The organism is Klebsiella sp. 54 (assembly GCF_018223875.1).
GTDB lineage: Bacteria > Pseudomonadota > Gammaproteobacteria > Enterobacterales > Enterobacteriaceae > Klebsiella > Klebsiella quasipneumoniae.
The window spans coordinates 57,232-101,664 of the sequence record NZ_JAGRRA010000012.1; the positions used below are offsets into that span (position 1 = coordinate 57,232).

44 protein-coding genes (1 of these 44 only partly in view) are annotated in these 44,433 nt (G+C 55.1%); 16 read left to right on the plus strand and 28 right to left on the minus strand.

What is annotated here, in order from left to right; translation table 11 throughout:
- On the plus strand, positions 1–115 hold the final stretch of the coding sequence (gene rhaM, locus KHQ24_RS21300) for an L-rhamnose mutarotase (protein WP_017899830.1). 200 nt of this gene lie to the left of the window's left edge; the window shows 115 of its 315 coding nt (coding positions 201–315); its start codon lies off the left edge, out of view; it ends in the stop codon at positions 113–115.
- 122 nt (positions 116–237) lie between these two features.
- Here the strand turns inward: rhaM and KHQ24_RS21305 are convergent, their stop codons facing one another.
- The 5 genes from KHQ24_RS21305 to KHQ24_RS21325 all read right to left on the minus strand — a co-directional run bounded on the left by KHQ24_RS21305 (position 238) and on the right by KHQ24_RS21325 (position 6,063).
- Positions 238–831, minus strand: a complete 594-nt coding sequence (locus KHQ24_RS21305; protein WP_017899831.1) for a maltose acetyltransferase domain-containing protein — start codon at positions 829–831, stop codon at positions 238–240.
- A 51-nt stretch (positions 832–882) separates the two neighbouring features.
- Positions 883–2,148 (minus strand): MFS transporter, encoded by a 1,266-nt coding sequence (locus tag KHQ24_RS21310; RefSeq protein WP_004203654.1) that lies wholly within the window; start codon positions 2,146–2,148, stop codon positions 883–885.
- Positions 2,149–2,189: 41 nt separating this feature from the next.
- Positions 2,190–4,313, minus strand: coding sequence for an alpha-galactosidase (locus KHQ24_RS21315; RefSeq protein WP_211777455.1), 2,124 nt, complete (start codon positions 4,311–4,313; stop codon positions 2,190–2,192).
- Positions 4,314–4,428: 115 nt separating this feature from the next.
- Complete coding sequence (locus KHQ24_RS21320) at positions 4,429–5,424, minus strand: substrate-binding domain-containing protein (protein WP_004203649.1); 996 nt, start codon at positions 5,422–5,424, stop codon at positions 4,429–4,431.
- Positions 5,425–5,514: 90 nt separating this feature from the next.
- Positions 5,515–6,063, minus strand: a complete 549-nt coding sequence (locus KHQ24_RS21325; RefSeq protein WP_002882865.1) for a helix-turn-helix domain-containing protein — start codon at positions 6,061–6,063, stop codon at positions 5,515–5,517.
- A 99-nt stretch (positions 6,064–6,162) separates the two neighbouring features.
- On the opposite strand from KHQ24_RS21325, the gene KHQ24_RS21330 reads away from it, so the two are divergent.
- Both KHQ24_RS21330 and KHQ24_RS21335 read left to right on the plus strand, forming a co-directional pair.
- On the plus strand, positions 6,163–6,822 hold the full coding sequence (locus tag KHQ24_RS21330; protein WP_032431168.1) for an AzlC family ABC transporter permease: 660 nt from the start codon (positions 6,163–6,165) through the stop codon (positions 6,820–6,822).
- On the plus strand, positions 6,822–7,145 hold the full coding sequence (locus KHQ24_RS21335) for an AzlD domain-containing protein (protein ID WP_004203647.1): 324 nt from the start codon (positions 6,822–6,824) through the stop codon (positions 7,143–7,145). The genes KHQ24_RS21330 and KHQ24_RS21335 overlap by 1 nt, the downstream gene beginning before the upstream one ends.
- Here KHQ24_RS21335 and KHQ24_RS21340 read toward each other — a convergent pair.
- The 9 genes from KHQ24_RS21340 to fdhD form a co-directional block, all read right to left on the minus strand.
- Complete coding sequence (locus KHQ24_RS21340; protein ID WP_004203646.1) at positions 7,142–7,735, minus strand: AAA family ATPase; 594 nt, start codon at positions 7,733–7,735, stop codon at positions 7,142–7,144. The genes KHQ24_RS21335 and KHQ24_RS21340 overlap by 4 nt on opposite strands.
- Positions 7,732–8,169 carry a PTS sugar transporter subunit IIA gene (locus tag KHQ24_RS21345; RefSeq protein WP_004203645.1) on the minus strand — a complete coding sequence of 146 codons (438 nt, stop codon included), beginning with the start codon at positions 8,167–8,169 and terminating at the stop codon, positions 7,732–7,734. Before KHQ24_RS21345 ends, KHQ24_RS21340 begins: the two co-directional genes overlap by 4 nt.
- Positions 8,170–8,178: 9 nt before the next feature.
- Complete coding sequence (locus KHQ24_RS21350; protein ID WP_017899833.1) at positions 8,179–8,448, minus strand: hypothetical protein; 270 nt, start codon at positions 8,446–8,448, stop codon at positions 8,179–8,181.
- A gap of 59 nt (positions 8,449–8,507) precedes the next feature.
- Positions 8,508–9,350: a class II fructose-bisphosphate aldolase gene (locus KHQ24_RS21355; RefSeq protein ID WP_025999201.1), complete on the minus strand. Its 843-nt coding sequence runs from the start codon at positions 9,348–9,350 to the stop codon at positions 8,508–8,510.
- Entirely contained in the window at positions 9,337–10,704 is a 1,368-nt protein-coding gene (locus KHQ24_RS21360; RefSeq protein WP_004203642.1) for a PTS sugar transporter subunit IIC, read from the minus strand. Before KHQ24_RS21360 ends, KHQ24_RS21355 begins: the two co-directional genes overlap by 14 nt.
- Positions 10,697–11,011, minus strand: a complete 315-nt coding sequence (locus KHQ24_RS21365) for a PTS sugar transporter subunit IIB (protein WP_211777456.1) — start codon at positions 11,009–11,011, stop codon at positions 10,697–10,699. The genes KHQ24_RS21360 and KHQ24_RS21365 overlap by 8 nt, the downstream gene beginning before the upstream one ends.
- A gap of 11 nt (positions 11,012–11,022) precedes the next feature.
- The gene (locus KHQ24_RS21370) at positions 11,023–12,003 is read right to left on the minus strand and encodes a 6-phosphofructokinase (protein WP_004203638.1); all 981 of its coding nucleotides are present in this window, start codon (positions 12,001–12,003) and stop codon (positions 11,023–11,025) included.
- A gap of 388 nt (positions 12,004–12,391) precedes the next feature.
- Positions 12,392–12,604 (minus strand): YdgH/BhsA/McbA-like domain containing protein, encoded by a 213-nt coding sequence (locus KHQ24_RS21375; RefSeq protein WP_004203637.1) that lies wholly within the window; start codon positions 12,602–12,604, stop codon positions 12,392–12,394.
- Between the two features lie 128 nt (positions 12,605–12,732).
- On the minus strand, positions 12,733–13,569 hold the full coding sequence (gene fdhD, locus KHQ24_RS21380; RefSeq protein ID WP_017899836.1) for a formate dehydrogenase accessory sulfurtransferase FdhD: 837 nt from the start codon (positions 13,567–13,569) through the stop codon (positions 12,733–12,735).
- Positions 13,570–13,725: 156 nt separating this feature from the next.
- On the opposite strand from fdhD, the gene fdnG reads away from it, so the two are divergent.
- From fdnG to KHQ24_RS21405, 5 genes are all read left to right on the plus strand, one after another.
- Complete coding sequence (fdnG, locus tag KHQ24_RS21385; protein ID WP_085956538.1) at positions 13,726–16,776, plus strand: formate dehydrogenase-N subunit alpha; 3,051 nt, start codon at positions 13,726–13,728, stop codon at positions 16,774–16,776.
- Between the two features lie 12 nt (positions 16,777–16,788).
- Positions 16,789–17,691: a formate dehydrogenase subunit beta gene (fdxH, locus tag KHQ24_RS21390; RefSeq protein WP_002882822.1), complete on the plus strand. Its 903-nt coding sequence runs from the start codon at positions 16,789–16,791 to the stop codon at positions 17,689–17,691.
- Positions 17,688–18,323: a formate dehydrogenase cytochrome b556 subunit gene (fdoI, locus tag KHQ24_RS21395; protein ID WP_004203632.1), complete on the plus strand. Its 636-nt coding sequence runs from the start codon at positions 17,688–17,690 to the stop codon at positions 18,321–18,323. The genes fdxH and fdoI overlap by 4 nt, the downstream gene beginning before the upstream one ends.
- Complete coding sequence (fdhE, locus tag KHQ24_RS21400; RefSeq protein WP_004203631.1) at positions 18,320–19,249, plus strand: formate dehydrogenase accessory protein FdhE; 930 nt, start codon at positions 18,320–18,322, stop codon at positions 19,247–19,249. Before fdoI ends, fdhE begins: the two co-directional genes overlap by 4 nt.
- A 324-nt stretch (positions 19,250–19,573) precedes the next feature.
- Positions 19,574–20,491, plus strand: a complete 918-nt coding sequence (locus KHQ24_RS21405) for an alpha/beta hydrolase (RefSeq protein WP_004203629.1) — start codon at positions 19,574–19,576, stop codon at positions 20,489–20,491.
- A gap of 11 nt (positions 20,492–20,502) precedes the next feature.
- On the opposite strand, the gene fabY is transcribed toward KHQ24_RS21405, so the two are convergent.
- The 8 genes from fabY to typA all read right to left on the minus strand — a co-directional run bounded on the left by fabY (position 20,503) and on the right by typA (position 28,599).
- Positions 20,503–21,444 (minus strand): fatty acid biosynthesis protein FabY, encoded by a 942-nt coding sequence (gene fabY, locus KHQ24_RS21410; RefSeq protein WP_025999202.1) that lies wholly within the window; start codon positions 21,442–21,444, stop codon positions 20,503–20,505.
- Positions 21,445–21,488: 44 nt separating this feature from the next.
- The gene (dtd, locus tag KHQ24_RS21415) at positions 21,489–21,926 is read right to left on the minus strand and encodes a D-aminoacyl-tRNA deacylase (RefSeq protein ID WP_004203627.1); all 438 of its coding nucleotides are present in this window, start codon (positions 21,924–21,926) and stop codon (positions 21,489–21,491) included.
- Positions 21,923–22,783 (minus strand): virulence factor BrkB family protein, encoded by an 861-nt coding sequence (locus KHQ24_RS21420; RefSeq protein WP_004203625.1) that lies wholly within the window; start codon positions 22,781–22,783, stop codon positions 21,923–21,925. Before KHQ24_RS21420 ends, dtd begins: the two co-directional genes overlap by 4 nt.
- On the minus strand, positions 22,777–23,376 hold the full coding sequence (yihX, locus tag KHQ24_RS21425) for a glucose-1-phosphatase (protein ID WP_017899838.1): 600 nt from the start codon (positions 23,374–23,376) through the stop codon (positions 22,777–22,779). Before yihX ends, KHQ24_RS21420 begins: the two co-directional genes overlap by 7 nt.
- A 138-nt stretch (positions 23,377–23,514) precedes the next feature.
- Positions 23,515–24,777 (minus strand): MFS transporter, encoded by a 1,263-nt coding sequence (locus KHQ24_RS21430; RefSeq protein ID WP_048293950.1) that lies wholly within the window; start codon positions 24,775–24,777, stop codon positions 23,515–23,517.
- Between the two features lie 100 nt (positions 24,778–24,877).
- The gene (locus tag KHQ24_RS21435) at positions 24,878–25,858 is read right to left on the minus strand and encodes a sugar phosphate isomerase/epimerase family protein (RefSeq protein WP_211777457.1); all 981 of its coding nucleotides are present in this window, start codon (positions 25,856–25,858) and stop codon (positions 24,878–24,880) included.
- Between the two features lie 7 nt (positions 25,859–25,865).
- Positions 25,866–26,576 (minus strand): GntR family transcriptional regulator, encoded by a 711-nt coding sequence (locus KHQ24_RS21440; protein WP_087832527.1) that lies wholly within the window; start codon positions 26,574–26,576, stop codon positions 25,866–25,868.
- Between the two features lie 199 nt (positions 26,577–26,775).
- Complete coding sequence (typA, locus tag KHQ24_RS21445) at positions 26,776–28,599, minus strand: ribosome-dependent GTPase TypA (RefSeq protein ID WP_002882755.1); 1,824 nt, start codon at positions 28,597–28,599, stop codon at positions 26,776–26,778.
- A gap of 378 nt (positions 28,600–28,977) precedes the next feature.
- Here typA and glnA point away from each other — a divergent pair, with 378 nt between their 5' ends.
- The 4 genes from glnA to KHQ24_RS21465 all read left to right on the plus strand — a co-directional run bounded on the left by glnA (position 28,978) and on the right by KHQ24_RS21465 (position 33,264).
- Entirely contained in the window at positions 28,978–30,387 is a 1,410-nt protein-coding gene (gene glnA / locus KHQ24_RS21450) for a glutamate--ammonia ligase (RefSeq protein WP_004203622.1), read from the plus strand.
- Between the two features lie 188 nt (positions 30,388–30,575).
- The gene (glnL, locus tag KHQ24_RS21455; RefSeq protein ID WP_004203621.1) at positions 30,576–31,625 is read left to right on the plus strand and encodes a nitrogen regulation protein NR(II); all 1,050 of its coding nucleotides are present in this window, start codon (positions 30,576–30,578) and stop codon (positions 31,623–31,625) included.
- Positions 31,626–31,633: 8 nt separating this feature from the next.
- Positions 31,634–33,043: a nitrogen regulation protein NR(I) gene (glnG, locus tag KHQ24_RS21460; protein ID WP_002882749.1), complete on the plus strand. Its 1,410-nt coding sequence runs from the start codon at positions 31,634–31,636 to the stop codon at positions 33,041–33,043.
- A 110-nt stretch (positions 33,044–33,153) separates the two neighbouring features.
- On the plus strand, positions 33,154–33,264 hold the full coding sequence (locus KHQ24_RS21465) for a YshB family small membrane protein (protein WP_004152951.1): 111 nt from the start codon (positions 33,154–33,156) through the stop codon (positions 33,262–33,264).
- A 35-nt stretch (positions 33,265–33,299) separates the two neighbouring features.
- Here the strand turns inward: KHQ24_RS21465 and hemN are convergent, their stop codons facing one another.
- Positions 33,300–34,673 (minus strand): oxygen-independent coproporphyrinogen III oxidase, encoded by a 1,374-nt coding sequence (gene hemN / locus KHQ24_RS21470; RefSeq protein ID WP_043521875.1) that lies wholly within the window; start codon positions 34,671–34,673, stop codon positions 33,300–33,302.
- 188 nt (positions 34,674–34,861) lie between these two features.
- Positions 34,862–35,368 (minus strand): Der GTPase-activating protein YihI, encoded by a 507-nt coding sequence (yihI, locus tag KHQ24_RS21475; protein ID WP_002882743.1) that lies wholly within the window; start codon positions 35,366–35,368, stop codon positions 34,862–34,864.
- A 585-nt stretch (positions 35,369–35,953) separates the two neighbouring features.
- Here yihI and yihA point away from each other — a divergent pair.
- Positions 35,954–36,589, plus strand: coding sequence for a ribosome biogenesis GTP-binding protein YihA/YsxC (gene yihA, locus KHQ24_RS21480; RefSeq protein ID WP_004203619.1), 636 nt, complete (start codon positions 35,954–35,956; stop codon positions 36,587–36,589).
- A gap of 359 nt (positions 36,590–36,948) precedes the next feature.
- Here the strand turns inward: yihA and polA are convergent, their stop codons facing one another.
- A complete protein-coding gene (gene polA / locus KHQ24_RS21485) occupies positions 36,949–39,741 on the minus strand; it encodes a DNA polymerase I (RefSeq protein ID WP_108450769.1) in 2,793 nt (930 codons plus the stop codon).
- A 396-nt stretch (positions 39,742–40,137) separates the two neighbouring features.
- On the opposite strand from polA, the gene KHQ24_RS21490 reads away from it, so the two are divergent.
- Positions 40,138–41,055 carry an acyltransferase gene (locus KHQ24_RS21490; protein ID WP_017899843.1) on the plus strand — a complete coding sequence of 306 codons (918 nt, stop codon included), beginning with the start codon at positions 40,138–40,140 and terminating at the stop codon, positions 41,053–41,055.
- Positions 41,056–41,085: 30 nt separating this feature from the next.
- Here the strand turns inward: KHQ24_RS21490 and dsbA are convergent, their stop codons facing one another.
- The 3 genes from dsbA to KHQ24_RS21505 all read right to left on the minus strand — a co-directional run bounded on the left by dsbA (position 41,086) and on the right by KHQ24_RS21505 (position 43,068).
- Positions 41,086–41,709 (minus strand): thiol:disulfide interchange protein DsbA, encoded by a 624-nt coding sequence (dsbA, locus tag KHQ24_RS21495; protein WP_004203613.1) that lies wholly within the window; start codon positions 41,707–41,709, stop codon positions 41,086–41,088.
- 27 nt (positions 41,710–41,736) lie between these two features.
- Positions 41,737–42,723: a serine/threonine protein kinase gene (locus KHQ24_RS21500; protein WP_211777458.1), complete on the minus strand. Its 987-nt coding sequence runs from the start codon at positions 42,721–42,723 to the stop codon at positions 41,737–41,739.
- 75 nt (positions 42,724–42,798) lie between these two features.
- Entirely contained in the window at positions 42,799–43,068 is a 270-nt protein-coding gene (locus KHQ24_RS21505; RefSeq protein ID WP_002882612.1) for a YihD family protein, read from the minus strand.
- Positions 43,069–43,139: 71 nt separating this feature from the next.
- Here KHQ24_RS21505 and mobA point away from each other — a divergent pair, with 71 nt between their 5' ends.
- Both mobA and mobB read left to right on the plus strand, forming a co-directional pair.
- Entirely contained in the window at positions 43,140–43,721 is a 582-nt protein-coding gene (mobA, locus tag KHQ24_RS21510; protein ID WP_004203611.1) for a molybdenum cofactor guanylyltransferase MobA, read from the plus strand.
- A complete protein-coding gene (gene mobB / locus KHQ24_RS21515; RefSeq protein WP_064187981.1) occupies positions 43,718–44,224 on the plus strand; it encodes a molybdopterin-guanine dinucleotide biosynthesis protein MobB in 507 nt (168 codons plus the stop codon). The genes mobA and mobB overlap by 4 nt, the downstream gene beginning before the upstream one ends.
- The last annotated feature ends 209 nt before the right edge of the window (positions 44,225–44,433 follow it).

Here is a 44,433-nt window from a genome sequence, read left to right on the forward strand (position 1 = left end):
CGCCAGCACGGAAGTGTGCCAGCGCTGGTGGAAATACATGCGCGAGGTGATGCCCAGCAACCCGGACAACAGCCCGCTGAGCGCGGAGCTCAAAGAAGTGTTTTATCTGGCGTGAAACCCCGCGACGCCGGAGAGTACCTTCCCCGGCCTCCCCCCATGCGGGCTGGAGGCCGGTTCAACGGCGATAATGCAAAACAGGGGACACGATCCTTTACGCTCCCCTGTTTCTCTCGTCCATCATCCGGGGAAAAGTGCGTATTTGTCTTTATCCGCATCGGTAATTTCTCTTAATACCCGGCAAGGTACGCCAGCGGCAACCACATTCGCCGGTATAGAGCGATTTACCACACTGCCCGCGCCTATGACTGAATTCTGGCCAATCGTTACCCCGGGATTAATAATCACCCCCGTGCCTAACCAGACCCCATCTTCAATCACTACCGGTAATGAAAACTGTTGATGCGTATGGCGCAGCGCGGGGTGGATGGGATGCCCGGCGGTGGAGATAGTGACATTTGGCGCAAACATGACGTTATTGCCGATGATAATGTCCGCATCGTCGACCAGCGTGAGGTTAAAATTGGCATAAAAATTGTCACCAATCGTCGTATGGATCCCATAGGCAATATTGATCGGCGGCTCTATCCAGCATTGTTCGCCGACTTTCGCGAACATGCGCTGAATAATATCGTTGCGCAATTCCTGATTAAACGGATGCGAATGATTATATTCATAGGCCCGCGCTTTACCCATCAGCCGCTGCTCCGGCAAGCCATATCCTGCATCCAGGTAAAGCTCACCGCTGTTCATACGTTTTTTCATATCCATCATGACATCTTCCTTCTCTGTCAGGCACCACCCTGTGCCACGGAATGTTGATAATTAAACGGTCATCGCATTATCGCGCAGCGGCTCACTTTTCGCCTTGCCCGCTAACGTAAACGCGGATATTAAGGTGACCGTCAGGGCTATTCCGCCGAGGATCATATAGGTCTCCTGGAAGCCGATCCGATCATACATATTGCCGGCGAAGGCGGAGAGGAAGATCGCCGCCACCTGTTTGGCGAACTGGAAGCCCACCAGATAAATGGTCGCCGACAGCCGGACATCAAACACGCCGGTGATGTATTTAAAGGCGCCCACCAGCAGGAACGGCACTTCCAGCGCATGGAGCATCTTCAGCGCCACCACTTCCGCGGCGGTGGTGGCGAAGGAAGAGCCAATCATTCTGGCCGCCATCACCATCCCGGCGATCAGCAGGGTATTCTTCGCTCCGATGCGGTTAATAATCCACGGCGAGCTGAACATAATGATGGCGTTACATATTTCTCCCGCGGTGGTGGCGAAACCAAAGGCACGGGTGCCTGCTTCCGGGGTCGCAAAGAACGATTTGAAGAAGGTGGCGAACTGCTGATCGAAAACGTCATACACGCAGGCTACGCCGATAACATACAGAATAAACATCCACATCTTCCGCTGACGGAACATGCGCACCGCCGTTTTTAAATCGATCGCCGGGCGATTGGCGCCGAGCGAGTCCATTACCTGCGCGGACTGACTGGCCTGCGGTTTGGCGATAGCCACCAGCACCACCAGCAGCAGCGCGGCGGCCGACCCCATCCAGAACACCCATTCGGGATTAATGCTGAACAGCATGCCGGCGGTGGTGGCGCACAGCGCCCATCCCAGACAACCAAAGGTGCGCGCCTTGCCGTATTCAAACCCGCTGTTGCGGCTTACCCGTTCGATATAGGCCTCCATCGCGCCGGCGCCTGCGGAGAATACAAAGCCGATATAGGCGCCGCCGCTCAGCGCCCCGAGCCAGATGTTGGTTTTCAGCAGCGGCGCGAAAACATAGAGGAAGAAGGGAGCAATCAGCACCAGCAGAACGGTCACGATCCACATCAGATGTTTTTTCAGCCCCAGCTTGTCTGAGATCACCCCGAGAACCGGCTGGAAACAGATGGCGAACAGCGACAGGCTGGAGAAAACGAGGCCGGTTTCAGTTTTATTCAGGCCGATAACATCCGACAGCCAGATCGGCAGAAACGGAAAGCAGGTGGCCATGATGAAGAAGTAGAGAAAGAAGAACAGCCCGAAAATCCAGAAGTTGGGGTTGTTTTTGTGGGTACAGACGGTCGGGTTCATTATATTTTCCTCAAGAAGGGCCGCGACGCGGCCCGATACCATCACACGCGTTGCAGGCCAATCAGAATGGCGCTTTCCGGGTCGAGGATGGGCAGCGCCAGCCCCGCCTGCTGTAGCCACTCACCGCTCACCGTCTGCGGCGTCGTCATCCATGCCGGCAGCTTCCGCATGGTGTGGCCGCCCTCGCCGGTGATCTGAATGTTCGGATGATCGAGGAGCGTCACCTGATAGCGGGCGCTCGCCTCCAACCCCGCCAGGCGTAGCGGCGCCATCAGGGTGTAGTCCGGCATCGCCAGCTGGCTGACGAGGAAAATCGCCTGCGCTTTATCCGGGCTGACGACGCCATGAGCAAGGGTGGTGGCGTCCGGCATATCCATCCGCCACTGCACGCCGTGATGGATCACGTCGCGCCACTGCTTATGCAGAGCCGCGTATTTCCTATACCCGGCGCGCTCTTCTTCATCGGCGCTCACCGGATCCAGCTCAAGCCCCATATGACCGAACAGCGCCGTCAGGCCGCGGAAGGCGATACTGTGCTGGCGGAAGGTGGCATGACAGTGGCGATTACCGATATGCGCGCCCATCACCTCCGGCGGGAAGAAGTAGCTCATGCCGCGCTGGATGGTGTTGCGCTCAAGGGCGTCATTGTTGTCAGAAGCCCAGAAGCGATGGCTGCGCTTGAGGACTTCATAATCGATACGACCGCCGCCGGAGGAGCAGGATTCAAATTCAATATGCGGGAAGCGGGCCACCAGCGTATCCAGCAGGCGGTAGAACTGGCGAGTCTGCGCATCGGCGGCGGCTTTGCCGTTATGGCCCGGCTGCACCAGCTCGCGGTTCATATCCCATTTCACGTAGTCCACCGCGTGTTCGCCCAGCAGCCAGCTCATCCGCTCCAGCAGATAATCAAAGGCTTCCGGAATATTCAGGTTCAGGACAAACTGATGACGCCCGGGAAGCGGCGTATAGCCCGGAAGCGCCAGCACCCAATCAGGGTGTGCCCGATACAGATCGGAATCCGGGTTAATCATCTCAGGCTCCACCCAGATACCGAACTCCATCCCCAGCGATTTCACGTGGTTGATAACCGGCGTCAGGCCGTGGGGGTATTTTTTCTCATCGAGATACCAGTCGCCGAGCGCCGCCCAGTCGTCGTTGCGTCCTTTAAACCAGCCGTCGTCAATGATAAAACGCTCCACGCCCAGGGCCGCCGCTTCATCCGCCATGCGCATGATGTAGTCCGGATCGTGGTCGAAATAGATCCCCTCCCAGGTGTTGAGATGCACCGGGCGCGGCTTGTTGCCCGGGAAGCGAATAATCCGTTCGCGCAGATAACGATGGAACTGCTGGCTCATGCCGTTCAGCCCGTTCGCCGAGTAGCTGGCATACAGGTAAGGCGTCCACAAGGTTTCCCCTTCCGCCAGCGCCATTTCGCCCGGCAGATAGAGCGCCTCGGCCTGCAGATAGCGGCGGCCATCGGTTTTCACCTCCGCCCGCAGGCGATGATTACCGCTCCAGGCCAGATGCACGCCCCAGACTTCACCCTGCATCTCGCTAAAGGCGTGGCTGCCGGTGATCAGGGCCGGGAAATGTTCGTGAGAGGTGCGCCCGCGGCGGTTCTCCAGCACAAAGCTGTCGTGCTCCAGGGTCAGGCGGTGAGGCTGAAACTCGCGGATCCAGCGGCCATGGAAAGCCATTACCTCACGAGCGCGTTCGGCGACCGGCAGCGTGACCGCCAGGCGATCCACCTGCCATGGGCTGACGCGCAGATTGGTCACGCCATGGCGCACGCTCAACACACCGCTGGCATCCAATGCGATCTCGCTGTACAAACGCAGGCCGGCATGCGGGTCTTCGCTGACCAGGGTTAGCGTCTGGCCCTCGTGCCGCACTTTGCTGGTGGCGAAAATCGGCGAGGCATCCAGCCCCTGGCGATGGCCTTCAATGCCCGGCGCGCCAAACAGACCATGGCCCAGTTCCGCCATTAAAGTGACCGGGGAATCGACATCGAGGCGGCCATTGGCGACCGGTCGCGTCAGGCTGTCGGCATCCTGCGGCGAAAAGTGGCTTAAATGCGGCCCCCAGTAGACAATTTCGGCGAAAGGGCGAGTTTTAATGACAACATCGGCACCGGCGCTTTGCAGGTGAATCAGCGAATCAGACATCAGACATCTCCATAACAAGGAATGTCTTACTGTTGATCCGAAACGTTTCGGATGCCAACCAAAACGTTTCGGATCCGTGATCGGCTTCAGAATTACGGGTTAAAAAGGGGTCAGGTCAGGCGGTTTCGCCGGGAATGAATTCGGGCTGCCAGAGCACCTGAAGCGAGGTCAGATCTTCGCCGGCAATTAAGCGGCGGACCATCGTGGCTATCTGGCGGCCCACCCCCTGTCGGGTGGATTGAACCACCGCGCCCACCGGGGTGTCGATGATGCTATCCTGCGGCAAACCGTCGTAGACCACCAGTGAGACGCGATCGGCGCCGGTAAGACGTCCGAGCTGAGCCAGGGCCATCGCCGCGCCGTCGCCATGGGTATTGCAGTCGGTGACAATCGCCGTTGGCGGTTCAGGCAAGCGCAGCAGCTCCATCGTTGCCTGAAACCCGCCGCGGCGGGTGGGCGGCACGCTGCGCAGCCAGGTTTCCGCCAGGCCCGCTTCGCGCAGCGCTTCCAGGTAACCGTTGCGGCGTTGGGTAATAAACGCCTGATTATTATTTTCGCTCAGCAGCGCGATGCGCCGGTGCCCCTGGCTAATCAGATGACGGGTGGCGCGATACGTGCCCGCCTGGTTATCGAAATCAAACCAGGCGTAGGGCTGCGGCAGGCGGCTACGGCCCAGCGCGAGAAAAGGAAAGCCGGAAGAGAGCAGCTGAATCAGGCGCGGGTCGTCGTCCAGGGTATGCGCGACGATCAGCGCATCGACGCGACGGCTCTGCACCATGCGCATATAGCCGTGTTTATCGGCCTGTTCATCATCGGCGATCAGCAGTAAATCAATCTCATAGCGCGCCAGCTCGTGGCTGATTTCTCCCACCATTTCGAGAAAGACGTTGTTATTCAGCGGCGCGGGGCGCACGGGGAAAACGAGGCCAACGGCGTCGATTTTGCCCATTTTCAGGCGACGCGCGAACGTGTTTGGCCGATATCCGCGACGCTGCGCTTCAGCCTCCACGCGAGCACGGGTCTCCTGCGACACATCATCATAGCCGTTTAACGCGCGGCTGACGGTCGTTACCGAGATCCCAAGTTCTTTAGCAATGGCTTTCAGCGACATAGGTATGCCTGTCTTCGCGGAAGAATGCGGCTAGTGTCCCGCAATACGGCTATGGCGTCCAGCGAGAGCGCGACGCCCGCCGGTGCGATGTCAGTTTTGCTCAGCGATCAGCAGGGCCTGCGTATCCGGCTCCAGGGCCTGAAACACATGCTCCTGATCCGCCGGATAGCAGATATAGTCGCCCTCGCCGAGCTCTTCCGGCGCCGACGTCAGCCCTACCCGCGCCCGCCCCTGGGTCACGATAATATGTTCCACCGAGCCTGGCGGATGCGGATGCGAAATGCGGTCGGCGCCGGGCTGGGTGAGCAGCAAATAGATGTCCCGACGCGCGCCGGGTGGACAGGCGGCCAGCAAAATAGCCTGATAGTTCGCCTGCTCCGCCACCACTTTTGTCCCCTCGCCGCGGCGGATCACCTGCGTTTTGTTCACCTGCGGCTCAAGCAGCCTGGCAAATGGAATATCCAGCGCTACGCAGAGCGACCACAGCGTTTCCAGACTCGGATTACCGTTGCCGGACTCCAGTTGCGATAGCGTGGATTTTGCGATACCCGCCCGACGCGCGACTTCCGCCAGCGAAAGCCCGGTCCGCGCCCGCTCCCGCACCAGACTTTTGGCGATAACGCTGATTGGCTGTGTCATACCCGCCCCTTGTTTTTTATATCGAACGATTTGTTCGCCTTGAAAAACGATCATTATGTGTTCATTATAATGGAAATTCGTTCGATATGGCTAAGGGATATGAAACAAACTCTCTCCAGTCTCAGCGGAGACACGATAAAAGCGATTGTTTTAGTTTGCCTCGCCGTCGGGGTGGTAGGCATGTCCTATGGGTCGCTGGCGGTGGCTTACGGCTTCCCCTTATGGGTGCCGCTCGTACTTTCGGTGTCCGTGCTGGCGGGCGCCTCTGAATTTATGTTTATCGGTATTGTCGCCAGCGGCGGTAGCCCGCTGGCCGCCGCCGCCGCCGGCCTGTTAGTCAACGCGCGCCATATCCCTTTCGGGGTGACCGTGCGCGAACTGGTTGGTCGGCGCGCCTTAAGCTTTATCGGGTGCCACATTATGAACGACGAGAGCGTGGTCTTTGGCTTGTCGCAGCCCACCCCCGCGCAGCGCAAAGCGGCCTACTGGCTGTGCGGCGCCGGCGTAGCGCTGATCTGGCCTTTGGGTACGCTCACCGGCGCCGCCGTCGGCAAACTGCTGCCGGCGCCGGAAACCATCGGGCTTGACGCGGTCTTCCCGGCAATCCTGCTGGCGCTGGTGATCCCGGCCTTTAAAAACCGTACCACGCTGATCCGCGCCGTCAGCGGCGCCGCGCTGGCGCTTGCTGCCGTGCCGTTTGCGCCTACCGGGCTGCCGGTGCTGCTCTCGTTGTTTGGTTTACTGTCGAGGAAAAAATAATGGGCAATATGACGCTGTTTATCGCCGGTATCGCCATCCTGTCGCTGGGAACCTATCTGATGCGTCTTGGCGGCGCGAAGCTTGGTAATCGGCTGGCATTTTCCGAGCGCTCGCAGGCGCTGCTTTCCGATGCGGCGACGGTGCTGCTTTTTTCCGTCGCCCTGGCCACCACTTTCTATGAAGGCGCGCATTTCGCCGGCATGGCGCGCGTTCTGGGCGTGGCTGTCGCTGTATTTCTCGCCTGGCGCAAGGTGCCGCTGATCGGCGTGATTATCGCCGCGGCGGTGGTGACGGCGCTGCTGCGGCTGGCGGGTATGTCCTAGGACGGGTAGGCGTAATTCGCCAAACCGGTGCGTTGTCCGCTAATTGTGCCTTCAAGCCAGTGAATAACCGCCGTTATCTCCAGCGGGCGCTGCTGGTCTATCGTCAGAAGGGGTCCTAAAGACATGGGCTGCGCACGCCCGGCCAGCTGGGCCAGCTCCGGCAGATACTCTTCGCCGGGGTGGCCCGGCGGCCGCGTCGCCAGCCGCGAGGCATAGCGCGCGACCGCCAGCTCGGGGGAGATATGGTTCCAGATCTCAATCACCTGCTCCACGCCCGCCTGCCGCAGCAATTTTTGCAAGGTCTCCCGGGGCTGAAAGCCGAACCAGGCGTCGATCAACCAAACCATGCTGGCAGGCGACGCGCCGACAATCGACCAGATCACCTCATACGCCGCACAGCCCAGCTGGCGATTCATTGGCCGGTCGACCGGGGCCAGACGCGCCATAAACGGCTCTTTGATGCCGTCGATCGTCAATACCGGCAGGCTGAAGGTCTCCGCCAGCAAACGGGTGATGGTACTCTTCCCCGAGGCCGGAATGCCGTTGATTAAAATAGCCGTTTTGCAGACTGGGGTCAGATGTCTGTTCATAGTAATGCGACAACCTCCTCCCGGCTGCGGGCCATCCGCAGTTTGGCCATCGTGTCATTGTTATCCAGCAGCGCGACGATGGAGCGGATCCCCTCCTCGATATGCGCATTGCTATCCCGGGCGCCAAACATAATGACAATGTCGGCTTTTTCACTGTCCGCAAAAGGAATCGGCTTTTCCAGCAGCACCAGGCTAAAGCAGTTGCGTCTGACGCCGCACTCGGGTCGGGCATGGGGGATGGCAATACCTTCATCGAAGACGTAATAGGCGCCATGGTTCAGGGTATTGTCGATCACCGCCTGGCTATATTCCGTCGAAATAAAGCCTTTTGCCTCCAGCGGGCGGGCAGCCAGCTTTATTACCCGCTGCCAGTCGGACTCCACAACGCCAACCTGAATGGCATCGGCCTCAATAAGCAGTTCTTTTATGGTCATTCTGTATTCCTAAATATTGCGGCGAATAATATTGCGTAAATTATCAATCTGCAGAAACAGCGTATCGATATCCTGCCGGTGGGTGGTGCTTTTGGCATATATCGATAGCGCCCGGTTGTAAGTCAGCATTAATGTTTTTTGCACCTCGCTATTGCCAGGCTGGCGCTGTAGTTCGCCTTCCAGTCTGGCAATTTCCTCCGCCAACTGACGGGACTGTTGATCATAATCCTGCAGCGGGGTTTGCTCTTTTTTCCACAACGTTTTCAATGATTCAAACATAGCAAGTTCCCTCCCTGGCGGAAGACAGGGCAATGAAATAGAGAGTGAAGGAGAAAACGTTATTTAAATAACGCCATTTTTTCCATTAAGACATCAGTGACCGCCTGGTTGGCGGGAATTAAGAATTTCCGTACGCTGTCATTCACCTTCCCTTTCTCAAACGTCGTTTTACAGCGGTCAACCCACTGCACGTTCATTTCCGTCCCGACGTTCACTTTATTAATCCCTTCGGTGACGGCCAGCCGCATATCCTCATCGCTGACGCCGGTACCGCCATGCAGCACCAGCGGCACGCCGGTCGCCGCGCTAATCTGTTTCAGCCGCTGGTGCTGTATCTGCGCTTTACCGGTGTAGAGGCCATGCACGGTGCCTACCGAAACGGCCAGCATATCGACCTGGGTCTCCTCCACAAAGCGTTTCGCATCTTCGACGGTGGTAAAACAGATATCTTCCGCCGCCACCGCTTTTCCATCCTCTGACCCGCCGATCGCCCCCAGCTCACCTTCTACCGTAATATTCCGCGGCCGGGCCATTTCCACCACAATCCGCGTGTTACCGATATTTTCCTCGAGGCTTAAGTGTGAGCCGTCGTACATCACCGACGAAAAGCCCGCGTTCATTGCCGTCTCGATGGCCTTAATATCTGAGCAGTGGTCAAGATGCAGACAGGCTGGAATATTTTCACTGTCCGCTAATGAACGCACGGCGTCGACCAGCAAACGATAGCCGAGGTACTCCGCGGTCCCGGTTGAAATTTGGATCATTAACGGGCTGTGGCTGTTTTGCGCGGCTTTGAAAAACGCCGGCAGCATCTCAATACAGTGCAAGTTAAACGAGCCAATCGCTTTAAAATTTCTCGCTTGGGCAATTTTTAAAATCTCATTGAAATTATACAGACTCATGAACATTTTCCCCTTTCGGCTTAGCGGATTTCCCGTTGACAAACCATGCCAGTGCGGCGACAAACACAATAAATAAGGCGACAAAGAGCCAGTTATTCTGGAAGGCGTGGCCTAATACCAGACCCGAGCTGATGACGTCAGAGTCGCTGAAGGTGACGCCCGTAAAGCCATAGCTCTCCAGCATGGGCACCAGAATGGCCGGCAGAAACGTGATAAACAGGCCGTGAATAACCCCGCCGATCATCGCCCCGCGGCGTCCGCCCAGCGCGTTGCCAAAAACCCCTGCCGTGCCGCCGGCGAAAAAGTTGGTTAACAGCCCGGGGAGGATCATCGCCAGACCGAACATCGGGAAAACCAGCATGCCGATAATCGAGCCGACGGTCGTCGCCAGAAATCCGACAATCACCGCATTCGGCGCATAAGGAAACAGTACCGGGCAATCAAGAGCCGGCTTCGCATCCGGGACAATACGCATCGCGATACCGCGAAAGGCCGGCACCAGCTCATTGAGCAATAAACGCACGCCGCTATAGAGGACAAAGACCCCGGCGACAAACTGAATGGACTGCATAAAGGCATACATCAGGTAGTTAATCCCGCCGGAGAACTGCGCGATGTACTGAGGGCCCGCCGCGATAGCCGGGATGAGATACATCGGCACCATCACCACCGCCATGGCCAGATAGGTATCCTGCAGAAACTTAAAGTTATCAGGCAGCTCGAGATCTTCCGTGGAGCGGGAGCCTTTGCCGACGACCTTTGCGACGGCGGCCTGCACCAGATAACCGATGGTACAGAAGTGCCCCAGGGCCACGTCGTCAGATCCGGTAATGCGCCTGACCACCGGCTGCGCCAGGGCCGGCATTAACACCGCCATCACGCCGCCGAAGATGCCCCCGGTTAAAATCAGCGGTACGCCAGTGAGCCCGGACTTATAGCCAATCACGGCGCCGATCGTCGCCATCCACAGCAGCGCCTGGCCGGTCAGGAAAATATATTTAAGCGGCGTCAGACGGGCGATAATAATATTGACGGCAAAGATCACCAGCAGCGTCAGCGCCACTTCCGAACCTAATTCCCGATTCGCTAACCCGGCGATGGCGGCCACATCGGTAATATAGCCTTTCATGCCAAATCCCTGGGTGAAGATATCGTTCAGAAAGGTTAGCGTGGCGACAATGATGTTGATCCCCGCCATCATAATTAAGAAGCCAAGCAGCGTTTTAAACGTCCCTTCCGCGGTTTTGCCCGGCGATTTCTTTTGCAGGATCAGGCCAAGCATGGCAATAAAAGCAATAAGAATGGATGCCTGGCCAAGTAAATCCTTAACGATAAACGCAACGAAGCTATTCATAATCAGCCACCTTCAGATGACGTTCATTTAAGAATGCGACGATCTTGGTTTCAATTTCCTCTTTATCCGTAAGCTTATTGAGCACCACGACGCGTTTAATTTCCTCTTCAGTAGCATCGGCGGTTAAGATGTCGGCAAAGGTTTTTTGCGTCAAAATCATATCCGATTTAAAGGCTCCGGCTTCGGATACGGTGGTGTGTTCAATATGAGCGGGAATTTCCAGTTTTTTTAAAACTGCCTTCGCCGTCATTTCAATGGCAAAGCTTGAACCGAGGCCGCAGCCACATACGCATAAAATTTTCAGCATGGAGGGTCTCCTCAAATAATATTGAGTTGCTTGGCAAGTTTATAATGATGTCCTTCAGTATCGACCAGACGTTTTTTCATACTGACTAAATCAATCGGAATAGGTTTGTTACTGGAATTAATTATTATGGCTTTATTTTTCATACCTGACTGAATACAGCGAACCACTTCACTGGCCATAATGGTGCCCTGATAAATCTCTTCACAGGTCGGGTCACCGCTGCGTAGGCCATAACCGACAATCGTTTTACGGATTCGGACGCCGATTTGCGGTTCCAGCTGTTTGATCATGGTATCAATGGCTCCCTGAAAGCCGGGAGAGTATTCTTTGGTGTAGCCTTCTGAGCAGAGGATAACGACGCTGTTCTGCGTGCTCAGCTTCCGGGTAATCCGCTCCGCAAGCATGGCCAGCGGCATCTGCGCCTCCGGGATCAGGGCAATATCCGCATTGCATTTAATGGCGGACTGTAACGTTAATTCTCCACAATAACCTCCTAATATCTCAACCATAAAAACCCGCCCCGGCAGCGCTCTTCCGGTATTTCTTAAACGGGAGACTTCTTTAATAATCTGCTCGCAGGCCGTGGAAAAACCAATCGTATAATCACTGCCATACACGTCATTATCGATAGTCATTCCCACGCCAAAGCAATTAATATCAAATTCACTTAGGGTATTGAGAAACTGCAGGCTGCCGTCCCCCCCGGCCATAATAAGCACGTCAATACGCAGCGATTTCAGTTTTTTAGCAATCATTTCATATTCGCTGCGCTGTAGTTTGCGACTGGTTCGTCCGGAGGTAATGATCGGCACCGCGGTAATGGAGAAATCAACCAGATCGCGCCACGCGATATCCTGATGATTTTTCTCCAGCAGGCCAGGAATACCGCCATTAAACAGCGTGATGTCGGCATCAGCCTGCCTGGCAATCTGGAATATAAAATTATTCATTCCCGAAACATCCCCGCCGCTAATAACGATGCCAATTTTCATGACGCCTCCTCGCTCATTTGCCTGACGACATTTTTCCCTGACTGCAAGACTTGTATTTGCAATGGAGATCACATAATGCGTATTAAATTACGTACATGAATAGTTGACAGTCGCAACGGCGGGCTTATTTTTGTGACAAAGATCACACATGCGAAGCGTGTTCTTCATCGCTTTTCCTTTTTAATATCTTTATATTTCATAGCGTTAAAATATCGAGATATTCAACAATGAAGATGTTTCATTGGCGGTAATAATGGGGAGTTAAGAAAAGAACGGAAACGTGAGTACTGCCACATTTTTTTCGCGGCGGTGGGGAATAGTGACTGTTTTTTGCCGAAACGGAAACAAAAAAGCGCCCTGAGGCGCTCTTTCGACAGTAGCGTTACGCTTATTTGTTCAGTTCGGCAGTCATATGCACGCGGTTGCCGGTAAACGCTTCGGTAATTTTGTAAGACGACGCGCCTGCTGCCTGGGCCTGTGCGGCGATTTTCGCTTCCGCGCCGTCCATCGTTGCAGCGGTAGCGGTGACGGTTTCAGCGGCGAAGGAAGCAAAAGAGGCGGCCATAGCGATTACTGCGACAAAAGTTTTGATGCTTTTCATGATATAAACCCTTTCATTTAGTTGTTTAGATAAGGCGTTGTGCCTTGATGTGTTAAATAGTAGCCCGCACATCACCAAACAAAAAGCGGAAGGATTTGCTGTCATTATTCAAATTTACTGATCAACTTTTAACCCGCGATCAAACGCTGCGGGTGGGTGTAGATCGTCGCCCTGCCCGGCTTGCAAAAGCCCACCAGCGTCAGGTTGCAGCGCTCGGCGACCTCCACCGCTAAGGTGGTGGCTGCTGATACCGCGAACAGGATCTCGACCCCGCACATCGCGGCTTTCTGCACCATTTCATAGCTGGCGCGGCTGGAGACCAGCGCGGCGCCCTGCTGCCAGCCCTCGCCGATTTCCGCCCGCCGGCCCAGCAGTTTATCCAGCGCCACATGCCGGCCGACGTCTTCAAAACCTCCCGCCAGTTCGCCCGTCGACCGGACCCAGGCGGCCGCGTGGGTACAGCCGGTGAGTCGGCCGACCGGTTGAAAGTCGTTAAGATGCGCCAGGGCCTGGTCGAGATTGGCGATATCGAACGTCTGAGTGAACGGCAGCGGTTGAACCGGCTTACCAATATCATTGAGCTGCTCGACGCCGCAGACCCCGCAGCCGGTGCGCCCGGCCAGCGCGCGACGCCGGGCTTTGAGCCCCATAAAACGCCGGCTGGAGAGTTCAATCTGCACCTCAAGGCCGTTGCATACCGACACCACGTCCATGCCGAAAATCTCCCGCCGATGCTCAATAATCCCTTCGGATAAGGAGAAGCCGACGGCGAACTGCTCCAGGTCTTTCGGCGTGGCCATCATCACCACGTGGGAGATACCGTTGTAGACCAGCGCGACCGGTACCTCTTCCGCTAACTCATCTGGCTGAGGATGTTGCAGATCCTCGCGCTTCCAGAGGGAGACCTGGCGATATCCTGTGACATTCGTCACATTTTCGATTTGTTCGAGAGGCTTCTTGTTCACTTTGCTTTAACCGTATTGGAACAGGCATACACACATTGTGGTATTCTGTTTTTATCCCTTCAGGAATGAGGGAAATATGCCCTAATTCTGAACCTTTGCGGCTCTCACCGCAAAGCAAATAACTACATGTGACAATGTCGAAACAAGGAGCGAACCATGCAGGTCAGCAGAAGGCAGTTCTTTAAGATCTGCGCTGGCGGTATGGCGGGAACCACGGCAGCAGCGCTGGGCTTTGCCCCGGCGACTGCGCTCGCGGAGACACGGCAGTACAAATTGCTGCGCACGCGCGAAACCCGTAACACCTGCACATACTGTTCTGTCGGCTGTGGGCTGTTGATGTATAGCCTCGGCGACGGCGCGAAAAACGCCAAAGCATCCATTTTCCATATCGAAGGCGATCCGGATCATCCGGTCAACCGTGGTGCGCTCTGTCCGAAAGGGGCTGGTCTGGTGGACTTTATCCATTCTGAAAGCCGCCTGAAATTCCCGGAATATCGCGCGCCAGGCTCCGATAAATGGCAGCAAATCAGCTGGGACGAAGCGTTCGATCGCATCGCCAAGCTGATGAAAGAGGACCGCGACGCCAACTTTATCGCGCAAAACGACGCTGGCACCACCGTCAACCGCTGGTTGACCACCGGGATGCTGTGCGCCTCCGCCTCCAGTAACGAAACCGGCTATTTAACGCAAAAATTCACCCGCGCCCTCGGGATGCTGGCGGTGGATAACCAGGCGCGTGTCTGACACGGACCAACGGTAGCAAGTCTTGCTCCAACATTTGGTCGCGGTGCGATGACCAACCACTGGGTGGATATTAAGAACGCCAACCTGATCGTGGTGATGGGCGGTAACGCCGCTGAAGCGCATCCGGTGGGATTCCGCTGGGCGATGGAAGCCAAAATCCATAACGGTGCCAAACTCATCGTTATCGATCCGCGCTTCACGCGTACAGCGTCGGTGGCTGATTTCTATACCCCGATTCGTTCCGGTACCGACATTACCTTCCTGTCGGGCGTGATCCTGTATCTGCTGAATAACGAAAAATTCAACCGCGAATACACCGAAGCCTACACCAACGCCAGCCTGATCGTGCGTGAGGACTACAGCTTCGACGACGGGCTGTTCAGCGGCTATAACGCAGAAAAACGCCAGTACGACAAAACCAGCTGGAACTATGAGCTGGACGAAAACGGCTTCGCCAAACGCGATACTACGCTGCAGCATCCGCGCTGCGTCTGGAACCTGCTGAAGCAGCACGTTTCCCGTTATACCCCGGATGTGGTCGAAAACATCTGTGGTACGCCGAAGGCCGACTTCCTCAAAGTCTGTGAATACATTGCTGAAACCAGCGCGCCGGATAAGACCGCGTCGTTCCTGTACGCTCTCGGCTGGACCCAGCACTCCATCGGCGCGCAGAACATCCGCACCATGGCGATGATCCAGCTACTGCTGGGCAACATGGGGATGGCGGGCGGCGGCGTCAACGCCCTGCGCGGCCACTCCAATATCCAGGGTCTGACCGACCTCGGCCTGCTCTCCACCAGCCTGCCAGGCTACATGTCGCTGCCGAACGAAAAACAGGCCGACCTGCAGACCTACCTGACGGCTAACACGCCGAAGCCGCTGCTGAAAGACCAGGTCAACTACTGGGGCAACTATCCGAAGTTCTTCGTCTCCATGATGAAAGCCTTCTTCGGCGATAAAGCGACAGCAGAAAACAGCTGGGGCTTTGACTGGCTGCCGAAATGGGACAAGAGCTACGACGTTCTGCAGTACTTCGAGATGATGAATCAGGGAAAAGTGAATGGCTATATTTGCCAGGGCTTTAACCCGGTCGCCTCGTTCCCGAACAAAAACAAGGTCGTCGCTTCCCTGTCGAAGCTGAAGTTCCTCGTGACCATCGACCCGCTCAATACCGAAACGTCCACCTTCTGGCAAAACCACGGTGAGTCGAACGATGTTGACCCGTCGAAAATCCAGACCGAAGTGTTCCGTCTGCCGTCCACCTGCTTCGCCGAAGAGAATGGGTCTATCGTCAACTCCGGCCGCTGGCTGCAGTGGCATTGGAAAGGCGCGGACGCCCCGGGGATCGCTGTCACCGATGGTGAAATCCTCGCCGGTATCTTTACGCGCCTGCGTAAGATGTATGCCGAAGAGGGTGGCCCGGCGCCAGAGCCAGTTCTCAACATGACGTGGAACTACTCCACGCCACACGAGCCGGCGTCAGAAGAAGTGGCGATGGAGAGCAACGGTAAAGCGCTGGCGGATATTACCGACCCGGCAACCGGCGCGGTGATCGTCAAGAAAGGCCAGCAGCTGAGCTCCTTCGCACAGCTACGCGACGACGGCACGACTTCCAGCGGCTGCTGGATCTTCGCCGGAAGCTGGACGCCGGAAGGTAACCAGATGGCGCGCCGGGATAACGCCGATCCGTCAGGCCTCGGCAATACGCTGGGCTGGGCATGGGCATGGCCGCTCAACCGCCGCATCCTGTATAACCGCGCCTCCGCGGACCCGCAGGGTAAACCGTGGGATCCGAAGCGTCAGTTGCTGAAGTGGGACGGCGCGAAATGGGGCGGCGTGGATATTCCGGACTACAGCGCCGCTGCGCCTGGCAGCGACGTCGGTCCGTTTATCATGCAGCCGGAAGGGATGGGCCGTCTGTTCGCTATCGATAAGATGGCGGAAGGACCGTTCCCGGAACACTACGAGCCGTTTGAAACGCCGCTCGGGACTAACCCGCTGCACCCGAACGTGGTCTCTAACCCGGCCGCTCGCGTCTTCAAAGGCGATCTCGAGCAGATGGGCAAAGCGGAGAAATTCCCGTACGTCGGCACCACTTATCGCCTGACTGAGCACTTCCACTACTGGACCAAGCACGCGCTGCTTAACGCCATCGCGCAGCCGGAGCAGTTTGTGGAGATCGGTGAAAAACTGGCGAATAAACTCGGCATCAGCCATGGCGATACCGTCAAGGTCTCCTCCAACCGCGGCTACATTAAGGCCAAGGCGGTGGTGACCAAACGTATTCGCACGCTAAAAGTTGACGGTAAGGATATCGATACCATCGGCATTCCTATTCACTGGGGCTATGAGGGCGTGGCGAAAAAAGGCTTTATTGCCAATACCCTGACGCCGTTCGTCGGTGATGCGAATACGCAGACGCCGGAGTTCAAAGCTTTCCTCGTGAACGTGGAAAAGGTGTAACGGAGACGACTTATGGCTTATCAATCGCAAGATATTATTCGTCGTTCCGCGACTAACGGTTTCACCCCCGCGCCTCAGGCGCGGGACCACCAGCAGGAGGTGGCGAAGCTTATCGACGTCACCACCTGTATCGGCTGCAAAGCCTGTCAGGTGGCCTGCTCCGAATGGAACGATATTCGTGATGAAGTCGGTCACAACGTTGGGGTGTATGACAACCCGGCGGACCTGACCGCCAAGTCATGGACGGTGATGCGCTTCTCGGAAGTGGAGCAAAACGACAAGCTTGAATGGCTCATCCGCAAGGATGGCTGCATGCATTGCGCCGATCCGGGCTGCCTGAAGGCCTGCCCGTCAGAAGGCGCGATCATTCAGTACGCCAACGGCATCGTCGATTTCCAGTCCGAGCAGTGCATCGGCTGCGGTTACTGTATCGCCGGCTGTCCGTTCGATGTACCGCGTCTGAACCCGGAAGACAACCGCGTCTACAAATGTACCCTGTGCGTAGACCGCGTCACCGTCGGCCAGGAACCGGCCTGCGTGAAAACCTGCCCGACCGGCGCCATCCACTTTGGCTCCAAAGAGGATATGAAAACGCTGGCCGGCGAGCGCGTAGCTGAACTGAAAACCCGCGGTTACGACAATGCGGGCCTGTACGATCCGGCCGGCGTCGGCGGTACCCACGTCATGTACGTGCTGCACCATGCCGATAAGCCGAATCTGTACCACGGCCTGCCGGAAAACCCGGAGATCAGCCAGACCGTCAAGTTCTGGAAAGGCATCTGGAAACCGCTGGCGGCCGTCGGCTTCGCCGCGACCTTCGCAGCCAGTATCTTCCACTACGTCGGCGTCGGTCCGAACCGCGCGGAAGAGGAAGAGGACAACCTGCATGAAGAGAAAGACGAGGTGCGCAAATGAAAAGACGTGACACCATCGTGCGCTACACGGCGCCGGAACGCATCAACCACTGGGTCACCGCCTTCTGCTTCATCCTGGCGGCGGTAAGCGGGTTAGGCTTTTTCTTCCCGTCCTTTAACTGGCTGATGCATATCCTCGGCACGCCGCAGCTGGCGCGAATTCTCCACCCGTTCGTCGGGGTGGTGATGTTCGCGTCGTTCATCATCATGTTTTTCCGTTACTGGCACCACAACCTAATCAATCGGGATGATATCTTTTGGGCGAAGAATATTCGTAAGATCGTCGTCAACGAGGAGGTGGGCGATACCGGACGCTATAATTTCGGCCAGAAATGCGTATTCTGGGCGGCGATTATCTTCCTGGTACTGCTGCTGGTGAGCGGTGTGATCATCTGGCGTCCGTATTTTGCGCCGGCTTTCTCAATCCCGGTGATCCGATTTGCGCTGATGCTGCATTCATTTGCCGCAGTGGCGTTAATTGTGGTTATCATGGTGCATATCTACGCCGCCCTCTGGGTGAAAGGCACCATTACCGCGATGGTGGAAGGCTGGGTCACCAGTACGTGGGCGAAGAAACATCACCCGCGCTGGTACCGAGAGGTCCGCCAGAAACAGGAAAAGTCATCTGAATGAGTATTCGCATAATCCCGCAAGACGAGCTGGGTTCGAGCGAGAAACGCACGGCGGAAGCAATTCCGCCGCTACTGTTCCCCAGGCTGAAAAATCTGTATAACCGCCGCGCTGAACGTCTGCGCGAGCTGGCCGCCAATAACCCGCTGGGCGATTACCTGCGCTTTGCCGCGCTGATCGCCCATGCCCAGGAAGTGGTGCTGTACGACCATCCGCTGCAGATGGATCTCACCGCCCGTATTAAAGCGGCCAGCGAACAGGGCAAGCCGCCGCTGGATATCCACGTCCTGCCGCGCGACAAACACTGGCACAAGCTGCTGCACTCGCTGATTGCCGAGCTGAAGCCGGAGATGAGCGGCCCAGCGCTGGCGGTCATTGAAAATCTGGAAAAAGCCTCTGAGCAGGAGCTGGAGCAGATGGCCAGCGCGCTGTTTGCTTCCGACTTCGCCTCGGTCAGCAGCGATAAAGCGCCGTTCATCTGGGCCGCGCTGTCGCTCTACTGGGCGCAGATGGCCAGCCTGATTCCCGGGAAAGCGCGCGCTGAATACGGCGAACAGCGCCAGTTCTGCCCGGTGTGCGGCTCGATGCCGGTCTCCAGCATCGTGCAGATCGGCACCACCCAGGGGCTGCGCTATCTGCACTGCAATCTGTGCGAAACCGAGTGGCACGTGGTACGCGTCAAATGTAGCAACTGCGAACAGAGCCGCGATCTGCACTACTGGTCGCTGGACAACGAGCAGGCTGCGGTGAAAGCCGAAAGCTGTGGCGACTGCGGAACTTACCTGAAGATTATGTATCAGGAGAAGGATCCGAAAGTCGAAGCCGTCGCCGACGATTTGGCATCCCTGGTGCTTGACGCCCGCATGGAGCAGGAAGGCTTCGCCAGAAGCTCAATTAACCCGTTCATGTTCCCCGGCGAAGGGGAATAAGTTCTGCGCTCCTATAACGGGCGACTCAGGTCGCTCGTTATCATTCATACGGTGTGAACACGCCGGAAATGCTCTCCTTAGCCCGTTTCTGCTTCTCCAGATATTGTTCAACTTTTAGGGTGCTGTTCAGAAGGACAAGGTATTACGGCGCACCGGATAACGAGCAAATTACACCTGATAAAAACGAAGAAAAAGCAGATCTTTGCTGAGAAATACGCTTCTGCGAGCCGCTTTCCACAATGCGATCGCGGCTTTATTCGGTATATCTTTTTCGCAATAACCAGGCTATAACACTGGATATTAACCCAGTAAAAGGGACTTGCCATGACGTTGGAAAAAGGGATTGCTTCGCTGGTTGAGGAGTTTATTGCTGCGGGGCGGCCATCATCGCGAGAACAGAGTATTGATGACCGGAGAAACGGCTATCTCGCCAGCGCCGTTCTCGCAGGGGAAACAGAAACGCGGGTGCAGGTTGAAGACATCGCGCTCGATGGCATGACCTTGCGCGTCGTCTCGCCGCCAAAAAGCAACGGCTTACTACCCACCATTGTGTATTATCACGGCGGCTGTTTTGTCAGCGGCGGCTTTGCCACCCACGACAATCAGCTCCGCCAGCTAGCCTGGTTCAGCGGTTGCCGGGTGATCGCCGTGCAGTACCGCCTGGCGCCGGAGCATACCTTTCCGGCGGCGCACGATGACGCAGAACAAGGTGTCATGATCATCCACCGGCACGCGGAGCAGCTTGGCGTTGACGCCTCACGCATCACACTGGCTGGCGACAGCGCCGGCGGGCACCTCGCTCTGGTAACGGCCCTGCGCCTGAAAGCGAATGCGGCGTGGCAACCCGCGCAACTGATTCTGATTTATCCCATGCTCGACCCCACCGCCAGCATGGCGAGCTACGTCAGCAACGGCGCTGACTATGTGATTACCCGGGACACGTTGTTGAGCGGCTATGAAATGTACCTCGCCTCGACGCCAGCGAACCATCCGGATGCCAGTCCACTCTGGCGCGACGATTTTCACGGTCTGCCGCCGGTGCATATTCTGACGGCGGAGTTCGATCCTTTACGCGACGAGGGCGAAGCGCTGCATCGAAGGCTGATGGCGCAAGGGGTGGAGAGTTCCTGTCAGCGCTATCTGGGGGTGATCCACGGCTTCTTTCAGCTGGGTGGGATCAGCCGCGCCGCGCGAGATGCCATGCGGGATATCGCCTGGCGCTTAGCATCGCCAGGACGATAACCGCCCGCGGCTTACTCTTCCTCGTTGCCGCCCTCTTCGTAAGAGCCAAAGGGCTTCGCCGGCAGCACGATGTAGATCCCCTCGAAAACGGCGCCCTGTTTATCGTCGCCAAAAAGCTCCACCTGCATTTGCACGCGGGCTTTACGCCCACGCGCCAGACGGTCGAGATCGCCGCTCAGCGAACCGAGGTCGGCGATGGCGCTGGGGCGGCCGCTAATGGGCTGACTGTAGCGGATATGCGCATCCGCCAGAATGATGGTGCCCCCCAGGTGCCGCTCGCGCAGCATCAGCCAGATAAGCCCCCATCCGGTTAAGGTAGCGAGCGAGAACAAACTGCCGGCAAACAGCGTGTGGTGCGGATTCTGATTTCCCGCTTCCGGCATGGTGGTAATAAATTTCTGCCCGGTGTACTGCTGGATGCGCACGCCCATTTTTTCACTCAGCGGGATATGCTGATACCACGCCTGCTGTAGTTGCGCGCACCAGTCGCCACGGTGGAGAATGTCGTCCAGCGATGCGACCGGCTTAATCATCAGGAAATGACGGATCGGCGTGGTGGTCGGGGTGGTGATCTCCCCCTGATTGATAAAGCCGAGCTTGGCGAAAAACTCCACCGCATCTTCGCGAGCGCTACAGGTGACCCGCTTAACCCCTTCCTGACGCGCGACGGACTCCAGGGTCATCGCCATCAGCGTACCCAGCCCTTTATCCTGCACCGAGGGATGAACGGCCATAAAGCGAATGGAGGCTTCATTCTCTGCATTGATATATAGCCGGCCGACAGCCACCAGGTTGCCCTCTTCATCCACCACCATCTGATGATGCGCCATCGCATCCCAGGCGTCACGTTCCGAACCCTTAGGCTGATGCAGCGGCTTACGCAGCATTTCCCAGCGGAACTGATAGTAGCTCTCTAACTCTTCTGCTGTTTGCGGTACACGAAGGTGATACATAGTCGTACTCTCTTTTGTTACCCGCAGCCTGCCCGGAAGCTGGGTCATACTTGCAACCAAAAGGTCACGGGACCATCATTGACCAAAGAAACCTGCATATCCGCAGCGAATCTTCCGGTCTGGGTGTTCATTTCCTGCTGGCGACAGCGGGCAACGAAATACTCATACAGCGCCTCAGCACGGTCAGGAGCGGCGCCTTTCGAGAAGCTTGGCCGCATTCCCCGCTCGGTATCCGCCGCCAGCGTAAATTGCGAAACCACCAGCACGCTGCCGCCCGCCTGCTGAACGTTCAGGTTCATTTTCCCCTCCGCATCGCTGAAGATGCGGTAGCCCAGCACGCGCTCGCAGAGGCGATTCGCTTTTTGTTCATCATCGTCTTTTTCGACCCCCAGCAGCACCAGAAGCCCCGGGCCAATTTCGCCCGTCACCTCGTCCGCCACGGTAACGCTTGCACGGGATACGCGTTGAATTAATGCAATCATGGTTGTTCTGTTTCTTCTGTTTTAAGTTTGCGGTATTCACCGAGAGTGACAGTAATTTCAGCGCCAAGCAAGACGATACACCAGGTCCAGTACACCCAGACGAACAAAATCGGCACCACCGAAATCACGCCATAAATGAGCTGATAGGACGGAAAGGTGGTGATATAGAGGGCAAACGCTTTTTTACCTGCCTCAAACAGCAGCGCCGCCACCAGCGCCCCGATCACCGCGTCGCGGTTACGTACCTGGGTGGTGGGTACAATACTGTAGAGCAGCCAGAATGCCGCCCAGGAGAGGATCAGCGGGAAAAGGCGGAGCAGATTATCAATTACGCCGTCCAGGTCGCTTGCCCAGCGCAGCGACAGCAGATAGGAACTGATCGCCAGGCTGGCACCCGCCAGCAGCGGACCAAGGGTCAGGATCATCCAGTAAACGGCAAAGGAGTAAACTTTGGGGCGACTGCGCGTGCTGCGCCAGATGGTGTTTAGCGCGCTGTCGATCGAGTACATCAGCAGCAGCGAGGTGACGATCAGGCCAAAGGCGCCTACGGCGGTCATGCGGCTGGAATTGGCGACGAACTGCTCGATATACCCCTGGATCACATCCCCGGTCGCCGGAATAAAATTGGCGAAAATAAAATGGCGGATCTGCACGCTGACTTCGGAGAACATGGGAAAGGCCGCAAACAGCGCGAACACGACGGCAATCAGCGGCACCAGGGACAGTAATGACACATAGGCGAGGTTCCCCGCCAGGGTGGTCATATGGTCTTCATCAATACGCCGCCACAGCAGCTTTAGCCACGCCAGCAGCGGCCGGGTATGGTGGAGTAATTTTTGATGAACGGTTCTTAGCATAGCTGTTTCGCGAAATAGTCAGGGATGGTCTTCTTCCCGGTCACCAGAATGCTGGTGATCCCCAACCGGTTAGCCCCTGCTATATTATCGACGTTATCATCAAAAAAGACCGTATCTGCGGCGGAAAAGCCCTCTTCTTCCAGTACTCGCTGATAAATTTGCGCTTCAGGCTTACGCATTCCCATCTCCTGTGACAGATAGATGCGATCGGCGGCAGCGCGCACTTCCGGGTATTCATCCGGCCAGAACGTGGTGTGAAGACGATTGGTATTTGAGAGCACCACCACGCGATGGCCCTGGGCACGCAGTTTTTGCATGATCGCAATCACTTCCGGACGCAGCGCGACAAACACCGCCTGCCAGCCGTGAGCAAACTGCTCATAGCTGAGGGACATATTCATTTCATGACACATGGCGGCGGCAAAGTCTTCATCGCTGAGCTCGCCGCGCTCATGCTGATGGAAAGCCTCTCCCATGGTGAAATGCTGCTTCAGCGTCGCCAGCGGGATGCGGGTTAAATCGCTCCAGGCCCCCAATACCCGGTTGAAGTCAATGTCGACAATCACATTACCTAAATCAAAGATATAGAGCATTTTCGTCTCCTTCCGCGCCGTGGAAAATTAACTTTAGCGGGAAAGATGAGGTTTGACTATGCATAAACCTGAAACAACAAGCCACTCGCGAACAAAGCCGCATAATGCGGCTTTGAATAAGCAGAATCAGGCTGGCGGTTATTCTGTCGCAGCGCGCAGCGTTTTCCTGCCACCGCGAATGCGTTTAACCAGCATGACCGAAACGAACGCGCCACAGAGCGCAAAGCACGCCATGATGCCAAAGACTATCTTGTAGCCTGTCAGACCAGGATTGAGATCGAGAATGTAGCCATACAGGCTGTAGCAGAACATGGCCGGTGCGTAGCCAATGAAACTCCCCAGCGCCATGGCGGCGCCGGTCCGGTTCTCCGCGATGTTGGCTTCACCGATCGGGGCAAAGAAGACCGCTCGCTGGGTAAACACAATTGCGCCAAATCCCAGGGTGCAGATCATGCCGAGGTAGACTGGCATGCTTTCGTGGGGCAGCAATATTAACGCCACCAGGGCTACGGTGCTGGCACAGAAGGTATAGAAGAGATATTTGCTTGGCGACTTGAGGATTTTATCGGCTATCAGGCCGCCAATCGGCCCACCCACCATTTTCAAACAATACTGGTTAATGATGCCGTAGGCGCCCACCAGCGCCACCGGCAACAGGTAGATATTTTTCAGGAAGGGAATAAAGAAAGTGAGCCCACAGTAAACCGCATAAACAAAGAAGACGTTGAACGCGATAAGCCAGATGGTTTTATCTTTTAAGACCGAAGAGATGCTACTTTTCTCTGTGGCGCTGTCGACGGTAGCTTTCTCAGGCGCATCCTCATCCTTTTCTTTCAGCATAAAAAACAGCATGATCCCGACAACAATCACGATCAGAGCGTAGAACCAGATCCCGGCTTTAAACCCCAGCAAACCGCTGCCAAACCAGGTGAAAATAGCCAGGGCAGAGAAAGCAATAATCGTGTCGACAATCCCCCGCCCGGTCTCAAAGAAACCAAACAAACGCCCCTGCTGTTCGCTGTTGCCCAACCGGCTTACCGACTTTAATAGCACCGGCCAGTTCATCATGTCGCAGGTAACGCCAAAGAGAGCCCAAACAAAGAGAATTCCCCAGTAGCCTGGCATAGTCGTCAGATAGATCCCCAACAAGCCTGTCGCAATCAGCGATAGCGACATGGTGTAGCGGCGAGGCAGTTTATCGGCAAAGTAAATTGACAGGAAAAAACCAATCGTGGTCACCACGGAGTTCACCGACATGGCATTGCCTATCTGGCCATTAGTCAGATGGAAATAGTCCTGCATCGGAATATAAAAAGCATCTTTCAGAGAAGGCAGTTTATAAATGGTGCCACCGCACAGGGTTAATAAACTGAATATAGCCCATTTCTTTTTTGTGAGCATAAGTTCCCCTAATGATTGAACATCATTTGGTTTAAGGAAAATAACAGACCATCATCATTTATTAAAAATGATGTCCCGGCATAACGAATTATTAGTAAATTTAGTGTGCCAGCGCCGTAAGCGCTTCGTCTTTTATTCTCTGCAACGTCTCTTTGACATAATGGAGCTGCGCTATCGCATCCTCTTTTTCTTTTAGCAGTCGCGCTTCAAGCTGATCGGCGTCTGGCAGTGGGGTTTCGCTCATTTGTCGCCAGGGGATCCACGGGTTGTCCCCCTCCGAGGCAAAACGGAACGGGGGGGCATAGTAATCCACTTCTTCTTCCAGACCGTATGCCATGACCTGCGGATGATCATCACCAAGACAAATTAATTCCGTCAGCAGCGCCTTAAACGGCATATCGCCCTGGCCTGAATTACAGGCCCGATGCCCAAGCCCACCGTTCTCAGTAATAATACAAGCGTCTTTGATATGAACCTGCGTAATGTAAGGTGACATCAACGCTAACGCCTCAAGCGGTCGCTCATTAGCGTTGATCATATTGGCGAAGTCAAAAAGGAGCGATAGCGATGGCATCTCGCTTTGTTTAATTAAATTCACCAGTTCAGCGCTTTTGAGATCTTCATGTTGCTCAAGGGTGAAGGTCAGGCCGGTATGACTATAAGCCTTTTTAATGTATTGAATATCTGCTGAAATTTTTTCCATTACGTCATGTAAATGGCCTTCATAACGCGGATAAAAACGAACGGAAGTCGCTCCTGTTTTTAAAGCGATAGTCGCGGCCTGATCGATGGTCTGTTTATCGGAGGCGCTGGTTTCGATGTGAATATCCAGCTGCAACGCTTTCGCTTTGTCAGCAAACCCGGCTAACTGGGCATCATTCATATTGCTCAGCGAATAACGCTCACCATCAAGAACGTGTATTTTCACCCCCTTTAAATGCAGACTATCTGCAATGGTCAATAAATCATTAGGTAAAACACGTTCAAGCCGCATATTCAAATGATAGGCATAAGCATGAAGGTAGAGTGGTATATTATCAATACGGGAAAGGATCTTCCCGGCGTTATCTTTAGTGACCATAAAATACCTACAAGTTAATAAACAGATCCACAGCCTCAAATCGCCAGTATTCGAGATCTATTTGCACAATATTACCGGCACTATCGGCACGGTGTTTTTCTATCAGAATAGCCGGCAGACCTGCAGAGCCACCGATGAATTTGCTCACATCGCCCGACATTCTGACGGGTCTAAAAGCCAGTTTTTTTATCACCACAGGCTTATGATATTCACGCTCCCAGACGGAGGAAAAAGATTGGTTCTTCAACCGGTCAATAAAATCTGGCGCGATGTTAGGGTTGATAAAGGTCTCATGGTAGAAAACTTTATGCCCTTCCAGCGCTCCCCAGCCGGTGACCAGATATAAATCATCAGACGGAGTGACATCCAGCAGGGGTTTAGCGGCGTCGGGATAGTCTCGGGTTCGCTGTTTTTCAATAAAGCCCCACGAAGGTTCTCTTCCCTGCTCAATGGCGGCCCGCTGAAAGCTCGCGGGGAGCTCAGGACTGTAGTTAAAACGCGGCTGCGCGACAAACCATCCTTTCCGGTCTTTACGAAAGATCCTCGATTCCGCTTCCAGGCTGAGCAGCGCCTGACGCAGCGTCATGCGTTTGATCCCCAGCAGTTCGCCAAGCTCTCTCTCTGAAGGCAGTTTTCCACCCGCAGCCGTCAGCCCTTGCTTAAGCCACAGATCCAGTTTCTCTTTTGCATTTTCGACAGTAGAAAGATTTTCAGTCATTGTTTAATCCATTTGGTTTAAACCAGATAACTCATCTTACTCTTCTGCAAAAAAAGAAAGCAATTCCTCGGACAAACTTTAGGTATAAATGTGACCAGGGTCTCCTGGAGGCCCCGGGTTAGCGCAGCGATTGTCAGATCTCACCCATAAAAAAACCCCGCCGGAGAGGCGGGGTTTAGCGAACAGCAAGAAGAATCAATTACTCTTCTTTTGCACCGCGCATTGCGCGTTTACGGTCGTTCTCGGTCAGGTGACGTTTACGAATACGGATAGAGGTCGGAGTGACTTCTACCAGTTCGTCGTCATCGATGAACTCCAGAGCCTGCTCCAGGGTCATCTTAACCGGCGGAACCAGAACCGTGGCTTCGTCAGTACCGGACGCACGCATGTTGGTCAGTTTTTTACCGGTCAGGCAGTTTACCGTCAGGTCGTTAGAACGGCTGTGAATACCGATGATCTGGCCTTCGTAAACTTCCGCACCGTGACCGAGGAACAACTTACCGCGATCCTGCAGACCGAACAGCGCGAACGCTACCGCTTTACCCTGACCGTTGGAGATCAGCACGCCGTTGTTACGCTGGCCCACTTCGCCCGGACGAACGTCGTCGTAGTGGCTGAAGGTGGAGTACAGCAGACCGGTACCGGAGGTCATGGTCATGAACTCTGAACGGAAGCCGATCAGACCGCGGCTTGGGATCACGTAGTCGAGACGTACGCGGCCTTTTCCGTCCGGATTCATGTTTTTCAGGTCGCCTTTACGCTCGCCCAGCGCCTGCATAACAGAACCCTGGTGCTGCTCTTCGACGTCCAGCGTCACGTTCTCGAACGGCTCTTGTTTACGGCCATCGATTTCACGGAAGATAACTTTCGGACGGGAAACCGCCATCTCGAAACCTTCGCGACGCATGTTTTCAATCAGAACGGACAGATGCAGTTCACCACGGCCGGAAACGCGGAACGCATCAGCGTCTTCGGTTTCTTCAACGCGCAGCGCCACGTTGTGCACCAGCTCTTTGTTCAGGCGGTCCAGAATCTGGCGAGAGGTAACGAACTTACCTTCTTTACCGCAGAACGGAGAGGTGTTGACGTTGAAGAACATGGAAACGGTCGGCTCATCAACGGACAGGGCCGGCAGCGCTTCGACATTCTGCGGGTCGCAGATGGTGTCGGAGATGTTCAGCTCGCCCAGACCGGTGATCGCGATGATGTCGCCAGCTTCAGCTACGTCGCTCTCGATACGCTCAAGCCCCAGGTGAGTCAGCACTTTACCGACTTTACCGTTACGAGTTTTGCCTTCGCTATCGATGATAGTGACCTGCTGGTTCGGCTTCACTTTACCGCGTTTGATGCGGCCGATGCCGATGACGCCAACGTAGTTGTTGTAGTCCAGCTGGGAGATCTGCATCTGCAGCGGACCGTCAAGGTCAACGTCCGGCGCCGGCACGCGATCGACAATCGCCTGGTACAGCGGGGTCATGTCGTCAGCCATGTCTTCGTGGTCCAGACCCGCGATACCGTTCAGCGCGGACGCGTAAACGATCGGGAAGTCCAGCTGTTCGTCGGTCGCGTCGAGGTTAACGAACAGGTCGAACACCTGATCGACAACCCAGTCCGGACGCGCGCCCGGGCGGTCAACTTTGTTGATGACCACGATCGGCTTCAGACCGTGGGCAAAAGCTTTTTTGGTCACGAAGCGCGTTTGCGGCATCGGGCCATCAAAGGCATCTACCACCAGCAGCACAGAGTCAACCATGGACATAACACGCTCAACTTCACCTCCGAAGTCGGCGTGCCCAGGGGTATCAACGATGTTGATACGGTAATCATTCCATTTGATTGCGGTGTTTTTCGCGAGGATGGTAATCCCACGCTCTTTCTCCAAATCGTTGGAGTCCATCACACGTTCTTGTGCTTCAGTACGTGCGTCGAACGTACCGGATTGCTGTAGCAGCTTGTCAACCAGGGTAGTTTTACCATGGTCAACGTGCGCGATGATGGCGATATTACGCAGATTTTCGATCACAACTTTGCCTCAGGCATTAGAAATAGCGCGTTATTGTACACGTATTAAGCGAAGGACTGAACAGGATCACAAACATCCTCCGCAAACAAGTATTGCAGAGTTTCTTTGTGACCGCTTTCACGGAGCGATAAAAGGGCACCGTAACAAAAATTGCACCAAAATGGTGCTCAATGTTCACACTGAGGCACTATTTTGGTGCATTATCTCCATCATGGTGCAGTCCTTTTGCACTATGGTGCGCATGATACAGCGTTTTATGGGGCATTTAAAAGTTGGCACAGATTTCGCTTTATATTTTTTAAGGCAACAACGCCACTTTTAAGCAGTATGAAGTTTTCGTTACCACGACGACAATGACCAATCCGGGAGAGTTTAAGTATGTCCGCTGAACACGTTTTGACGATGCTGAACGAGCACGAAGTGAAGTTTGTCGATCTGCGCTTCACCGATACCAAAGGTAAAGAACAGCACGTCACGATTCCGTCTCATCAGGTAAATGCCGAATTCTTCGAAGAAGGCAAAATGTTTGATGGCTCCTCGATTGGTGGCTGGAAAGGTATCAACGAATCTGACATGGTCCTGATGCCGGACGCTTCCACCGCGGTCATTGACCCGTTCTACGAAGAACCGACCCTGATCATCCGCTGCGATATCCTCGAGCCTGGCACCCTGCAGGGCTATGACCGTGACCCGCGCTCCATCGCGAAACGCGCTGAAGAGTACCTGCGCGCTACCGGCATCGCTGACACCGTCCTGTTCGGGCCAGAACCAGAATTCTTCCTGTTCGACGACATCCGTTTCGGCGCCTCTATCTCCGGCTCCCATGTCGCGATCGATGATATCGAAGGTGCGTGGAACTCCTCCACCAAATACGAAGGCGGTAACAAAGGTCACCGTCCGGGCGTGAAAGGGGGTTACTTCCCGGTTCCGCCAGTAGACTCTTCTCAGGATATCCGCTCCACCATGTGTATGATCATGGAAGAGATGGGCCTGGTTGTTGAAGCTCACCACCACGAAGTGGCTACCGCAGGTCAGAACGAAGTGGCAACCCGCTTCAACACCATGACCAAAAAAGCGGACGAAATTCAGATTTACAAATACGTTGTTCACAACGTCGCTCACCGCTTTGGTAAAACCGCGACCTTTATGCCGAAACCAATGTTCGGCGACAACGGCTCCGGCATGCACTGCCATATGTCTCTGGCGAAAAACGGGACTAACCTGTTCTCCGGCGACAAATACGCAGGTCTGTCTGAGCAGGCGCTGTTCTACATCGGCGGCGTAATCAAACACGCTAAAGCCATCAACGCCCTGGCGAACCCGACCACCAACTCCTACAAGCGTCTGGTCCCGGGTTACGAAGCGCCGGTTATGCTGGCTTACTCTGCCCGTAACCGCTCTGCCTCCATCCGTATTCCGGTGGTGACCTCTCCGAAAGCGCGTCGTATCGAAGTGCGCTTCCCGGACCCGGCTGCTAACCCGTACCTGTGCTTTGCGGCGCTGCTGATGGCTGGCCTCGATGGTATCAAGAACAAAATCCATCCGGGCGAAGCAATGGACAAAAACCTGTACGACCTGCCGCCGGAAGAAGCGAAAGAGATCCCGCAGGTTGCCGGTTCTCTGGAAGAAGCCCTGCAGGCCCTGGATGCTGACCGCGAGTTCCTGACGGCTGGCGGCGTATTCACCAATGACGCTATCGATGCTTACATCGCCCTGCGTCTGGAAGAGAACGACCGCGTACGCATGACTCCGCATCCGGTTGAGTTCGAACTGTACTACAGCGTCTAATTTTGCTGTAAATCCAGGGTATGTCGTGTTGTGGCGCGGGATGCCCGGGATATTTTGTTGCCGTGGAAACTTTCAGCCCATCTCAGGATGGGCTTTTTTCTCCACCAACACGCTGATCTCGCGAGCTTTTTACCGATAAAAAGCTATACTGCACTAAATTGGTGCACTCTTTTTCAGGAGACTGTCGAATGGCAACAGGCACACTGCCCGATGCTGGGCAGATCCTCAACTCTCTTATCAACAGTATCTTACTGGTCGATGATGACCTGGCGGTGCACTTTGCCAACCCTGCGGCGCAGCAGTTGCTGGCGCAGAGTTCGCGCAAGCTGTTTGGCACCCCGTTACCTGAGCTGTTGAGCTATTTCTCATTAAATATTGGGCTGATGCAGGAGAGTCTGCAGGCGGGCCAGGGTTTTACCGATAACGAAGTGACGCTGGTTATCGATGGCCGCTCGCATATCCTGTCGCTGACCGCCCAGCGGCTGCCGGAAGGCTTTATTCTGCTGGAAATGGCGCCGATGGATAACCAGCGCCGCCTGAGCCAGGAGCAACTGCAGCACGCGCAGCAGGTCGCCGCCCGCGATCTGGTCCGCGGCCTGGCGCACGAGATTAAAAACCCGTTAGGCGGCCTGCGCGGCGCGGCACAGCTGCTCAGCAAAGCCCTGCCCGACCCGGCGCTAACGGAATATACCAAAGTGATCATCGAGCAGGCCGACCGGCTGAGAAATCTGGTCGATCGCCTGCTCGGCCCACAGCATCCGGGCATGCACGTTACCGAAAGCATCCACAAGGTCGCCGAACGGGTAGTGAAACTGGTCTCGATGGAGTTGCCGGACAACGTGAAGTTGATCCGTGATTACGACCCCAGCCTGCCGGAGCTCCCCCACGACCCGGATCAAATTGAACAGGTGTTGCTGAACATCGTCCGTAATGCGCTGCAGGCGCTGGGGCCGGAAGGGGGCGAAATTGTTCTCCGCACCCGGACCGCTTTCCAGCTGACGCTGCACGGGGTGCGTTATCGCCTCGCCGCCCGTATTGACGTCGAAGATAATGGCCCGGGTATTCCGCCCCAGCTCCAGGATACGTTGTTTTATCCGATGGTCAGCGGCCGCGAAGGCGGTACTGGCCTGGGCTTATCTATCGCCCGCAGCCTTATCGATCAGCACTCCGGCAAAATTGAATTCACCAGCTGGCCGGGTCATACCGAATTTTCGGTATACCTGCCTATTCGGAAGTAGAGGTGTTTATGCAACGAGGGATAGCCTGGATCGTTGATGACGATAGCTCCATCCGCTGGGTGCTTGAACGCGCGCTCACCGGAGCCGGCTTGAGCTGCACAACGTTCGAAAGCGGCAATGAGGTGCTAGATGCCCTCACCACCAAAACCCCGGATGTACTGCTGTCAGATATCCGTATGCCGGGAATGGATGGCCTGGCGCTGCTCAAACAGATTAAGCAGCGTCATCCGATGCTTCCGGTCATCATAATGACCGCGCATTCCGATCTGGACGCCGCGGTCAGCGCTTATCAGCAGGGCGCGTTTGATTATCTGCCCAAACCTTTTGATATCGATGAAGCTGTCGCCCTCGTCGACCGGGCGATTAGCCACTATCAGGAGCAGCAGCAGCCGCGAAATGCGCCGATAAGCAGCCCCACCGCCGATATCATTGGCGAGGCGCCGGCCATGCAGGATGTCTTTCGCATTATTGGCCGTCTGTCGCGCTCATCCATCAGCGTGCTGATCAATGGCGAATCCGGTACCGGTAAAGAGCTTGTCGCTCATGCCCTGCATCGCCATAGCCCGCGCTCAAAAGCGCCGTTTATCGCGCTGAATATGGCGGCGATCCCCAAGGACCTGATTGAGTCCGAGCTGTTCGGCCATGAAAAAGGGGCCTTTACCGGCGCCAATACCGTCCGTCAGGGTCGCTTTGAACAGGCTGACGGCGGCACGCTGTTCCTGGATGAAATTGGCGATATGCCGCTGGATGTCCAGACTCGTCTGCTGCGCGTTCTGGCGGATGGCCAGTTTTATCGCGTGGGCGGCTACGCGCCGGTGAAGGTCGATGTGCGGATCATCGCCGCCACCCATCAGAATCTGGAGCAGCGGGTGCAGGAGGGGAAATTCCGTGAAGATTTATTCCACCGCCTGAACGTGATCCGGGTGCATTTGCCGCCGCTGCGCGAGCGTCGGGAAGATATTCCACGTCTGGCCCGCCATTTTCTGCAGATTGCCGCCCGCGAGCTAGGTGTTGAAGCCAAACAGCTGCATCCGGAAACGGAGACAGCGCTGACCCGCCTGGCGTGGCCGGGCAACGTTCGCCAGCTGGAAAACACCTGTCGCTGGCTCACCGTCATGGCCGCCGGCCAGGAGGTGCTGACGCAGGATCTGCCGAGCGAACTGTTTGAGACCACCATTCCTGATAGCCCGACGCAGATGCAGCCAGACAGCTGGGCGACGCTGTTGGGTCAGTGGGCCGATCGGGCGCTGCGTTCCGGTCATCAAAACTTGCTTTCAGAAGCGCAACCCGAAATGGAACGCACGCTGCTGACGACCGCCCTGCGTCATACTCAGGGACATAAACAGGAGGCTGCGCGCCTGCTGGGATGGGGTCGTAATACCCTGACGCGTAAGCTAAAAGAGTTGGGTATGGAGTAGGGTTAAACGGCGTGATGAAAAATAGCCGATCAGCGCAAAGTGCTGCTATTTTGTACTTTACTGTTCCGATGAGTTGAGTATGATCGTGCCCGGCATTAGGGGAGAGCATCATGTTTGAATCACTGGTGAGTATGATATCGAGCGGCGCCGCTGCGAGTCACACACCACAAACGGCAGTCGCTGCCGTTCTGTGCGCTGCGCTGGTCGGGCTGTTCAGCTAATTGTTCCCCCTCTCCTGCGGGAGAGGGGGAAAACATTAAATCACCCTTGAGAACTGCTGCATCCGAGCCTTTTGCCGCAGATAGGCATCAAAGCACATACAGATGTTGCGGATCAGCAGGCGGCCTTTCGCCGTTACCTGGATAGCCTTACTCTCCACCACCACCAGCCCGTCATGCGCCAGCGGCGCCAGCAGTTTCAGGTCCTCAGCAAAATAAGACTGAAAATCCACGGCCCACTGCGCTTCGACTGCATCAATATCCAGACGGAAGTTACAGATCAACGCCTTAATTACGTCGCGACGCAGACAGTCGTCCCGGGTTAACGCGATCCCGCGCCACAGGGCGTTCCCTTGCTCTGCCACCTGCTGGTAGTACTGCTTTAGCTCTTTTTGGTTCTGGGCGTAGCTGTCGCCAATCATGCTGATCGCGGACACGCCCATCCCCAGCAAATCGGTATCGCCCTGAGTGGTGTAGCCCTGGAAATTGCGATGCAGTACGCCGTGACGTTGCGCGACCGCTAATTCATCATCAGGACGCGCGAAGTGGTCCATGCCGATGAACTGATAGCCTGCCGCCGTCAGCGAGCCGATGGTCTCCTGGAGGATCTCCAGCTTCTGTTCAGCGGAGGGCAGATCGGCATCTTTAATTTTGCGCTGTGCGGCAAAGAGCGTGGGCAGATGCGCGTAGTTAAACACGCTCAGGCGGTCAGGATTGAGCTCGGCGACCTTTTGCAGGGTAAAGGCAAAGCTCTCCGGCGTTTGTTTCGGCAGGCCGTAGATGAGGTCGATATTGGTCGAGGTAAATCCAATCTCCCGCGCATGACGGAGCAAATCAAAGATGAACGCTTCGTCCTGTTCGCGGTTAACAAGACGCTGAACCTCTTTATTAAAGTCCTGCACGCCCATACTCAGGCGGTTGAATCCCTCAGCGCGTAAATGATCGAGGACATCCAGCTCGATTTCACGCGGATCGACCTCGATGGAGATCTCGGCTTCGGCGTTAAAATGAAAATGGGTACGCAACAGATCCATCAGGCGACTGATTTGCGCCTTGTTGAGATAGGTCGGCGTGCCGCCTCCCCAATGCAGTTGCTTAACCTGACGGTTGGCAAACAGCGGCGCACGGTGGATGATCTCCTGTTCAAGGAGATCGAGATACTGATCGGCCTTATGCTGCTGGCGGGTGACGATCTTATTGCAGCCGCAGAAATAACACAGCTTATGGCAAAACGGGATATGCACGTACAGCGACAGGGGACGCTGTGGGTAACGGGCCACAGCAGCATCGAATTCCGCCGCGCCGAATTGTGGTGAAAACTCGAGCGCGGTGGGATACGAGGTATAGCGCGGCCCGGAATAGTTATATTTCTGGATCAGGGCCAGATCCCAGTCGATTATCTGCTCAGACATGCTCACTCCTTCCGATGGTGCCGCCGACGGGTACGCCGTCCCGGCCCCACCGCACCGCGGGTCATGAGCCGGTTGCGCAACCATTTCTGACGCCGCGACAACCGTCGTAGTTTAACGAATAACCACAGCAGATAACATATAACCAGAAGGGTTATAAGCAGTACCGGGAATCCGATGGGATGCAAATGTTAGTTTCCACCCTTCAGCAGACGCATCATATCTTCCTGACGCTCTTCCTCTTCTTCATCTTCGTCATCGTAAGAGAGGCCGAGCTGCTGCATCAGCTCATCAATGCGATCCAGTTTGGCATCCACCCAGCTCTGCTCTTCAGCATTCAGGGTACCGCCCTCTTCCAGACGTTCCAGCAGCGCGTCCAGGCGCTCATCATTCTCCAGCAACTCCAGCTCAGCCTGCGGTGAAAGCATAGGTTTCTCGCTCTTTGGTTTATGCTGCTTGGGAGCTGGAGCGCTGCTTTCGCTCACGCCCAGCGGGATGGGTTTTTTGCTGCCCACGCGTGGATCTTGCGCCTGGCGCTGTTTTTTACCTGCTGAAGCCGCATCGCCGCCGTTCGCGCGACTACCTGCCGCGTGGCCACGATGTTTCTTCTGCCGTTTGCGATCGCGAGCTTCCTGATTTAACTCTTCACGCGACTTGCGGCCGGATTTGCCACGGGTGGCGGATGTCGGTTTTTTCATGGTGTGTAATCTTCAGACAGTATTATTCAGTATAGAATTGAGGCGGAATCTAGCAGAAAGCAAGCAAAGAAAAAAGGCGACAGATTACTCTGTCGCCTTTTTCCTCACTGACCACCCTTAACGGGCTCTTCTTTCCCTGTTCGCTAACGACTTACCCTGTCTTTCCCTTAGCGTCCAACGGTCCCTGTCTCTTCCTTTTCCCTTTGAAACGTTTCCAAAACGCGCGTCATCCTGACAATCCTGTGGTCTTCGCCTCCTGGCGCTTCCTGACCCCTCGTCCTGAGTCCTCATCCTTTTCAGCATCCCCGCCGTTGTGTATTACTTTACCCTGTTGACAAAAATCGACAACCAGTCTGGCCGTTAAAATTCCACTTTTCAGATTTCTCTATTCTTGTAATCTATTTATTTTCAGTAGGTTATAATTTATTAGTCTTATTTTTCTCAGGCATGTCCTATACGAAGAATAGCCAATGTCTCACAAAGTGCATGGTTTTTACTTACAGAACCGGCGTGCGGTAAAAACAGCCTTTTTCTGCTGTTCAGGTATAATCCCTGCCATAGCCTGTTTTAACGGAGACGACCGTCTTGACCAACTGGAATTATCAACTGACGCACTTTGTCACTAGCGCGCCAGATATCCGCCATCTTCCTGCCGATACCGGTATTGAAGTGGCATTCGCCGGCCGCTCCAATGCGGGAAAATCCAGCGCGCTGAATACGCTGACCAACCAGAAAAGCCTGGCGCGGACCTCCAAAACTCCCGGACGTACACAGCTGATTAACCTGTTCGAAGTCGCCGAAGGCAAACGCCTGGTCGACCTTCCCGGCTACGGTTATGCGCAAGTCCCGGAAGAGATGAAGATCAAGTGGCAGCGCGCGCTGGGAGAATACCTGGAAAAACGCCTGTGCCTGAAGGGCCTGGTGGTCCTGATGGACATTCGCCACCCGCTTAAAGATCTCGATCAGCAGATGATCCAATGGGCGGTAGAAAGCGATATTCAGGTGCTGGTGCTGCTGACCAAAGCCGATAAGCTCGCCAGCGGCGCGCGTAAAGCGCAAGTGAATATGGTGCGTGAAGCGGTGCTGGCCTTCAATGGCGATGTTCAGGTTGAACCCTTCTCCTCGCTGAAAAAATCTGGCGTGGATAAGCTGCGACAGAAGCTGGATAGCTGGTTTAACGAAATCCCGCCGCAGGAAGCAGAGAGCGCCGTAGACGAGTAATCGTCACCAACAGCCGGATAAGAGCGTGCCGCGCCTTGTCCGGGTTCCTCTCCAGCGTCAAGCACAAGCGCGTCCTTCTTTTTGCCACTTTTCTTTCGCGCAATAAAAAACGCCCCGGTCATAAATGACCGGGGCGGCTAAAATATTCAGCCAAATCCGATTACGTGAAGTAAAAGGTCTGAAAGATAGAACATCTTACCTCTGTACCCTACGCGAATAACTTTACTCTTCTTTCGCTCACGGATAAAGCATTTTTTGTAGTTTTTTTTCACTATTTACATAGCAAATTCAAATGATCCTCACAAAACTCTATAAGTTATGTTGCTTACTTACAGAAAATCGCGTTGTGCTTTGTATACTTAGTGCGCTTGATCCCAGTTTTCTCCGCTGCCCACTTCCACCAGCAACGGTACCGCCAGCGTAGTGCTGTTCTCCATCAGTTCGTGGATCTTTTTCGATACGGCGTCGAGCTCATCCTTATGCACTTCAAAGACCAGTTCATCGTGAACCTGCATGATCATTCGCACGCGAGGTTTCTCGCTCCGCAGCCATTCATCAACGGCAATCATCGCCCGCTTGATGATATCCGCAGCCGTCCCCTGCATCGGGGCATTAATCGCCGCACGTTCCGCACCGGCACGACGAGCGCCATTGCTGGACTTGATATCCGGCAAATAGAGTCGACGGCCATCCAGCGTTTCAACATACCCTTGCTCCTTCGCCTGTGCGCGGGTGCGCTCCATATACTCCAGGACGCCCGGATAACGCTCGAAATAAAGATCCATGTACTTCTGCGCTTCTTTACGCGGGATGTTCAGCTGGCGGGCCAGGCCAAAGGCGCTCATGCCATAGATCAGACCGAAGTTGATAGCTTTCGCACTGCGCCGCTGTTCGCTGCTGACGCTGTCCAGCGGTAAGCCAAACACTTCAGCCGCCGTCGCCCGGTGAATATCCTTCCCTTCCGCGAAGGCGGTCAGCAGGCCTTTATCCCGCGACAGGTGCGCCATAATGCGCAGCTCGATTTGCGAGTAGTCCGCCGAGACAATAACGTAATCTTCTGGCGCGATAAACGCCTGGCGAATACGGCGCCCTTCTTCGTTACGCACCGGAATGTTTTGCAGGTTTGGATCGGTAGACGACAAACGGCCGGTGGCGGTAACCGCCTGATGATAGGAGGTATGTACGCGGCCCGTTTTGGGATTAATCATCAGCGGCAGCTTATCGGTATAGGTCGACTTCAGCTTCGCCAACCCACGGTACTCCAGAATCACTTTCGGCAACGGATAATCGAGCGCCAGCTCTTCCAGTACCTCTTCAGAGGTGGACGGCGCACCGCCCGGCGTCTTCTTCAGCGGCTTGATACCCTGTTTTTCAAACAGGATCGTTTGCAGCTGTTTGGTGGAGGAGAGATTAAACGCTTCCCCGGCGATCTCATGCGCCCGCTGCTCCAGCTCAACCAGGCGCTGGGCTATTTCCTGCGAGTGCGCATGCAGCACGGCGGGGTCGATTTTAACGCCGTTGCGCTCAACGCGTGACAGCACCGGCACCAGCGGCATTTCAATGTGCTGGAAGATATTCAGCGGACCTTCATGCTGCTGCAGCTTCGGCCACATTTTCAGATGCAACTGAAGCGTGACGTCGGCGTCTTCCGCCGCGTAGCGACCCGCCTCTTCCAGCGCAATCTGGTTAAAGGTGAGCTGATTCTTACCCTTACCAGCGATCTCTTCGAAGGTAATCGTTTTATGTTTCAGCCAGCGGTCGGAAAGACTGTCCATATCATGGCGGCCCGCCACGCTGTCGAGAATGTAAGATTCCAGCATGGTATCGAACGCAATCCCGCGCAGCTCAATGTCGTAATTAGCCAAAATGCCGCGATCGTATTTGAGATTTTGCCCAACCTTGAGCAGCTTCTCATCCTCCAGCAGCGGTTTAAGCAGCGCCAGCACGCGCTCGCGCGGGATCTGATCCGGCGCATCAAGGTAATCATGCGCTACCGGGACATAGGCGGCCACGCCCGGCTCAACAGCGAATGAAAGGCCGACCATGTTGGCGGAGATGTTATCCAGGCTGTCGGTTTCCGTATCAAAGGCAAAGAGCGGCGCTTGCTTCAGCTTATCGATCCAGGTGAGCAGCGTAGCCTCATCAAGGATGGTGACATAGTGCTCTGCTGAAAGTGCATTAGCGGCCTCAACCTCTGCTTCCGCTTCTGCCGCTGCTGCAGGCACTGCAGGTTTCGCAGCCGGTTTGCCCCCCTTCGCCTGCAGCCATTTTCCGGCTTCAACGTCGGTGGTCCAGCGCTTAAACTCATACTGTCTGAACAGCGCCAGCAGATCGTCTGCCGCCGGCGGCTGCACCTCCAGCTCTTCGCAAGTGAGCTCCAGCTCGACGTCGGTTTTGATGGTCGCCAGCTGATAAGAGAGATAAGCCACCTCCTTGTTCTGCTCCAGCTTCGCCGCCATCGTTTTCGCGCCGCGGAAGCTCAGTTCAGCGATCTTCTCCGGTTCCGCATACAGCGTATCTAGACCGCCGAGGCCTTGCAGCAGCGCCTGGGCGGTCTTTTCGCCCACGCCCGGCACGCCAGGAATGTTATCTGAGGAGTCGCCCATCAGCGCCAGGAAATCAATAATCAGCTCTGGCGGGACGCCGTACTTGGTAACCACCTCATCCGGCCCGAGGATAGTGTTGGTCATGGTATTGATCAGGGTGATCCCCGGCGTCACCAGCTGGGCCATGTCTTTATCGCCGGTACTGATCAGCACCGGACGTCCAGCCCTTTCCGCTTCCCGCGCCAGGGTGCCAATCACATCGTCAGCTTCGACGCCCGGGACCGCCATCAGCGGCAGCCCCATCGCTTTCACCATTTTATGCAACGGCTCAATCTGCGCGCGCAGATCGTCCGGCATCGGCGGGCGGTGAGATTTGTAATGTTCGAACAATTCATCACGGAAGGTTTTCCCTTTCGCATCAAAGACCACGACGGCATGAGTCGGTTGATACTGCAGAATCAAACTGCGCAGCATATTCAGTACGCCGTACATAGCCCCGGTGGGCTCCCCTGCGCTGTTAGTCAGCGGCGGAAACGCATGATACGCCCGATAAAGATAGGAGGAGCCGTCAACGAGGATGAGAGGGTTTTCTGGGATCTGAACCATAATTTCCGTGCCTGTTTATCAGATTATGGATAAAGGATGCCACAGACGGGCATGAAATCCTGAATTTTTCCCGCATTTCGCGGAAAAGATTCAACGATCGTCCCGATCGCGCGACAACTTATCTTGTGGATAACTTTGTGCATAGTTTTACAACGTCAGCTTATCCGCCCCTGAAAATAAATGAATAAATAGTATTAGTTATTATTTATCAATAACTTAAAAGAAGATCAACGATCCTGGCATGAATTTGATGACCTAATCTTCCATGTGGATAGAAGATCCTTGTTTTTTTCTGTTCTGGTAAGACCCGTCATTTGCCGCGTTTTCTGGTAAAATCAGCCTCTTGCGCAGCTTAAAGGCGCTCTTTGTCAGCCTAACTTTCTGAATAAACTAACTATGTCGAGATTACTCGCTGCGATAACACTTCCGCTGAGTATCGCCTTAACCATCTTAGTCACCGTTATCTGCTCTGTACCGATCATCGTCGCCGGGCTGATTAAACTACTGGTCCCCATTCCAGCGGTATGGCGCTCTATATCCGTTTTTTGCAATTTTATGATGTACTGCTGGTGCGAGGGGCTGGCGCTGCTGTTGCATCTCAATCCCTGGCTAAAATGGGACGTCCAGGGTCTGGAAGGCCTGAACAAAAAGAACTGGTATCTGCTGATCAGCAACCACCACAGCTGGGCAGATATCGTGGTGCTATGCGTGCTGTTCCGCAAGCATATTCCGATGAATAAGTACTTCCTTAAACAACAGCTGGCGTGGGTACCGTTCATCGGCCTCGCCTGCTGGGCGCTGGATATGCCTTTTATGCGCCGCTATTCGCGCAGCTATCTTATTCGTCACCCCGAACGCCGCGGTAAAGATGTCGAAACCACCCGCCGTTCATGTGAGAAATTCCGCTCGCACCCAACGACAATCGTCAATTTTGTGGAAGGCTCGCGTTTTACCGACGCAAAAAAGCGCGAGACGCGCTCTCCTTACCACAACCTGTTACCGCCGAAAGCGGCGGGTATCGCCATGGCGCTCAATGTTCTCGGTTCGCAGTTCGATAAACTGCTGAACGTTACGCTGTGCTACCCGGAAAATCATGCAAGGCCGTTTTACGACATGCTAAGTGGCCGACTGACGCGCATTGTGGTTCGTATCAATCTGGTACCGATTGGTGAAGAGCTACACGGCGATTACGTCAACGATAAGAACTTTAAGCGTGGTTTCCAGCGCTGGCTAAATGGGCTATGGGAAGAGAAAGACCGTCAGTTAACTGACATCATGCGGGACAAAGCAAGGAAGTCACGGCAAAGTAGATAAAAAAAAGCCGGTCAGTGACCGGCGTTTTTTTTATTTCTTCTCAACCAGCTGCTTCACGGTATCCGCATACTGAGCGACGAAGACATCCATATTGCTGGTGTCCATCCCCTGCGGGTTCAGCTGGTACTTACCATTGACGTACATAGCCGGTACCCCCTGCAGCTGCAGATCGGCTGCCGCTTTCTCCTGCTGAGCGACCAGAGATTTCACCACGAAGCTGTTCCATGCGGCATCGTAGTCTTCCCCTTTCACGCCAGCGTCGACGAACACTTTACGAATGTCAGCCAGGCTCTGTACGGTCTGGTTTTTCTGCACCGCTTCGAACATCGGCGCCGTAATTTTATCTTCAACGCCCAGCGCGATGGCCACAGCCCATGCCTGCGTCAGCTCCTTGCCCAGCGGCCCCAGGAACTCGACATGGTATTTGGTCATTTTGGTGCCTTCTGGCAGTTTCTGGCGCACGCTGTCAGAGACATGCAGCACTTCTTCAAACTGATAGCAGTGCGGGCAGTAGAATGAGAAGAATTCGAGCACCTGCGGCTCGCCAGCAACCGGCTTATCAAGGGTGATGTACTGCTTGCCGTCGGTGATCTGGGCAGCGGATGCACTAAAAGCCAGAATCATACCAGCCAGCGCCAGCCAAACTTTTTTCATGATTTACTCTCTCCTGGATATATCACATTAATACATTGGCGTTAACTGAAGCGGGGGTTCCTGTAGAACCTTCACCTGCTCGAGAAAAGTAGACGTCTGCCCTCGCCAGTAATCCTCCCCGGTTAACCAGGGAAAATTAACCGGGAAAGCCGGATCGTCCCAGCGTCTGAGCAACCACGCCAGATAATAAACCAGTCGCATGGCGCGTAAAGGTTCAATAAGCGCGATTTCATCGCTGTTAAAGGGGCTGAATTCCTCATAGGCCTCAACGATGGTCTCCAGCTGCATACGCTGTTCAGCCTTATCGCCGTTGAGCAGCATCCACAGATCCTGAATCGCCGGGCCGGTTCGCGCATCGTCTAAATCGACAAACAGCGGCCCATCGCGCCAGAGGATATTGCCTGCATGACAGTCACCATGCAGGCGCAAAGTAGTCCCGCCACCGTGCCATTGCGTCATGACGGCAGCGATGAGTTTATCGGTCGCCTTCAGGAAATCGGCCTTCAGGCCTGAGGGGATAAGCGTCGACTGTTCAAATACCTGGCGTGGTTCCAGCAGATATTCCTGCACGCCAATCTCCGGACGCGCAGAAAAGCGCTGTTTGCGCCCGGTCTGGTGCAGGCGCCCCAGATAACGGCCAACCCACTCCATCTGATCAAGGTTATCCGCCTCGAACTGTCGGCCGCCAAGGCTTGGGAAAACGGCAAAATAAAACCCCTGGTGCTGATGAAGCGTACTGTCGTTAAATAACAGCGGCGCAGCAACGGGCACTTCATCTTCTACAAGCTGAAGCGCAAACTGGTGTTCTTCAAGGATTTGTGCTGCCGACCAGCGCTCAGGACGATAGAACTTCACCACATAACGATGACGCTCTTCGTCCTGGAACTGATAAACGCGGTTCTCATAGCTGTTCAGCGGGGTAAGACCGGAGTCCACCCGCATACCCAGATGGAATAACCCATCGATAATGGTATCCGGGCGAAGCGTCTGAAAAGTAAAAGCCTTATCGTGCATCCTGACATCCGATAATCGTACGAATAGTTCAGGATATCATCTCATTGCGCTTTACGCGGCAGCGCTTACAACCTTTTACTCTTTTATTACACCGCGGGCGCGCAGCAGCGCGGTTTTAAAGTCTTCTTCATAATCCTTCTGAATACCCGGGATGACAGCATCTTTTGAAGAATCACGCATCTTCAGGTGATAGATCAGAATATCGTCGGAAAGATCGCTCAGTTCGCCATCATAGCCAGCCTCTTTCGCCAGTTTCTGCAAAAATTGCATCAGGTTCAGTTCTGGCTCTTTCTGCCAGGCGGGCTGGAGGAGTTCAATTACTTCATTCAGACGTTTACATTTCATGGTCATGCTCCTTACTCTTGATAGGGACAAGTTAACAGGGTCAATCCCACAATGAAAGAGGCGATATTCATATGCAAAGCGAGGCGATAACCGGCGTCGTGCTGGCGGGCGGCAGGGCCACGCGAATGGGCGGCATTGATAAAGGATTACAGTTGCTCAATGGACGTCCTCTCTGGCGACACGTCGCGGAAGCATTAGCTCCGCAGGTCGATGAGTTAGTCATTAGCGCCAATCGTCATCTTGAACAGTGGCGTGCCAGCGGATATCCGGTCTTTCGAGACATACAGGAGGGTTATCAGGGGCCGCTGGCCGGAATGCTTGCTGTGATGCAGCAGGTCGCGAGCCCATGGTTTGTTTTTTGCCCCTGCGACACGCCGTTCATTCCGTCCTTTTTGGTGGAGCGCTTTATCCAGCAGAGAGGGGACGCACCGGTCGTTTGGGCCCATGACGGCGAACGGGATCATCCTGCCGTTGCATTAGTTCATCGTCAAATCATTCCGGAACTGGAGGCTTATCTGGCACATGGAGAGCGCAGGGTGATGGTTTTTATGCGACAAATGGGTGGGCGCCCGGTGAATTTCAGCGATGTGAAAACTGCTTTCATTAATGTAAATACGCTCGAAGATTTGCAGCAGATGCAGGAGCCATCATGATCCCATTACTGGCGATCGCCGCATGGAGCGGTACCGGAAAAACAACATTATTAAAGCGTCTTATCCCTGAGCTTTGCGCTCTAGGATTACGCCCGGGACTGATAAAGCACACCCATCATGATATGGACGTGGATAAGCCGGGCAAAGATAGCTATGAACTGCGTAAGGCGGGCGCTGCGCAAACTATTGTCGCCAGCGAACAGCGGTGGGCATTGATGACCGAGACGCCCGAGAAGCCGGAATTAGATCTCACATGGCTGGTTAGTCGAATGGATGCCAGCAGACTGGATCTGGTTTTGGTCGAGGGTTTCAAGCATGAAGCAGTGCCTAAGATCCTGCTTTTTCGGCAAAACAGCGGCCATCGTGTAGAAGAGCTGGTAATTGATGAGCATACCATCGCCGTGGCCAGCGATGTATCGATCGCGACCTCACTTCCGTTGCTGGATTTAAATGATGTACCACAGATCGCGACATTTATTGTGAGTTGGTTAGAGAGGCAATAGTCATTTATCGACGGTGATATAGGAGGGATTTTCCCGGAGGCGGTGCTGCGCACCTTGTCCGGCCACAGGGACGTAGCCCCGTGTCGGATCCGTAGCCCCGGTAAGCGCAGCGCCACCGGGGGGGCATGCCGGCACCCTTCCCGGATGGCACAAACGCAAAAAAGCTCAGCCTTCCGACTGAGCTTTCTGCTTTATTTGATGCCTGGCAG

Coding starts and splice junctions, on each gene's coding strand:
- hemN (WP_043521875.1), bottom strand. CDS start 34,673: ATGTCTGAGCAGATAATCGACTGGGATCTGGCCCTGATCCAGAAATAT.
- KHQ24_RS21430 (WP_048293950.1), bottom strand. CDS start 24,777: ATGCTCACAAAAAAGAAATGGGCTATATTCAGTTTATTAACCCTGTGC.
- KHQ24_RS21335 (WP_004203647.1), top strand. CDS start 6,822: ATGGGCAATATGACGCTGTTTATCGCCGGTATCGCCATCCTGTCGCTG.
- KHQ24_RS21500 (WP_211777458.1), bottom strand. CDS start 42,723: ATGCACGATAAGGCTTTTACTTTTCAGACGCTTCGCCCGGATACCATT.
- KHQ24_RS21435 (WP_211777457.1), bottom strand. CDS start 25,858: ATGGTCACTAAAGATAACGCCGGGAAGATCCTTTCCCGTATTGATAAT.
- yihI (WP_002882743.1), bottom strand. CDS start 35,368: ATGAAAAAACCGACATCCGCCACCCGTGGCAAATCCGGCCGCAAGTCG.
- KHQ24_RS21315 (WP_211777455.1), bottom strand. CDS start 4,313: ATGTCTGATTCGCTGATTCACCTGCAAAGCGCCGGTGCCGATGTTGTC.
- KHQ24_RS21330 (WP_032431168.1), top strand. CDS start 6,163: ATGAAACAAACTCTCTCCAGTCTCAGCGGAGACACGATAAAAGCGATT.
- KHQ24_RS21370 (WP_004203638.1), bottom strand. CDS start 12,003: ATGAAAATTGGCATCGTTATTAGCGGCGGGGATGTTTCGGGAATGAAT.
- KHQ24_RS21320 (WP_004203649.1), bottom strand. CDS start 5,424: ATGTCGCTGAAAGCCATTGCTAAAGAACTTGGGATCTCGGTAACGACC.
- KHQ24_RS21360 (WP_004203642.1), bottom strand. CDS start 10,704: ATGAATAGCTTCGTTGCGTTTATCGTTAAGGATTTACTTGGCCAGGCA.
- KHQ24_RS21405 (WP_004203629.1), top strand. CDS start 19,574: ATGACGTTGGAAAAAGGGATTGCTTCGCTGGTTGAGGAGTTTATTGCT.
- glnL (WP_004203621.1), top strand. CDS start 30,576: ATGGCAACAGGCACACTGCCCGATGCTGGGCAGATCCTCAACTCTCTT.
- KHQ24_RS21350 (WP_017899833.1), bottom strand. CDS start 8,448: ATGTTTGAATCATTGAAAACGTTGTGGAAAAAAGAGCAAACCCCGCTG.
- KHQ24_RS21345 (WP_004203645.1), bottom strand. CDS start 8,169: ATGACCATAAAAGAACTGCTTATTGAGGCCGATGCCATTCAGGTTGGC.
- mobB (WP_064187981.1), top strand. CDS start 43,718: ATGATCCCATTACTGGCGATCGCCGCATGGAGCGGTACCGGAAAAACA.
- KHQ24_RS21465 (WP_004152951.1), top strand. CDS start 33,154: ATGTTTGAATCACTGGTGAGTATGATATCGAGCGGCGCCGCTGCGAGT.
- KHQ24_RS21305 (WP_017899831.1), bottom strand. CDS start 831: ATGATGGATATGAAAAAACGTATGAACAGCGGTGAGCTTTACCTGGAT.
- KHQ24_RS21420 (WP_004203625.1), bottom strand. CDS start 22,783: ATGCTAAGAACCGTTCATCAAAAATTACTCCACCATACCCGGCCGCTG.
- KHQ24_RS21440 (WP_087832527.1), bottom strand. CDS start 26,576: ATGACTGAAAATCTTTCTACTGTCGAAAATGCAAAAGAGAAACTGGAT.
- fdhE (WP_004203631.1), top strand. CDS start 18,320: ATGAGTATTCGCATAATCCCGCAAGACGAGCTGGGTTCGAGCGAGAAA.
- KHQ24_RS21310 (WP_004203654.1), bottom strand. CDS start 2,148: ATGAACCCGACCGTCTGTACCCACAAAAACAACCCCAACTTCTGGATT.
- KHQ24_RS21355 (WP_025999201.1), bottom strand. CDS start 9,350: ATGAGTCTGTATAATTTCAATGAGATTTTAAAAATTGCCCAAGCGAGA.
- mobA (WP_004203611.1), top strand. CDS start 43,140: ATGCAAAGCGAGGCGATAACCGGCGTCGTGCTGGCGGGCGGCAGGGCC.
- dsbA (WP_004203613.1), bottom strand. CDS start 41,709: ATGAAAAAAGTTTGGCTGGCGCTGGCTGGTATGATTCTGGCTTTTAGT.
- glnG (WP_002882749.1), top strand. CDS start 31,634: ATGCAACGAGGGATAGCCTGGATCGTTGATGACGATAGCTCCATCCGC.
- KHQ24_RS21325 (WP_002882865.1), bottom strand. CDS start 6,063: ATGACACAGCCAATCAGCGTTATCGCCAAAAGTCTGGTGCGGGAGCGG.
- fdxH (WP_002882822.1), top strand. CDS start 16,789: ATGGCTTATCAATCGCAAGATATTATTCGTCGTTCCGCGACTAACGGT.
- KHQ24_RS21340 (WP_004203646.1), bottom strand. CDS start 7,735: ATGAACAGACATCTGACCCCAGTCTGCAAAACGGCTATTTTAATCAAC.
- KHQ24_RS21375 (WP_004203637.1), bottom strand. CDS start 12,604: ATGAAAAGCATCAAAACTTTTGTCGCAGTAATCGCTATGGCCGCCTCT.
- yihX (WP_017899838.1), bottom strand. CDS start 23,376: ATGCTCTATATCTTTGATTTAGGTAATGTGATTGTCGACATTGACTTC.
- polA (WP_108450769.1), bottom strand. CDS start 39,741: ATGGTTCAGATCCCAGAAAACCCTCTCATCCTCGTTGACGGCTCCTCC.
- fdoI (WP_004203632.1), top strand. CDS start 17,688: ATGAAAAGACGTGACACCATCGTGCGCTACACGGCGCCGGAACGCATC.
- glnA (WP_004203622.1), top strand. CDS start 28,978: ATGTCCGCTGAACACGTTTTGACGATGCTGAACGAGCACGAAGTGAAG.
- KHQ24_RS21365 (WP_211777456.1), bottom strand. CDS start 11,011: ATGCTGAAAATTTTATGCGTATGTGGCTGCGGCCTCGGTTCAAGCTTT.
- KHQ24_RS21505 (WP_002882612.1), bottom strand. CDS start 43,068: ATGAAATGTAAACGTCTGAATGAAGTAATTGAACTCCTCCAGCCCGCC.
- KHQ24_RS21490 (WP_017899843.1), top strand. CDS start 40,138: ATGTCGAGATTACTCGCTGCGATAACACTTCCGCTGAGTATCGCCTTA.
- dtd (WP_004203627.1), bottom strand. CDS start 21,926: ATGATTGCATTAATTCAACGCGTATCCCGTGCAAGCGTTACCGTGGCG.
- fabY (WP_025999202.1), bottom strand. CDS start 21,444: ATGTATCACCTTCGTGTACCGCAAACAGCAGAAGAGTTAGAGAGCTAC.